General features: G+C 70.5%; 32 protein-coding genes, 1 other RNA gene and 2 pseudogenes (1 of these 35 cut by a window edge). 14 read left to right on the top strand and 21 right to left on the bottom strand.

What is annotated here, in order from left to right; translation table 11 throughout:
- Positions 1 to 93: 93 nt before the first annotated feature.
- A complete protein-coding gene (locus AB0F13_RS24625) occupies positions 94 to 1,110 on the bottom strand; it encodes a small ribosomal subunit Rsm22 family protein (protein WP_362086232.1) in 1,017 nt (338 codons plus the stop codon).
- Between the two features lie 20 nt (positions 1,111 to 1,130).
- Positions 1,131 to 2,417: a multidrug effflux MFS transporter gene (locus AB0F13_RS24620; RefSeq protein WP_362086229.1), complete on the bottom strand. Its 1,287-nt coding sequence runs from the start codon at positions 2,415 to 2,417 to the stop codon at positions 1,131 to 1,133.
- Positions 2,418 to 2,819: 402 nt separating this feature from the next.
- Between AB0F13_RS24620 and AB0F13_RS24615 the strand changes: the two genes are divergently transcribed.
- Together AB0F13_RS24615 and AB0F13_RS24610 are read left to right on the top strand one after the other, a co-directional pair.
- Positions 2,820 to 3,422: a hypothetical protein gene (locus tag AB0F13_RS24615; RefSeq protein ID WP_362086226.1), complete on the top strand. Its 603-nt coding sequence runs from the start codon at positions 2,820 to 2,822 to the stop codon at positions 3,420 to 3,422.
- A gap of 105 nt (positions 3,423 to 3,527) precedes the next feature.
- Positions 3,528 to 5,525 carry an FG-GAP-like repeat-containing protein gene (locus AB0F13_RS24610; RefSeq protein ID WP_362086223.1) on the top strand — a complete coding sequence of 666 codons (1,998 nt, stop codon included), beginning with the start codon at positions 3,528 to 3,530 and terminating at the stop codon, positions 5,523 to 5,525.
- 75 nt (positions 5,526 to 5,600) lie between these two features.
- Here the strand turns inward: AB0F13_RS24610 and AB0F13_RS24605 are convergent, their stop codons facing one another.
- The 4 genes from AB0F13_RS24605 to AB0F13_RS24590 form a co-directional block, all read right to left on the bottom strand.
- Positions 5,601 to 6,167, bottom strand: coding sequence for a hypothetical protein (locus AB0F13_RS24605; RefSeq protein ID WP_362086220.1), 567 nt, complete (start codon positions 6,165 to 6,167; stop codon positions 5,601 to 5,603).
- A gap of 28 nt (positions 6,168 to 6,195) precedes the next feature.
- On the bottom strand, positions 6,196 to 9,642 hold the full coding sequence (locus tag AB0F13_RS24600; protein ID WP_362086217.1) for an ALF repeat-containing protein: 3,447 nt from the start codon (positions 9,640 to 9,642) through the stop codon (positions 6,196 to 6,198).
- Between the two features lie 305 nt (positions 9,643 to 9,947).
- Positions 9,948 to 10,349, bottom strand: coding sequence for a hypothetical protein (locus AB0F13_RS24595; protein ID WP_362086214.1), 402 nt, complete (start codon positions 10,347 to 10,349; stop codon positions 9,948 to 9,950).
- Positions 10,350 to 10,509: 160 nt separating this feature from the next.
- A complete protein-coding gene (locus AB0F13_RS24590; protein ID WP_362086211.1) occupies positions 10,510 to 13,824 on the bottom strand; it encodes an ALF repeat-containing protein in 3,315 nt (1,104 codons plus the stop codon).
- Between the two features lie 463 nt (positions 13,825 to 14,287).
- On the opposite strand from AB0F13_RS24590, the gene AB0F13_RS24585 reads away from it, so the two are divergent.
- The 3 genes from AB0F13_RS24585 to AB0F13_RS24575 all read left to right on the top strand — a co-directional run bounded on the left by AB0F13_RS24585 (position 14,288) and on the right by AB0F13_RS24575 (position 18,078).
- Entirely contained in the window at positions 14,288 to 14,776 is a 489-nt protein-coding gene (locus tag AB0F13_RS24585) for a hypothetical protein (RefSeq protein ID WP_362086208.1), read from the top strand.
- A 73-nt stretch (positions 14,777 to 14,849) separates the two neighbouring features.
- Positions 14,850 to 16,445, top strand: a complete 1,596-nt coding sequence (locus AB0F13_RS24580) for a trypsin-like serine protease (RefSeq protein WP_362086205.1) — start codon at positions 14,850 to 14,852, stop codon at positions 16,443 to 16,445.
- Positions 16,446 to 16,533: 88 nt separating this feature from the next.
- Positions 16,534 to 18,078: an FG-GAP-like repeat-containing protein gene (locus AB0F13_RS24575; protein WP_362086202.1), complete on the top strand. Its 1,545-nt coding sequence runs from the start codon at positions 16,534 to 16,536 to the stop codon at positions 18,076 to 18,078.
- A gap of 78 nt (positions 18,079 to 18,156) precedes the next feature.
- Here AB0F13_RS24575 and AB0F13_RS24570 read toward each other — a convergent pair whose 3' ends face one another.
- From AB0F13_RS24570 to AB0F13_RS24560, 3 genes are all read right to left on the bottom strand, one after another.
- Positions 18,157 to 20,355, bottom strand: coding sequence for a PIG-L family deacetylase (locus AB0F13_RS24570; protein ID WP_362086199.1), 2,199 nt, complete (start codon positions 20,353 to 20,355; stop codon positions 18,157 to 18,159).
- A 29-nt stretch (positions 20,356 to 20,384) separates the two neighbouring features.
- Positions 20,385 to 23,258 carry a stealth conserved region 3 domain-containing protein gene (locus AB0F13_RS24565; protein ID WP_362086197.1) on the bottom strand — a complete coding sequence of 958 codons (2,874 nt, stop codon included), beginning with the start codon at positions 23,256 to 23,258 and terminating at the stop codon, positions 20,385 to 20,387.
- 79 nt (positions 23,259 to 23,337) lie between these two features.
- Positions 23,338 to 24,390 (bottom strand): hypothetical protein, encoded by a 1,053-nt coding sequence (locus tag AB0F13_RS24560; RefSeq protein ID WP_362086194.1) that lies wholly within the window; start codon positions 24,388 to 24,390, stop codon positions 23,338 to 23,340.
- 477 nt (positions 24,391 to 24,867) lie between these two features.
- Here AB0F13_RS24560 and AB0F13_RS24555 point away from each other — a divergent pair, with 477 nt between their 5' ends.
- Positions 24,868 to 26,856 carry a stealth conserved region 3 domain-containing protein gene (locus AB0F13_RS24555; RefSeq protein WP_362086191.1) on the top strand — a complete coding sequence of 663 codons (1,989 nt, stop codon included), beginning with the start codon at positions 24,868 to 24,870 and terminating at the stop codon, positions 26,854 to 26,856.
- A gap of 21 nt (positions 26,857 to 26,877) precedes the next feature.
- On the opposite strand, the gene AB0F13_RS24550 is transcribed toward AB0F13_RS24555, so the two are convergent.
- From AB0F13_RS24550 to AB0F13_RS24540, 3 genes are all read right to left on the bottom strand, one after another.
- On the bottom strand, positions 26,878 to 27,351 hold the full coding sequence (locus AB0F13_RS24550; protein WP_362086189.1) for a superoxide dismutase family protein: 474 nt from the start codon (positions 27,349 to 27,351) through the stop codon (positions 26,878 to 26,880).
- A gap of 244 nt (positions 27,352 to 27,595) precedes the next feature.
- Positions 27,596 to 27,874: a hypothetical protein gene (locus AB0F13_RS24545; RefSeq protein WP_362086186.1), complete on the bottom strand. Its 279-nt coding sequence runs from the start codon at positions 27,872 to 27,874 to the stop codon at positions 27,596 to 27,598.
- A 22-nt stretch (positions 27,875 to 27,896) separates the two neighbouring features.
- On the bottom strand, positions 27,897 to 28,556 hold the full coding sequence (locus AB0F13_RS24540; protein ID WP_362086183.1) for a DUF6313 family protein: 660 nt from the start codon (positions 28,554 to 28,556) through the stop codon (positions 27,897 to 27,899).
- Positions 28,557 to 28,785: 229 nt separating this feature from the next.
- Here AB0F13_RS24540 and AB0F13_RS24535 point away from each other — a divergent pair, with 229 nt between their 5' ends.
- Positions 28,786 to 29,175 carry an ATP-binding protein gene (locus AB0F13_RS24535; protein WP_362086180.1) on the top strand — a complete coding sequence of 130 codons (390 nt, stop codon included), beginning with the start codon at positions 28,786 to 28,788 and terminating at the stop codon, positions 29,173 to 29,175.
- 165 nt (positions 29,176 to 29,340) lie between these two features.
- Positions 29,341 to 29,493, top strand: a complete 153-nt coding sequence (locus AB0F13_RS24530; RefSeq protein WP_362086177.1) for a hypothetical protein — start codon at positions 29,341 to 29,343, stop codon at positions 29,491 to 29,493.
- Between the two features lie 105 nt (positions 29,494 to 29,598).
- On the opposite strand, the gene rnpB is transcribed toward AB0F13_RS24530, so the two are convergent.
- An RNA gene (rnpB, locus tag AB0F13_RS24525) (RNase P RNA component class A) lies at positions 29,599 to 30,008 on the bottom strand.
- Between the two features lie 29 nt (positions 30,009 to 30,037).
- On the bottom strand, positions 30,038 to 31,501 hold the full coding sequence (locus tag AB0F13_RS24520; RefSeq protein ID WP_362086174.1) for an RNB domain-containing ribonuclease: 1,464 nt from the start codon (positions 31,499 to 31,501) through the stop codon (positions 30,038 to 30,040).
- Positions 31,502 to 31,602: 101 nt separating this feature from the next.
- On the opposite strand from AB0F13_RS24520, the gene yaaA reads away from it, so the two are divergent.
- The 3 genes from yaaA to AB0F13_RS24505 all read left to right on the top strand — a co-directional run bounded on the left by yaaA (position 31,603) and on the right by AB0F13_RS24505 (position 33,148).
- Positions 31,603 to 32,403 carry a peroxide stress protein YaaA gene (gene yaaA / locus AB0F13_RS24515; protein ID WP_362086171.1) on the top strand — a complete coding sequence of 267 codons (801 nt, stop codon included), beginning with the start codon at positions 31,603 to 31,605 and terminating at the stop codon, positions 32,401 to 32,403.
- Between the two features lie 65 nt (positions 32,404 to 32,468).
- The gene (locus AB0F13_RS24510; RefSeq protein ID WP_362086168.1) at positions 32,469 to 32,753 is read left to right on the top strand and encodes a hypothetical protein; all 285 of its coding nucleotides are present in this window, start codon (positions 32,469 to 32,471) and stop codon (positions 32,751 to 32,753) included.
- Entirely contained in the window at positions 32,750 to 33,148 is a 399-nt protein-coding gene (locus AB0F13_RS24505; RefSeq protein ID WP_362086165.1) for a hypothetical protein, read from the top strand. The genes AB0F13_RS24510 and AB0F13_RS24505 overlap by 4 nt, the downstream gene beginning before the upstream one ends.
- A 49-nt stretch (positions 33,149 to 33,197) precedes the next feature.
- Here the strand turns inward: AB0F13_RS24505 and AB0F13_RS24500 are convergent, their stop codons facing one another.
- Positions 33,198 to 33,899, bottom strand: a complete 702-nt coding sequence (locus AB0F13_RS24500; protein ID WP_362086162.1) for a TetR/AcrR family transcriptional regulator — start codon at positions 33,897 to 33,899, stop codon at positions 33,198 to 33,200.
- A 251-nt stretch (positions 33,900 to 34,150) separates the two neighbouring features.
- Between AB0F13_RS24500 and AB0F13_RS24495 the strand changes: the two genes are divergently transcribed.
- A complete protein-coding gene (locus AB0F13_RS24495; protein WP_362086255.1) occupies positions 34,151 to 35,068 on the top strand; it encodes an alpha/beta hydrolase in 918 nt (305 codons plus the stop codon).
- Here AB0F13_RS24495 and AB0F13_RS24490 read toward each other — a convergent pair.
- Both AB0F13_RS24490 and AB0F13_RS24485 read right to left on the bottom strand, forming a co-directional pair.
- Positions 35,031 to 35,315: pseudogene (locus AB0F13_RS24490) on the bottom strand (DUF397 domain-containing protein); the annotation flags it as partial. The gene AB0F13_RS24495 and the pseudogene AB0F13_RS24490 sit on opposite strands and share 38 nt — an antisense overlap.
- A pseudogene (locus AB0F13_RS24485) lies at positions 35,203 to 36,174 on the bottom strand (helix-turn-helix transcriptional regulator); the annotation flags it as partial. The pseudogenes AB0F13_RS24485 and AB0F13_RS24490, both read right to left, overlap by 113 nt.
- 137 nt (positions 36,175 to 36,311) lie before the next feature.
- On the opposite strand from AB0F13_RS24485, the gene AB0F13_RS24480 reads away from it, so the two are divergent.
- Entirely contained in the window at positions 36,312 to 36,662 is a 351-nt protein-coding gene (locus tag AB0F13_RS24480) for a hypothetical protein (protein WP_362086159.1), read from the top strand.
- A gap of 47 nt (positions 36,663 to 36,709) precedes the next feature.
- Positions 36,710 to 37,069, top strand: a complete 360-nt coding sequence (locus AB0F13_RS24475; RefSeq protein ID WP_362086156.1) for a hypothetical protein — start codon at positions 36,710 to 36,712, stop codon at positions 37,067 to 37,069.
- A gap of 181 nt (positions 37,070 to 37,250) precedes the next feature.
- On the opposite strand, the gene AB0F13_RS24470 is transcribed toward AB0F13_RS24475, so the two are convergent.
- The 4 genes from AB0F13_RS24470 to AB0F13_RS24455 form a co-directional block, all read right to left on the bottom strand.
- Complete coding sequence (locus AB0F13_RS24470; protein WP_362086154.1) at positions 37,251 to 38,417, bottom strand: hypothetical protein; 1,167 nt, start codon at positions 38,415 to 38,417, stop codon at positions 37,251 to 37,253.
- 5 nt (positions 38,418 to 38,422) lie between these two features.
- Complete coding sequence (locus AB0F13_RS24465; RefSeq protein WP_362086151.1) at positions 38,423 to 39,547, bottom strand: amidinotransferase; 1,125 nt, start codon at positions 39,545 to 39,547, stop codon at positions 38,423 to 38,425.
- A gap of 101 nt (positions 39,548 to 39,648) precedes the next feature.
- Positions 39,649 to 40,014 (bottom strand): hypothetical protein, encoded by a 366-nt coding sequence (locus AB0F13_RS24460; protein WP_362086150.1) that lies wholly within the window; start codon positions 40,012 to 40,014, stop codon positions 39,649 to 39,651.
- Between the two features lie 478 nt (positions 40,015 to 40,492).
- A protein-coding gene (locus AB0F13_RS24455) for a bifunctional RNase H/acid phosphatase (RefSeq protein WP_362086149.1) crosses the window boundary here: on the bottom strand, positions 40,493 to 40,845 show its 3' end. Its footprint extends 826 nt past the window's final position; only the last 353 of its 1,179 coding nucleotides appear in the window; the start codon falls outside the window, past its right edge; it ends in the stop codon at positions 40,493 to 40,495.

Genomic DNA, 40,845 nt, shown 5'->3' with positions numbered 1-40,845 from the left:
ACGCCGGACGGGCTGAATATTCAGCCCGTCCGGGGGCACCTCCCAGCGGTAGCTGGGGGAGCTTGAGGACCGGGGTCCGGGGCGGAGCCCCGGTTAGGCCTCACCCGGCGGCGGCCACTCGTCACCCCAGTCCGCGTCCCGCGCACCCTTGTAGAGGGCGCCGTGCCGCTTGCTCACCGTCTCGCGCGCCAGACCGTCCCCGGGCGTGCACAGCTCCAGCAGGACCTGGCCCTTGCGGATCTGGGGCCTGCGCACGATCCGGGCGGGCGCTTCGGCCGGCAGCTCCTCGTCCCGTACCGCCGCGACGTACGAGAACTTCTCGTCCTCGTACGGCAGCGAGCCGCCCTTGACCTGCCGGTGCAGCGAGGAGCGGCTCACCCGCGCCGCGAAGTGGCACCAGTCGCTGCCCGGCTCTATCGGGCAGGCGGCGCTGTGCGGGCAGGGCGCGACGACGCGGAAACCCGCAGCGATCAGGCGGTCGCGCGCCTCGATGATCCGCAGATAGCCCTCGGGCGTGCCCGGCTCGATCAGGACGACGGCCCGTGCCGCACGGGCCGCCTCGTCGGTCACCGCCCGGCGGTTGGCCTCGGTGAGCTCGCCCAGGACGTACGAGACGGTGACCAGGTCCGTGCCGGAGGGGACGGCCAGGCCGCTGCCGATCGTCTGCCGCCGCCAGTCGGCGGTGCGCAGCGCTTCGGACTGCGCGGCACGGGCCAGCTCGCCACCGAGGGCGAGCGCCGGCTCGGCCCAGTCCAGGACGGTGGTGCGGTGCTGCCCCTGCGGCCACGCCGCCGCGACCGCCCAGGTGGCGGCGCCGGTGCCGCCGCCGACATCGACGTGCGTGGCGGGCGTCCACTCCGGCAGCCGGTCGCGGAACGCCTCCAGGGCGGACCGTACGGCCTCGAAGGTGGCCGGCATGCGGTACGCGGCGTACGCGACGACGTCGGAGCGGTCGCGCAGTACGGGGGTGTGGGTCGGGGTGCGCCCCCGGTAATTGGCGATCAGCCGCTCGACGGCCTGGGAGGCCTGGCGGGGCGGCAGCCCGTCGAGGAGGCCGGCAAGGGCGGTGCGCAGGTTCTCGCCGGTCGGCGCAGGTGCGGGGGCGTGCATTCGACGAATTCTAGGCGTTTCTAGGCGTCCGCCGTCGCGCCTGTGCGCTGCCACGGTCGGCACAGCCCCAGGAAGCAGCCCACGGCTGCCAGCGCGCAGCACAGCTGGACGAGCGCCATGGGCACCGCCGTGTGCTCGCCCGCGATGCCGACGAGCGGGGAGGCGATGGCGCCGAGCAGGAAGGTCGAGGTGCCCAGCAGTGCGGACGCGGACCCGGCGGCGTCACGGGAGCGCATCAGCGCCTGGGCGTTGGTGTTGGGCATGGCGAGGCCCATCGCGGACATCAGGACGAAGAGCCCGGCCGAGACGGGAACCAGCCCTGCCGTGCCGAGGACCCCGCAGGCCATGACGAGCAGGGCACCGGCGGCGAGGGTGATGACGGCGAGCCCCGCGCCCAGGACCTTGTCCATGCTGACCCGGCCGACCAGCAGCTTGCCGTTGACCTGGCCGACGAGGACGAGCCCGACGGAGTTGACCCCGAAGAGCAGGCTGAAGGTCTGCGGGGAGGCGCCGTAGATGTCCTGGACGACGAACGGCGACGCCGCGATGTAGGCGAACAGCGCGGCGAAGGCGAAGCCGCCCGCGAGCATGTAGCCGGCGAAGACCCGGTCGGCGAGCAGGGCCCGCATGGTGCGCAGCGTCTCGCCGAGCCCGCCCGCCTGGCGCCGGGCGGGCGGCAGGGTCTCGTCCAGGCGGCGCCAGACGACGAGGGTGAGGGCGACGCCGATGGCGGTGAGGACGACGAAGACGCCCCGCCAGTCGGTCAGGCGCAGGATCTGGCCGCCGACGAGCGGTGCGACGACGGGGGCGACGCCGGAGATCAGCATGAGCGTGGAGAAGAAGCGGGCCATGGCCACGCCGTCGTAGAGGTCGCGGACGATCGCCCGCGCGATGACGATGCCCGCGGCCCCGGCCAGGCCCTGGACGAGCCGGAAGCCGATGAGCAGTTCGGCGGTGGGGGCGAACGCGCAGACGGCGGTGGCGAGGACGTAGATCACCATGCCCGCGAGCAGTGGACGGCGGCGCCCCCACTTGTCGCTCATGGGGCCGACGACGAGCTGGCCGAGCGCCATGCCCATCAGGCAGGCGGTGAGGGTGAGCTGGACGGTCGCGGCGGGGCTGCGCAGGGCGTCGGTGACCTCCGGCAGGGCCGGGAGGTACATGTCCATGGAGAGGGGCGGCAGGGCGGTCAGCCCGCCGAGGACGAGCGTGACGACCAGGCCGGTGCGCCGGGCGGCGGCGACGGCCGGGGCATCGGCGCCGTTCGTCCTGGCGTCCGCGGCCTGGGCGGGGCCGGTTTCCGTCATGCGTCGCTCCATGGAGTCATATAACTTTCAAGTGACTCCTCATGGTGTCATGGGCATGGGGGCGTCGCGGGCCTTACATGTGGTGATATGCGCAACGCGGGGGTGAGGCGCGCCGCTCGGGGCCGCCGGGGATCGCCCGGGGCCGCCCGGGATCGCCCGGGGTGATACGCACCGCGTGGGGTGATACGCACCGCGTGGGGCCGGGGTGACACGCACCGCGTGGGGCCGGGGCGACGGTGAAGGCCAGTGGTGCTGAACTTTCATCGCGTGGGCGGCGCGTCGCTGAAGAGGGGGCGCATGGCGTCGCACTCGCGCTCCCAACGTCCTTGCCTCCAGGGCTGAACGGCCGATTCGGGTGTAGCTTCCTCCCATGCGAGGGGCAACGCCGAGGGGGGTGGCTGCATGAGCCCGGACGGAGACCCTCCGCCACCACCGCCGAACCCGCCTCCGCCACCGCCTGTCCCGCCCGACAACCGCTTCTGGTCGCGCGTGTGGACGTACTGGGTGACCGGCGGCCTGGCCGTGGTCCTGGCGGCCGTGATCCCGGTCCTGGTCAAGGCGGGCCCCTTCGCCTCCGACGACCACCCAAACCCGCCCCCGCCGACACCGACCGCCTCTCCCGAGACCCCGCGGAGCCCCTCCCCCGTCCTGTCCACGACGGCACCGGTGCGCGTATCGGCGAAGGTCAACAGCGTCACCCCGCTCGGCACGGTCACCCCGACCGTCACCAAGGTGCAGGCCAACGTGACCTTCGCCGGCCTCAAGGGCAGGTCGGGTTACATCAAGTGGCACACCTACAACGACACCACCAGGCTCAGCATGAGCGAGGACAGCACCATCAGCTCCCCCGTCCTCAACTGGGACAGCACGGACTGGAAACCGACCTTCATCGTCCCCACGCCGGCCGTCCACTGGCAGCTGCAGGTGACGGCATACGCCCCGGACGGCACCCGACTGGCGACGGGACACTCGAACTTCACGTTCAACTCGTCCACTTCTTCCTGAAATACTCGCACAACGACGGCGGAGCATCGGCAGCCAAGCGGCCGAGAGCCCCGCCGGTTTTCTTGTGCGGGAAAGAGTGTGCGGGAAGTGAAGGAGACGGGACGGATGAGACGGGCTCTGCGGCTCCGGGGCGGCAGATTCTTCGGGGCGGCGGCAGTGGCGGGCATGGCCTGCCTCATGCCGGCCCCGCCCCCGGCCGATGCCGCCGAGGCGGCGGGGAACCCGGACACTGGCTGGACAAGGACCTGGGGCACAGCGATGGCCTCGGCCGGGGACCCACAGGAGTCCAAGGTGGCCGGCAAGCAGACGCTGCGCATGGTGGTGCACACCGGCATCGGCGGCAGCACGTCCCGCATCCACCTGGTGAACACCTTCAGCGAGGACCCGGTGACCATCGGGCACGCCACGATCGCCCGCCAGTCGAACGGCGCCTCGGCTGCCCGCAAGCCGGTGACCCTGACCTTCGGCGGCAGTGAGCGGACGGTCATCCGGCCCGGCGGGGACATGTACAGCGACGCCGCGGCATTCCCGGTGCAGGCCGACGAAAACCTCCTGATCAGCGTCTACTTGCCGGATGCGGTGACGTCGGCCCCGTACCACGAGTACACGCTGACGACCTCCTACAAGTCGGCGCCCGGGGACACGACGGACCGGGCGGGGCAGGCAGGAGGGGAGAAATTCTCGGACTTCCCGCACTGGTCCTTCCTGGCAGGCCTCGACGTGACGGCCGCCGGCAGCGGCGGAACGGTCGTCGCCCTGGGCGACTCCCAGACGGACGGCGGCTGGTCCACACCGAACGCCAACCGCCGCTGGACGGACGCCTACGCCCGGGCACTGCGCGCGCAGGGCCGGCCCATGGGAGTGGTGAACGCGGGCATCTCGGCGAACCGTGTGCTCAGCCGCGGCGCTCGCGGCGCCTACGGCCCCGGCGCCCTCGAGCGCTTCGACCGCGACGTGCTCGCCCAGCCGAACGTCAGGTCCGTGATCTTCTACGAGGGCATCAACGACATCGTCAACGATGCCGGCAGCGCCGACCTCATCGCCGGGATCAAGCAACTGGCCGGGCGCTCCCACGCGGTGGGGCTCACCTTCACGGCGGCCACGATCCCGCCCTTCAAGGGCAACGGCTACTTCACCCCGGCGCGCGAGCAGGTGCGCCGGCAGGTGAACGACTACATCCGCACCACGCACGACATCGACGCCCACACCGACTTCGACCGTGCGACCCGCGACCCGCTGGACCCGGAGAAACTCTTCGCCGCCTACCACGGCACGAGCGAGCGGGACGACAGCCTCCACTTCAACGACAACGGTTGCCAGGCCCTGTCCGACACCCTCTCCGGCCCCACCCCGCCGACGCGCTTCACCCCGAAATTCAGCCAGACCACGGCGGCGGACTTCACCGGCGACGGCATCGCCGACATCGTTGCCCGCGACGCCCACGCCGACCTGTACCTCTGGGAGGGGAGCGCGCCGGGCAACGGCACGTTCAGGAAACCTAGGAAGCTGTCGGGTGACTGGGACTACACGCAGACCGCGGCGGGCGATTTCACGGGGGACGGGAAGGCGGACGTCGTCGCGAGGGACGCGAAGGGCGACCTGTACCTGTGGGCGGGCGAGGGCGGCGGCGACTTCGGCAGGCCGGGCAAACTGACCGGCGGCTGGGACTACACCCAAACCGTGGCAGGAGACTTCACGGGAGACGGAAAAACCGACCTCATGGCGAGGGACGCGAAGAACAACCGCTACCTGTGGGCAGGCGAAGGTGGGGGTGGCTTCAGCCGTCCGCAGAAATTGAGCGGGGGCTGGGACTACACCCAGACCGTGGCGGGTGACTTCACAGGAGACGGCAAGGCCGACCTCATCGCCCGCGACGCGAAATACGACCTCTACCTGTGGCCCGGCGAAGGCAACGCCGAGTTCAGCGGGCCCAGGAAACTGACCGGCGGCTGGACCTACTCGGAAACCACCGCCGGCACCTTCTACGGCGGTGGCACGGCCCACCTGATCGCCCGCAGCGACGCGTCGGGGGATCTGTACGAGTGGGTGAACACCGGGGACGCCGAATTCAGCAGGGCGCTGCGGCTGACGGACGGGTGGTGACGGAGCGCACCTCGGAAAGACCGAAGCTCTCCAGCCCCATGGGGCTGGAGAGCTTCGTCAGTACGCGCCGGAGGCTCAGGACCCGCCGACGAACGTGGACTGCATGTACACCGTCTCCGTGGTGCCGCGCGGGTCCACCAAGACCTTGAACAGGCTTCCGTTCGACGTATGGAAGCCACGGTGCACGTCGTACTGCCTGCTGTGATCGAATTCCCAGCCGAACCGCTTGGAGTCCTCCTCCAAGAAGTAGGAATCCTGCGGGGAGTCCGCTCCCTGGGTGGGCCAGTGGAAAGGCTTCTCCACGTCGACAGCGCCATGTTCCCGCAGGAATTTGTCGACGCACGGCTTGGGAGCTCGGAAGCTCAGGCTGAGCTTCTCCTCCGGGTAGCGCGACGACCCCGAGAATCCCAGGCCCTCGACGTCGCACGACGGGAGCTGGAGCTCGAATCTCTTCAGGACGGTCTCAAGGCTCTGCCCGGCAGGACTGCCAGGGTACGCCCGCTCATCCTTCTCTTCGGACGAACACCCCGCGAGAGTGAGGGCGGCGAGAGCCGACACGGCCAGGGCAATCGCCGCCCGGCGGATTCGCGAGGGTCTCCCGGGAAGCGTTGTGGGCCGTGCCCGCATCGTGTCCTCCTTCATGGATGCTGTGCCACCACCGGCGGCAATACTACCGGTGGCCCGATATGTCGAGCCGGTTCGTCATTCCGCCCTGAACCGTGTAGTCGCGGGCGTACCCCTGGCTCGGGGCGCGGGCCAGATCCTTGACGGTCACCGGGATCCCGTAGATGTCGATGGGCGGCTTGTCGATGTCGAAGTTGTACTCCTTCTTGACATCGAGACGATAGTCGCCGGACATTTTTACCTTCCCGGCTCCTTCCACCGTCGCGGTCAATTTCCCGCTGACCCGGTATTGAATGGAGTGGAGAGCGAAGATGTGATCCTTCGACCCCGGATGCGCAAAGGTGAAACCTATCCAGTTGCTGTCGAGATTCACCTGGCAGGACGTACCCTCCGAACCCGTGCACTTCGACGCCGCATCATTGGCGTATTGGTTCAGCCGTTCATTCAGGTTGCTCTTCAGTGTCGGGTTGTCGTAGAGGGACCGCATCTGGTCCGCGTCGAAGATGTAGGGATCACCGGAACGCTTCTCCCAGTGCCTGATCAGGTCGCAGGACATCTCGCCCGTGTAGCAGGCGAAGCCCTCCGCGGCCGCCAGGGTGTGGATCATCGGGTCACCGGTGCGGCCGTACACGAACGCCCGCCAGAGCTTTTCCCCCATGCTCGGTTCGTGGAACGGAGGATGCTTCTTCTCGTCGTCCTGGTCGCTGATGTACGCATGACCGTCCGGGTCGGTGATGTCGACTTGCTTGTCGGTCTTCGGCTTCGCCTTCTGCTGGTCGTTCCACTTCTTGATGGCGCCGTCGCGGGCCTCGTTCGCCGCCTCGTTCGCCGCCTTGGAATCCTTGCCCGCGGCCACGGCCGAGTCGTGCGCCCTGGCAGCCGACTCGTAGGCGTCACTCGCGTACGCGGCGGCCTTGCTGGCGGAGTAATCGGCCCAAGCGGCGGACTGACTCGCCTCATGCGCGGCCGCGTTGGCGGAGTCCGCGGCGCTGCGCGCCTGCTTGGCCGATTCGGCGGCGCGTGCGGCCGACGCGTCGGCCTGGTTGGCCGACTCACGGGCCCGGTCGGCGTAGCCCTGGGCCTCCTTGGCGGATGCCGCCGCCTTCTCGGCCCAGCCCTGGGCCTCCTTGGCCGCGCCCCGTGCGGTGTACGCGGCCTCGGCGGCCTTGGCCGCGTCCTGCCGGGCCAGCGCGGCGGACCGCTTGGCGTCGGCGACGAGTCGCTGCATACCGGCCACATGGACCGCCGTCTCGTAGTCCTGCTTGGCGGCCTTGTACTGGCCGACCGCCACGAACTCGTGCAGCAGGGCCGGCGGGCCGGCCAGCGCGACGTCGGCGGTGGCCTTCATGTGCGCCCCGCCATTGTTCTTGAGCCTGGCGGCGGCGACCCGATCGTCCTCTTCACGGGCCTTGTACTGGCCGGACGTCAGGAACGTCTCGTACGCCTGAGGGCTCCCGGCGTCGAGTGCCGCACCGGCGGCCCTCTTCACGGCGACGTCACCGGTGCTCATGATCCTGGCGATCGTGACCCGGAAGTCGTCGGCCTGGGGCACGTACTGGCCGTTGCGCAGGAACTCTTCGACGTTCTTGGCGGATCCGGACAGTGCGGCGTCGGCCGCCTTGCGCAGGGCCGGCTTGTCGGAGTCCGCGAGGTGTGCCACGCGGGATCGGTCGTCCTGTTCCGCGGCGATCTGCCGGCCGGAGCGCACCCAGTCCTGGACGTCGGCGTCGGTGCCGGACAGTGCGGCCGAAGCGGCCTGCTGGGTCCACGGGCCACCGGCGGTCGCCAGCCGCAGAGCGGCCTTGCGGCCCAGGGTGACCGCCTCCGTGCCCGGCTTGGCCGCGTCCGTGAGCAGCTTCTGGGTATCGGTGTCGATGCGGAGGGCTTCCGCCTTGTCCTCGGCAACCCGCGCTTGCTGTGCCTCGTACTCCTTGCGCATCTCCTCGGCCCGCAGGACCTGCTTGGTCTTGTTGGCCTCCAGCATCGCGGCTTCGGTCTTGCGCGCGGTCTCCTCGACCTTGGCGGCCTTGCCGGCCGCGCCGGCAGCCGCGTCGGCGGCGGCCGTCGCGGCGTCGGAGTGCTGGGTCGCCTTCGCCGCGTCCTTCGCGGCCTGGCCCGCGTGTGCTGCGGCCTCGTCCGCGGCCTGGGCCGCCTTTCGGGCATGTGCCGCAGCGTCGCTCGCGGCCTGCCGGGCTTCACGGGCCGCCGTGGCGGCCTCTCCGGCCAGCGCCTCAGCGGAGTTGGCGGCGCTGTTGGCGGCGTTAGCGGCCCGACGGGCCCGGTCGGCTGCCGCACGTGCCCGTGCAGCCTCTGCCCCGGCTGCCTGCGAAAGGCCGCCGGCCTCGGCTGCGGCTTCCGCGGCGTCAGCGGCGTTCGCTCCCGCGCTGGCCGCCGACCTTGCGGCGATGACGGCCTCGCCCATCGCCGTCAGCGCGGCCGTGAGGTACACGATCGCGTTGTCGGTCTTCTTGACCACATCGCGCGCTTCCTCGGCCGCCTGACGTGCGGCCGCGGCCTGACCCGCGTCCGCTGCCGCGGCGTTCGCGGACTGGTAGGCACGCGAGGCGGCCTGGCCGGCCGCGGCTGCGAGGGAGGCCGCGGCCTGGGCCGCGCTCGCGGCCACGCGTGCCGCCGAGTGGGCCTCGCTGGCCGCCTCGATGGCGGTCTGCGCGGCATCCGCGGCCGCATTGGCGGCATCCGCCGCCCGGCCGGCCGCTCCGGCCGCCCGGTCCGCGGAGTCCTTGGCCGCCTTGGTCTCGGCGGCGGCCCGCAGCGCGGCCGCCTTGGCCGCCTTGGCGGCGGCCACCGCTCGGGCCGAGGACTCCTTCGCGGCCTCGGTCTCCTGGGTCGCCTTCTTCCCGGCCGCCGCGGCGGCGTCCACGAGCTGGCTGAGCGTCATGCGCTCCTGGTCCCGTGCGCGGGCGAGGAACTGGCCCTGCTCCAGGAACCGGGAGACATCCGCGGCGGAACCGCTGAGTGCCTCGCTTCCGGCCTTCTTCACCTGGGGACCACCGGAGGCGATGACGACCCCGGCCTCAAAGCGGTCGTCTTCCTCCTGGGCCGTGTAGCGCCCCTCCAGAGCGAAATCCCGCAGGGCGTCGACGGTGCCGGTGTTCAACGCCTTCTGACCTGCGTTCTTGACTCCCTTGCCGCCCGTGTTCATCACGGTGGCCACGGAGACGCGCAGGTCCTCCTCCCACGGAGCCTTCCAGCCCGACTCCATGAACTTCCGCAGGTCCTCGGGCGAACCGTCCAGGGCCTTCTCGGCGGCCGCCCGGACCCCCTTGCCGCCCTGCCCCAGCAGGCGCGCGACCTCTACCCGGTCGTCCTCTTCCTGCGCGGCCTTCCTGCCTCCGCCCAAGAACCCCTTCAGCTGCTCGTCCGAGCCGAGCAGCGCCTTCTCGGCAGCGGCCTTGGTGGCCTTCCCCCCGGCGCGCCACAGCGCGAGGACCTGGGCCCGTTCACCGGGCGTGTGAACCGCGGGCTCGGCCATGGCCGGTGCCGCTCCGACGACCGATGTGGCCAGTACCCCCGTGGCGAGCGCGAGGGCCGTGGTTATCAGGCCCAGGGAGCGCGCTCTCGCCGCACGTGGCGACGGTCTTCCGTTTTTGGTCATATCCCCTCAAAAAGCTTCGCAGGCCTGGTGAGAGCCCGCCGCGTGCGGTGGCACTTACCACCGCACGCGGGTGATCGTATAGCGATTCAGGGCATATCGATCACACGAAGCAGTGGAGCCCTCCGGCCGACGAGGGCCGGAGGGCTCCATCCGGGAAGCGAGGGGCGACCGCGGGACACCGCTCACGACGACATCGAGAACCATGCCCCGATCGCCACCATCACCACGATCACCAGAACCAGTTGCAGCTGGAGCCCCTGGGACAGACCGTTCTCCGGGCTCTGCTTCCCGTCCCTGGCCATTTCCAGGGCCTTTTCCCGCAGTTCATTCCGGTGCCCCAGGAAACCCAGCGGAAAGGCCAGGATCGCGGACGAGTAGATCGGCAGCGCCACACCGAGCCCGTCGCTCTTCGCCAGCGAGGACACGGCAACGAAGGTGATTCCGGCCAACGGCGCGAGGGAGATTCTCGTTTTGTACCGCTGATTCGGCATCAGCGGTACGAAGAAGAGCAGAAATATCGCCGTTGACGCGACGGCGACGACCCACCAGACGAGCAGCGGGACGGAGGGAGGGTCTTGCATCATCGCCTTCCTTGGCACTGTGGGGCCCGCGGCGGCGGGCCCCACAGCTCTTGTCATGCGGTCGGGACTTCAGCCGACAGCGGGCTCCGCAGCCGGAACAGGCCGCTTGGGGCCCGTGCCGCCTTCGTTGTCATCATCACCCTAGCTCCGGCATCCCGCCCCGTTACCAGGTGCACCAGCCCACGAGGGGGGAGATCGACTGGCTGATCACATGTGTCGTCCTTTCCACTCTCGACATCACGGCACCCGCACCGCCCAGGGCCTTCGCGCCGATCCCGATGCCCTTACTGATGGTGTTGCCGATTCCGCCGAGCGCCATACCGGTGACCGCGCTGATCATTCCCGAACTGCCGAATCCGTCCGCGTACCAGTACAGCGCAGCGCTGACTCCACCAGAGATCATCGACAGTGCTCCGAGAGCGGGCGTGACAACCACGTCCGCCGCCGGGATGAACGCGGTAATCACCGCTGCCGTTCCCAGACCCGTGCTCATGCGGTTGAAGAAATCGGCCCACCGGCGCGCGTCGTCCTTGCCGCTCGGGGCCTGGTCACCACTGGGCCTGTCGTACTTGGGGTCGTCGGAAGGGTTGGCGCCCTTCTTGGCGTTCTCCTTGGCCTGCTCCGCCGCCTTGGCGGCGGCTGCCGCCTGCTCCTGCTGGCGCTTCTGGACGGCGATGGCCTTCGCCTCGCTCGCGGCCTGTGAGGCCGCGGCAGCGTCCTTGCCGGCGGCGGCAGCGGACTGGCCGGCGCTGGTGGCCGACGCCTGTGCGCTCTCCGCCGAGGCCACGGCCTCGGCAGCGGAAGAGGCGGCCTGATTGGCGGAGTAGTTGGCCTGGCGGCTGGCCTGGCGGGCCGTGGCCGCGGCCTCCTTGGCCTTCTTGGCCGAGGCCGCCGCAGATGCCGCCGACTGGTCGGCTTCGCGGGCCTTGTTCTGCGCCTTGGCGGCGTAGTCCTTGGCTTCGTTGGCCGAAGCCGAGGCCTTGTCGGCCCACTCGCCGGCCTCCTTGGCCTTGTCGCGGGCCTTGGCGGCGACCTCGTAGGCCAGGTACGCGTTCTGGTTCGCGAGAGCCGCGGTGCGGCCGGCGTTGGCGAGCAGCGAACGCACGGCGGCGACGTGGGTGGCGGTGTCCTGGTCCAGCTGAGCCGCCTTGTACTGGACACGGGTGACGAACTCGTGCTGCATCCAGGAAGGTCCGGACAGCACGGCCTGGGCTGCGGACTGCACGTTGTCGCCGCCGCCGCTCATGACCTTGGCCGTCTCCGCGCGGTCGTCCTCGGCGAGGGCCTCGCGGTATCCGACGGTCAGGAACGCGTACAGCGCCTTGACGCTGCCGTCGCTCAGAGCGGCACCACCGGCCCTCTTGACGGCCGGACCGGCACCGTCCAGGAGCCTGGCGATCTGAACGCGGTAGTCCTCGGCCTGGATGGCGTAGACGCCTTCACCGATGAACTTCTCCACCCCCGCGTCGTCTCCCTCCAGCGTTTTGCGGGAGGCTTCGGCGAGTGCGGGTCCGCCGATCTTGGCGAGGACGAGGACCTTCTCCCGGTCGTCCTGGCGCAGGGCCTTGGCGTAACCGGCCTTGGCCCATACGACGACGTCCTGGTCGGTGCCGGCGAGAACGGCCTGGGCAGCCTGGCGGGTCCAGGCGCCGGTGTTGCCGATCAGGCCGACGGCGGCCTTGCGGCCGAGAGCGGCCGCGGCCTTGGTGTCGGCCGAGTCGGCGGCCTGGGCCACGAGCTGCCTGGTCGCCTCGTCGATACCGGCGGCCTGGGTCTGCAGCCGGGTCGCCTGGTCGCGATCCTCCTGCTCGGCCTTGGCGAGGGCCTTGGCCTCCTCGACGGCGAGCTTCGTACCGGCTTCGAGCTGCGCCTTCTCGCTGTCGCGGGCGAGCTGCTCGACCTTCTGAGCCTGCTCGAAGGCGCCGGTAGCGGCCTTGGCGGCCGCGATGGCGCTGTTGGCATGATCGGTGGCCTTTTTCGCCCAGTCCTGGGCCTTGCCGGCCTGGGCAGCCGCCTCGTCCGCGGCCTTGGCGGCACTCTCGGCGTGGTCGGCAGCGCTGTTGGCCGCCCGGTGCGCCTCACGCGCCTCGGAAGCGGCGCGGTCGGCGAGCGACTGGGCGCGGCCGGCCGCCGCGGTGGCGGTGGCGGCCGCGCTGCCGGCGACGTCGGCGGCCTCACGAGCCCTGCGGGACTGAGCGGTCGCCTCGCCCGCGGAGCTGCTGGCGTCCGCCGCGGCGTTGGCCGCCTCCGCCGCATTCTGCGCGGCGCGAGCGGCGGCGGCGCCGGAACGCCCGGCCTCGGCACTGGCGTCGGCGGCGTGCGACGCGGCGGAGGCGGCGGTGCGCGCACCAGCCGCGGCGTCACGTGCGGCCTGCGCGGCCTGACGGGCCGCGGACGCCTCGCCGGCGTTGCCGGCGGCTGCGGCAGCGGCCTGGTACGCACGCGCGGCGGCCTGACCGGCGGCGGCTGCCGCGGAGGCGGCGGCCTGGGCCGCGGCGGCGGCCGTGCGAGCCGCGGAGACGGCCGTGTTGGACGCCTGGATCGCCGTCCGGGCCGCGGCGGCCGCGCCTTCGGCCGCTGCGGCGGCGCGGTTGGCGGCCTGGCCGGCCCGGTTCAGGTCGTCCTTGGCCGCCGCGGTCTCCTTGGCGGCCTTCTGTGCGGCCTCCTTGGCGAGCCTCGCGGCCTCCTCGGCCCGGGAGGACGCCTCCTTGGCGGCATCGGTCTCCGCCTTGGCCCGCTTGCCCGCCTCCTCGGCGACCTGTGCCAGCTGGGAGACCGTCAAGCTCTCCTGGTCCCGCGCCCGGGCCACGTACTGCCCGGTCTCCAGGAACTCCCGCAGGTCCTGGGCCGAACCGCTCAGCGCCCGGTTGGCGAGCTTCTTCACCTCGGGGCCGCCGGCCTGCATGACCGTAGCGACCTGGACGCGGTCGTCCTCTTCCTGGGCCGTGAACCGGCCCTTGGCGAGGAAGTCGTCCATCGCCTTGGCGGAGCCGTCGTCGAGCGCCTTCTGCGCCGCCGCGCGCACCCCGCGCTCGCTGTTGTTCAGCACCGTCGCGACCGCGACCCTGCGGTCGTCGTCCAGCGGCTTCTGGTAGCCGGACTTCACGAATTCGTGCAGGTCCGCATCCGAACCGCTCAACGCCTTCTGAGCGGCCGCACGGACACCCGCGCCGGAGACGTTGAGCATCTTCGCGACGGCGAAGCGTTCATCCTCGACCGTCGCATGTTCGAGGCCCGACTTCAGGAATGTGCTGATGTCCGCGTCCGAGCCCGCCAGCGCCTTCGCCGCCGCGTCCTTGGTCGCCATCCCCCCGAGCTGCCACGCCTCGACCACCTGAGCACGTGCGCCCGCGGCGAGCGGGAGCCCGGCCGGATCTGCGGGAACGGCCGCGGCCACCGTGGTGCCGAAGACCGTCACGGACAGCGTGAGAGCCGTGAGCGCCGAGAGGCGTGTACGCAGATACCGCGTCCGCGGCATACTTGATATTGATCTCTTGTTGGTCATATCCCCTCAAAAACTCGGATCCGTTAAGAACCCGTCATGAGGCGGCACTTGCCGCAACACGCGCATGATCGTATAGGGGAACCGACACGAAGGTCTTTTTAGGTCACGCCCATGCAGAGCGGGAGCGGCACGCACGGGATCAGGCCAAGCGGGCGATGGTTCCCGAAATCCCGGTATGGGCGGGCAGAAGGCATGTCGGCGGACGCCCGGCACGTGACGGCACTTCAGCCCCGCTTTCGGGACATCCCAGACGGGTGATATCAATAGTGCGCCGGTCCGAGCGCAGGGGGCAGTCGTTGCGCCATGAGGCCAGGCAATGGTGACTGGGGGGTCCGACCGAACCAACCCGGTTCCTTGCCGGACGGGCACACGTGCGCACACGTATGGCGCGCGCGTTTTCTTATCGCATTCTTCACAAGGGCAAGGAACCGTACCGATGAGGCTGTTTTCCCGTCTGCTCACCGCCGGTGTCGTCGTGGCCGCCACCGCGGCGACCGGCTCCGCCACCGCGATCGCCGCGGACACCCCGCCCACAGCGGTCGAGGACTTCGAGTACCCGCAGGCGGACAAGATCTTCAAGGAACGCGGTATCAAGCTGAAGCGCGGCGACGGGCACATCGTTCTCGTCCCGTGCGACAGCCGTCCCGGCCTGATCGAGATCAACGCACGGAACATGCAGGAGACGGACAAGGTCGGCCAGGGGAAGTACTGCTTCCGCGTCACCGGTAAGACGGGCTACCTGAGCCTGGAGATGCCGGCGGTCTACCTCGCGAAGGGCAACGACTACAACGTCGACGTCAACATGGTGACGGCCAACGAAGAGAAGTCGTTCAAGCTGGACAAGAATGCCTGGACTTCGGTGGGCGAGTCCACCGACCCGCAGCGCCGTGAGTTCACCCTGCTGGAGATCGTCGCCAAGAAGTAGCCGCTGCTGCTGGCACATCCGGCCGCGGCGCCCCGCCTCCCGGCCGCTCTCCGAGATCCATAGGAAGAAACACATGTCTGGCAAGGCTCCGCGCGCCGCGTGGACAGCAGGACTTCTCACCACCTCCGTCGCCGCCGGTGTCCTGACCGGCACCCAGGCCCACGCCGTCGTCGGTGACGAGGCCAAGGACGGTCAGTACCAGTTCACCGCCCGCATCGACATCGGTGACGGCAAGCGCAGCTGCACCGGCGCCCTGGTCGAGAGCCAGTGGGTGCTCACCGCGGCGAGCTGCTTCGCGGACGACCCCTCGCAAGGCTTCCGCATCACCGGCGGTGTGCCCAAGCAGAACACCACCGTCACCGTCGGCCGCACCGATCTCACCCGCGAGACCGGCACCACGGCCAAGGCCGTCGAGCTCGTTCCGCGTGGCGACCGTGACCTGGTCATGGTCAAGCTCGACAAGTCCGTGGCCGGCGTCATGCCCGTGCCCGTGAGCAAGATGGAGCCCAAGCAGGGCGACGAGTTCAAGGTCACCGGTTACGGCCGCACCAAGGACGAGTGGGCACCCGAGCGCCTGCACTCCGCCGCCTTCGGTGCCGGCGCGGTCTCGGCCGGGGCGATCGAGCTCGTCGGCAAGTCCGCCGAAGCCAGCCTGTGCAAGGGCGACACCGGCGGTCCGGCCTTCCGCGAGAAGGACGGTGCCTTCGAGCTGGCCGCCATCAACACCGGTTCCTGGCAGGGCGGCTGCTTCGGCACCGATGAGGCCGAGACGCGCAAGGGCGCGGTCGGCACCCGCGTCGACGACGTCGCCGACTGGGTCCAGCAGACCTACGCCCGCACACTGCTCAAGCGCGCCGACTGGAAGAACGCCGTACACCTGGCTTCCGGTTACTTCACCGGCGGCTCGGCCGACAGCAAGCGGCGCATGGACCTGTTCGTCGTCTGGAAGGACGGCTCCGCCAGCCTCTTCCAGGGCGCCGACCACAGCGACCCCAAGTACCCCTTCACCGCCGAGTACAAGCTCGAAGGCGCAGGGAGCTACTGGAAGGACGCGCGCGCCGTCACCGGTGGCAAGTTCACCGAGAACGGCTCCGAGGGCCTGACCGTTCGCTGGGCCAGCGGCAAGCTGTCGACGTACACCCACGTCGACGCGAAGGGCTTCCACGACGAGAAGACCCTGGCCCTCAGCGACACGTGGAAGCGCGCCCGCCTCATCACGGCCGGCCGCTACACCGCCAACGCCCTGCGCGACGACCTGCTGGTCCTGTGGGACAACGGCTCCACGTCGATGTACTCCGACACCGACGCCAACGGTGTCAAGAAGGAGACGCAGCTGACCAACGCGGACGACGGCTGGAAGAACGCGGTCCAGATCGCCGCCGGTGAGTTCACGGGCAAGAAGACCGCGGACCTGATGATCCGCTGGAACGACGGCCAGACCCAGGTCTTCCCGGGTGTCGACACCGCCGGCTACCACGGCCGGGTCCAGCTGACGCCCGAGGGTTACTTCTGGAAGAACGCCTCGCAGATCACGGTGGGCAACTTCACCAACTCCAGTGGCCGCACCAACGACGTCCTCATCCGTTGGAACACCACTGACCTCAGCTACTACCCGGGCGTGGAGGCCAACGGCACGTCGCCGCGCGGTGAGGTCCAGCTCGTCGGCTGACCCAGCGCTCGCATGTGGCCCCCTCCCTGCATCACCGGGGCGGGGGCCCCTGTCCTTCCGCCGCACCTCCCCCAGGAGCAAGCAACCCATGTTTGACAAGCGTTCACGCCTCGCGTGGGCCACCGGCCTCATCGCCTCCACCGTCGGGGCCGCCGCTCTGACCGCCGTCCCCGCCCACGCCGTCGTCGGCGACGAGGCCAAGGACGGCCAGTACGCGTTCACCGCGAAGATCGACATCGGCGACGGCAAGCGCAGCTGCACCGGTGCCCTCGTCGACCAGCAGTGGGCCCTGACCGCCGCCAGCTGCTTCGCCGACGATCCCGCGCAGGGCTTCCGTATCACCGGGGGCAAGCCCAAGCAGAAGACCACCGTGACCGTCGGCCGCACCGACCTCACGCGTGAGACCGGCACCGTCGTCGACGCCGTCGAGCTCGTCCCGCGCGGCGACCGCGACCTGGTCATGGTCAGGCTCGCGAAGCCCGTCACCGGCATCGCCCCCGTGAGCATCGCCGGTTACGAGCCCAAGCAGGGCGACGAGCTCAAGGTCACTGGCTACGGCCGCACCAAGGACGAATGGGCGCCCGAGCGCCTGCACACCGCCGTCTTCGGCATCGGCGCGGTCTCCGGCGCCACCCTCGACCTCGCCGGCAAGTCCGCCGACGCGTCCGTCTGCAAGGGCGACACCGGCGGCCCCGCCTTCCGTGAGAAGGACGGCGCCTTCGAGCTCGCCGCCGTCAACACCGCCTCCTGGCAGGGCGGCTGCTTCGGCACCGACGAGGCCGAGACACGTAAGGGCGCCACGAGCACCCGGGTCGACGACGTCAACTCCTGGATCCAGCAGCAGCGCCTGACCGGCAGGTCCGGCGAGCTCACCAACGTCATGACGACCGCCGACTTCAACAACGACGGCCGCACCGACGTCGCCGCCGTACTCAAGGACGGTTCGCTGCACGCGTTCTACGCCGGTGCGGACGGCACCCTCGAGTACGGTCGCGACCTGTGGCGCGACAAGACGTGGGGCGGCAAGAAGCAGATCATCGGCGGTGACTTCAACGGCGACGGCAAGGCCGACATCCTCGCCGTCGCCGGTGACGGCAGCATGCACCTCTACGCGGGCCTGGACAACGGCAAGCTCGCCGACGCCAAGCCGGCGTGGAAGGACGCGTCCTGGGGCAGGATTCCGCTCGTCGCCCGCTACAAGGGTGACGGCTGGAACCGCGACGGTCTGATCGCCCAGTGGGACGACGGCACGCTGATGGCCTACTCGACCGCCGCCGACGGCACGCTGACCGGTGGCACGCGCCGCGAGATGTGGCGCGACAAGACGTGGACCAAGAAGCGCATCGCCACCGGTGACTTCAACGGCGACGGCCGTGACGACATCGCCGCCGTGGCCGCCGACGGCGCACTGCACCTGTACGCCGGCAACGGCAAGGGCTCGTTCGACAACGCCCGCGAGATGTGGCGCGACAACAGCTGGGACACCATGCAGGTCGTCCTGGGCGGCGACTTCAACGGCGACGGCAAGGGTGACCTCTTCGCCCGCTGGGGCCGTGGTGACCTGCGCTGGTACGCCGGTGACGGCAAGGGCGTCATCGCCGAGGGCCGCGCCGCCTGGCCCTCCGGCTCCTGACCCGCACAGCCGAAAGGGGTTGGCCCCCACCACTGGAACTCAAGTCCGTGGTGGGGGCCAACCCCTTTCGCACCCCTCTTACGTGAACTCCAGGCGTCCCGCCTGCAGCGTCCCCTCCGGGGTGAGCGAGGCGGCGACCAGCCGCCCCTTGGCGTCCACGGCGACGGACGGTGGTCCCACCATCTGGGTGCCGAACGTCGACCACCGCTGCTTGGCGCCCTGCCCGATACCGCTCGCGCTGAGCGTCCCCGAGCTGTTGCGGGTCACCAGGACCGCGCGTGCCTTGTCGGCCGGGTCGCCGGCGAGGGCCATGACGCCGTAGCCGCGCCCCGCGAGGCCGAGGTGGACCGGCTGCCACTGGTTGCCGACGGCGTCCGGGAGGCGGTACGCCAGGGGCTTGGACGTCTTCGGCTCCCGGTAGGTCAGCAACAGCGAACCGTCGGGCTGGGCGAACAGCGTCGGCGGGTCGGCCGGGGTGGGGAGGCGGCCGTCGTAGGACGGGATGAGCTTGCCGCCGGGCCGTTCCTGGGCCCAGTGCAGGACCGTGCCGTGGCCGGAGCCGACCACGTGGATGCGGCCGTCCTTGTCGGTGACCGCGCTGAGGCCTTCCTGCACCTCGTCCGGGCCGCCCGCGCCGTACTGCGCGCCGGAGCCGGTGCGGGGCCCCTCGGCGAGACCGCCGAGGCCACCGGTGCCGGAGTTGCCGGAGGCGTCGCGGCGGGGCGTGCGCTCCGGGTCCTCGCTCCCGCCCCCCACGCCGCCGGGCACCGCGTCGGCGAGCTCCGTCCACGCGCTCCAGCTGCCGTCGGCCGCCTGGTGCGTGGTGCTCACGCCCTTGGCCGCGTTGCGCGCGAAGACCTGTGCGCTGCCGTCGGCGTTGCGGGCCACCACCGGCGCGCCGGTGAGGCGGTCACGCGCCGGGCCGGGGTCGGGCGTGCCGAGGGAGGTCCAGGATCCGAACGAACCGCCGGAACGTTCCTGCTCCAGGGCGACGATCTCGCGGCGGTTGCCCTCCGGGCCGGTGCCCAGCCCGGCGATGCGCTCGCCGAACAGCTGCCAGCGGCCGTCCTTGGTCTGCGAGACGGCGAGGTGCGGCATGAGCGGGCCGCCGCCGAGCAGCTTCGGGCCGTCGAAGCGGCCGCTGCCGGGGGCGGTCTCGGTCCACATGGCCGCCTGCCGGTCGAGCACCCCGAACGCGGTCAGGCGGTTGTCGTGGCCGCGCTGCAGCCACGTCGTGGTGCCGGGGTAGCGGTGGGTCGTGCTCTGCAGCCAGCCCGTTCCGTAGCTGCGGTCGCGGCCGACGTCGTAGTCGCCGCAGCCCGCCGCGAAGCCGCAGCCGAGACCGGGGGAACCACCGTAGGCGTTGAGCACGTCGGCCTTGGCGCGCACCGCGGCCGGGGTCAGGTTGTAGGGCCAGCGCTCGTTGTAGTAGCCGCGGAAGGCGGTGACGGTGAAGTGCTTGCCCTGGCCCGGGCCCTTGTAGTGGTCGAGCGCCGCGTAGGTGAACTGGGCGGCGGCGGTGTGGTCCGGGTGGTCGGAGAAGCCGGGCTGGTCGTGGTGCTTGCGGTTGCTGGCGTCGTGGACCTGCGCGTCCGGGTCCGGGTCCATGGTGCGCACCAGCGTCGGCTTGAACCGGTCGAGCACGGCGGCCAGCGCGTCGACGACCCCGGCACCGGTGACGGGGTGCGCGTCGCGCACGGTCGAGCCGGTGGCCACCCGGGTACGGCCGACGGCCTTCGGCTCCGCCCACAGCTTCTGCAGCCGGACGTCGGAGCCGGGCTGGTCCGCCGTGTGCTGGGCCAGGCCCAGGAAGACCAGGGTGACGCCGGGGTGGTCGGCGAGGCTGTCCGCCTCGGCCTTGAGACCGCCGGGCAGGTCCAGCGTGGTGCGCTTCCACTCGGCCAGCGGTTTGCCGGTCGTCATCAGGGCGTAGGCCTGGCGCAGACCCTGCTGGCGGGAGCCGGCGTAGCCACCGAAGTCCGGCTTGGGCTTCTCCTTCTGCCCGGGCACGTTGTTGCGGCCGTCGGCCTCACCGCTGGTGAGGTAGACGCTGACCACGCGGTGGTTGGCGTCGATCGACTGCTGGACGTCGGGGTTCATGAAGTACAGGTCGTCGTCCGGGTGGGCGACGATCTGCAGCGTGACGGCGCCGGCGGTGCCGTCCTTGCGGGCGGGGACCTCCGCACGGGGCACGGCGGCCGGGGCGGAGGGCCCGGGCTTGTCGGCACCCTGGCTCGAACAGCCGGCGACACCGAGGGCGAGCATGGCCGCGAGCACGCTCCTTCTGCTGGGGCCCCCCACCCTTGTCACCGTGCCTCGTGGGCCTGGCGGCGGTTGCGCACCGAGCCCTTCTCGTACTGCGAGGGGACGGGGAAGTAGCTTGCCAGGAACACCGCGAGGGCGTCCGCCTGCTCGTCCTCCGGGACGTCGCCGTCGTGGTAGTCGTTGATGCAGAACACGTCGTGGGAGCGGGCCGCCAGCAGCCGGTGCAGCCGGACGTGGTGCTCGCGCAGGCCGACGTTGACGAAGGCGGAGCTGATCGCGCTGGGCACGCTACGGCCGGTGAACATGCCGTACCAGTGGTGCAGCGACGAGGTGATGGCGAGGTCGGTGCGGGCGCGGAACTGCGCGGCCGCCGTGCGGGCGACCTCCTCCGGGAACCTCTCCTCGATCTCCTCCAGGGTGCTGCGGCGCAGCGGGTGCGGCGCGTGGAGGAAGGTGTTGGCGACCGTCTTGCCGAACTCCCGCTCGATCAGGGCGCGGTTGTTCTTGGCGGCGGCGAAGACCAGGTCGCTGTCCAGCGACGGGTCGCCGGCCGGGACCGCCGTGGGCGAGATGAAGCACTTGGCCGTGCCGCTGCCGAGGAAGAACGACTCGGGCTTCATCGGGCGGCCGAGGAAGACGTCGTCGTTGAAGTACAGCACGTGCTCGGCCAGGCCCTCGATGCGGTGGAGCCGGCTCTCGATGGCGTGGGAGTTGTAGGAGGGCAGACGACCGGTGTCGCCGAAGATCTCCCGGTGGCTGACGACGCGCACCCGCGGGTGGTCGGTGTCGAGCCACTCGGGCACCTGGTCGTCGGTGACGAGGTGGATGTTGCGCACCCAGGGGGCGTGCAGATCCAGCGAGCGCAGGGAGTAGCGCAGTTCGTCGCGGCTGCGGAAGCGGGCGGAGCTGCCCGCTGAGGCGGCGGCGAGGATGCCGTGCTCGGCCTGCGTCCGCTCCTTGCGCTCCAGCCAGGCCGGGTCGGTGCCGTCGACCCAGGTGTAGACGACGTCGATGGGGAAGTCGACCTGGTCGACGAACGTCCTGGTGTACGCCTCGACGGTGCTGTAGTCGCGGTCGCCGATCGTTGTGCGGGCGGGCTGCTGGAGCACGCTGCGCGGCAGGGTGGCGCCGTAGCGGATGCCGCCGGGGATGGTGATGGTGCTCTCGTCGTCCTCGGTGTCGCGCCAGAACGCGACGTCGCAGCCGTAGACGCCGCTTACGCGCAGCTGGCCGCGGCCGGTGAGGACGGGCCGGAAGACGCGCACGGTGGTGCACGTGGCCGGGAGGGCGGCCGGGCTGAGGACAGCGGCCAGGATCGTGCGCAGGACCGCGCCGCGCTCGTTGAGCAGAGCCGCGTAGACCGGCTCGTCGCGGTAACGCTCGGCGAAGTCCTTGAGGAAGGTGTCGCGGTGCGTGGCGTCCACGGCCAGGGTGTGGCGCAGCTGGGGAGTTTCGGTGAGGAGGTAGGGGATGTCCAGGGACTCCAGGACGTCGACCGCGAGGTCGAGGTTGTCCCGCATCACCTCGAAGGGCGTGGTGTCCTCGCGGACCAGGCAGATCTGGCCGCCGGCACGGCGGACGTCGGGGCGGGCGGCCTCGATGCGTACCTCGTGCGCCTTGTCGGCGACGCCGGCGTGGGGCCGGTCGATCCTCTCGGGGACCGCGGCCCCGGCGATGCCGCCCCCGGCATCGGCGGCGGCCTGCAGGATGCGGCGGCGGGCCTTGTCGGCGTCGCGCTCGTCACCGGCACGGTAGGCGGCCAGCTCCTGGAGCAGCTCGTTCCACTTCTGCGCGACCTCGCCGTCGGTGAACCGGGCGGAGGTCTTGAGCGCGGCGGCGCCCATCTCCTGCCGCAGGGCGTCGTCGTCCATCAGCCGGGCGAGGGCGGCAGCCAGCTCGCCCTCGTCGCCGAACGGTACGAGGAGGCCGTCGTGGCCGTCGGTGAGGATCTCGGCCGGGCCGTTGGGGCAGTCGTAGGCGATGACGGGCACGCCGGCGGCCTGGGCCTCGACGAGCACCAGGCCGAAGGCCTCGACGCGCGAGGTGAGCATGGCGATGGACGCCTTGGCCCACTCCTCGGCCATGTTGGGGGTGCTGCCGACGAGCTGGACCTGGTCGGCGACGCCGTACTGGCCGGCTATGCCCTTCAGGGCGCGCATGCGGGGGCCGTCACCGAGGATCCGCAGGTTCCAGCGGGGGCGGTCGGCGGCGACGGTGGCGAAGGCGCGGATCGCGTGCTCGATCTGCTTCTCGGCGGCCAGGCGGGCGCCCAGGACCACGGTGCGGCTCTCCAGAGTGGAGCGCGGGCGGAAGCCGTGGGGCAGGGCGTTGCCGATGGTGGCCAGGCGGGGGGCGCAGTCGCCGAGGGTCTCGGCGAACCACTCGCGGGTGCGCTCGGTGAGGGAGACCAGTCCGTCGATGGCCGAGGCGAACATGCGCAGCGGCTCGCCGGAGGTGCCGCGCAGCTCCGAGACCCGGTGGTCCAGATGGACGGTGAGCACGTGCTGCGGGGCGAGTCGGGCCATGTACGCCATGAGCGCCGGCGTAGTGGAGATCAGCACGTCGGCGTCGATGGTGCGCAGGGCCTCGCCGAGCTCGAGATCACTGAGCCGGTTGAAGGCGGACTCCCATTCGGGCCGCACCAGATCACTGGGGGTGGCGGCGAGGCGCTTGTAGGCCGCCGTCAGGTCGGGGCCGCCGGCCGGGGCGGTGCGTACGGGGCGCTGCGGGCCCCGCTTGTCCACGAGGTTGCGGACGCGCACGGTGCCGCTGTCGAAGAACGACTCGCCGCGCGTGCGGAAGACGCTCAGGATCTCCACCTCGTGCTGCCGGGCAAGCAGCTCGGCGAGCGTCAGGGTGGCACGCTCGGTGCCGCCCATCGTGTCGGCGGAGGTCAGCAGAAAGGTGATTTTCACGTGCGGCCTTCGAAGTGTGCGGCGGTCCGGGTGCGGTGGCCTCGGTGGGCTAGACGGCGCTCTGGTCTGCTCGGTTGCCTCAGGTGGTGCCGAGGCTGCGCGGGGTGCAGACGAGCTGGAGCGCGCCGCGGCGGGTGTACTGGGGTTTGACCTGCACAAACGTGCCGTTCTCGGCCCGCACGGTGAACGCCGGCGGGGTGAGGACCTTGCGGGGTGCGGTCAGGTCGTGGTCGTGGCGGCCGAGGTCCAGCGGCTTGGCGCCGCGGGAGCCGGGCACCAGGCGGAAGGACCAGGTCTGGCGGCCGGAGGTGGTGGCCAGCAGCCTCGCCAGCGGCAGGGTGACCCGCCAGGCGGTGTCGTCGCCGGGCAGCGGCTCGACGGCCTGGCGCAGCACCTGCCGGCGCTGCTGGTCGACGAGCTCGACGACGGGCTGCCCGGCGCCGTCGCCGGTGACGGCCTGGCCGTACACGGCGAACAGCAGCCCGGCGCCGGTGAAGGAACGGTCGATGCGCAGGATCTCCGCCCTGGCCTGTGCCGGTGCGACGGTCAGGCGCAGCTGGCCGGCGGTGGTGAGGCCGAGGCGGTGCCGACGGCCCGTGCGGGGGCAGGTGGCCAGCGGGCGGGTGGGGCCGGCGTAGTCGGGCGGGCCGTCGCCGAGCAGGCGCAGCCGTACGGGCGCGGGGTCGTCGTCGCGCAGCTCCAGGCCGAGGGTCCAGCGGCCGGTGGTGACGGGCAGCCCGCCGATCTCCTCGCCGAGCAGGACGGTCGCGGCGACCGTCATCCGGCCGGCCTCGTCCCGCTGGAGCCGGGCCTCGGCCCGCAGGCGCGTGTCGCCGTTGACCAGGAGCAGGTGGGCGCGCGCGGCCGGGTCCTCGGCGGCCTCGGTGCCGGCGGGCAGCGCCGCGTGCAGGTTCAGCGTGTGACCGTCCAGGACGGCGGCGTACTGGACGCGGGCGGCTGAGCCGTGGGCGGCGGGCATGAGGACGGAGTCGACGAGGGTGTTGCGGCCGCTGGCGAGGCCGGAGGCGGCGCGGCGGCGCACCGTCGCACCGACCTTCATGACCGGGCTGCGCCGCAGCGCGATGCGTGCGGACTTCTTGATCACGCGCAGGGCGTGTCGGGGCGCGGTCACGGGCGCACCCCGCGGGCGCCCGCCACCGGCGTGCGGCCGGAATCGTGGCGCGGCTTCCGCCGGTCTCCGGGAGTCATGATCTGGAAGTACAACACCCAAACAGGGTAATCGGATCTCCGGCGGCGATGCGGCGGGAAGGCACGGTACCGCCTCGATATGCGGCCCCTACAGCCTTCTTGCGCACAGGTGAACTTTCCCACACGGCCGACGGGGGCGGCGCTGGGCGCCGGAACGCGGCGGGGGCGTCCGGGCCCTTGCGCCGTGCGGGGGCGGGGATCCGTCCGGGTTTCGATCTGTCCGGATTTGCGGGCATGCGAGAGATTGCTTACGGATAAATATCTCTGGTAGTTACTTAACTCTCTGTTTTCCGGCCCTGCCGGTTTCCCTGCCGGGCCGGTGACGTGCTGTTCTAGGGGTATCGGTACGCCCGGGGACGGATGGGCGGCCGTGGAGGACGACCGAGGGGTTGAAACGATCATGTCACGCGAGCCGGCGACCCCGCCCGTCCACGGCGGGAAGATCCCTGCCGCCGCAGGTAATCCCCCGGCGGTCAGTCCGGGCCTGCCCGGCCGGTCTCCGGCCGCCGCCGTCCCCGCCCAGAGCACTCCGCCCCCGAGCGGCTCCGGCGCCCCGCGCACCCCGGCCGCGCGCGCCAACCCGGAGAAGTCCGGGCTGGTCAAGGCCTACCGCAGGGTCCTGCCCGAGAGCGCCCGCCGGGCCATCGCCCAGCGCGTGTCCGTCGAGACCCGCGGCGCCCTCATGCAGCACATGGCGAACTCCCTCGACCTCCAGCAGCGCCGCCAGAAGATCCGGGGCAAGCGGCTCCAGCGCCGCTACGCCGGCCACCTGGACGCGGCCCTGCCGCGCGTGGTCCTCGTGGACGGCAAGGCGCACATCGCCCTCGTCGACCCCGCCCTGACCCCGCACGGCACCCGCGCCGACACCCTCGTCCTGGTGTGCTCCACGCTGGAGGACGCCGGCATCGGCTACTTCTGCGTCCGGACCGCGACCGCCGGCACCACCCCCGCGATCGCGGTGGCCGCCGCCGACCGCCGACGCGTCCTGCAGCAGCTCGCGCGCCTGTGCGGGCACATACCCGGCTACGTCGCGCCCGTGGGCCGCGACAACACCCCCGGCCAGCCGCTCCCCGGCTTCGTGGCGGGCACCTGGCGCCAGGTCGAGAAGTGCGACGTCACGCGCGTCACGTGGTTCCGCACCACCGCCGACGGCGCCCTGGTACTGGGGCAGGAGCACGGCTGCGACATCCAGTTCTGGGCCCGCGAGGAGGCCCCCGGCGGCCCCGTTCTCGTCGCCCCGCGCCGCAACGGCGTCGTCGAGGAGGTCCCGGCCGCCGCCGCCCCCGTCGAGGCGCCCCTGGAGCTGTTCACCGGCCCGCTGGGGCACACGGTCGCCGCGGGCGGCAACGACGGCACGACCGGCGGCTCCGACAGCCCGGCCCGCCGCACGGTCCACACCCGCCCCGAGTTCACCATCCGGCTCCCCCAGGACATCCCCTTCCCCATCGACGTCGTCTACACCTGGGTCGACGGCAGCGACCCCGCCTGGGCACAGCGCCGCGCGCAGGCCCAGCGCGACGCCGGGGACGTGGAGACCCGCCACGAGGAGGCGGCGAACGACGCCCGCTACCTCAGCCGCGACGAGCTGAAGTACTCGCTGCGCTCACTGCACCAGTTCGCACCCTGGGTCCGTACGGTCTACCTGGTCACCGACGACCAGGTCCCGGAGTGGCTGGACACCTCGCACCCCGGCATCCGCGTGGTCAGCCACAAGCAGATCTTCTCCGACACGAGCGCGTTGCCGACGTTCAACTCGCACGCCATCGAGAGCCAGCTGCACCACATCGAGGGCCTGTCGGAGTACTTCCTGTACTTCAACGACGACGTCTTCCTCGGCAGCCCGCTGACCCCGCAGACCTTCTTCCTCTCCAACGGGCTGACGAAGTTCTTCCCCTCGCCCGCGCTGATACCGCTGGGGGCGCACGACCCCGCCGACCCGCCGGTGGCAGCCGCCGCGAAGAACAACAGGGCGCTGGTGGAAGAGGGTTTCTCGACGACCTTCACGCAGAAGATGCGGCACGTGCCGCACGCACTGAGCCGCAGCGTGCTCGGCGAGATAGAGGAACGGTACGCGGACGCCCACAAGGCCACGGCCCGCGCACGCTTCCGCAGCCCCGAGGACCTCTCCGTCGCCTCCTCGCTGCACCACTACTACGCGTACCACCAGGCCCGCGCGATACCGTCCGAAATGCGCTACGTCTACATGGACCTGGCCCACCCGAACACCTCGCGCCGGCTGAACCGGCTGCTGGCGAACCGGGACATGGACGTCTTCTGCATCAACGACACGGTCTCCACGGACAAGGACCTGGAGCGCACCAACGCGCTCATAGCGCCGTTCCTGGAGGGCTACTTCCCCGTGCCGGGCCCGTTCGAGAAGCGCCCCTGACGCCGGGGGCCCGGCCGCCCCCTACTCGAAGGCCACGTTGACGCAGGCCAGCCGCGCTCCCGCCATCCCGGCGTGGCCCGGCGTGGTCTCGGTGCCGTGCTCGTGGATGACCACGGAACGGGCCTCACCCGCGCGGAAGCTCCACTTCACCGTCGTGTCCGAACCGCCCTTGCCCTGCTTGTCGGTGGTGAAGTCCAGCCACACCTCGTTGCGCGCGTTGGCGTACTTCGGGTCCATCGAGGGCTGCTTGGGGTCCTTGACGTTCTGATAGTGCGGCCCCGAGGCGTCGGGGGCACTGCCGCACGGCTTGGTATGCACATGCGCCCCGAACGTCCGGCCCGCCTCGATCCCGCGCACCCGCAGCTCGATCCGCGTGCCGTCATGCCCGGTGCGCTCCATGACCGATACCCGGCTGCCCTCCGGCACCGCCTTCGTATCGAACGTGACCGCCTGGTGCACACCCCCGCCGACGGCGGACCTGAACTCCGCGTCCACGGAGGTCCCTTGACACGGCAGGCCACCCGCGGGCGACGCGACGGCCAGCGAAGCGGCGAGCACTGACATGAGAAAAGCCATCGTCCGGGCCCCTTCCAGCGCAGTTCCCACTCATCCCCCGCCAACACGAGGGCTGCCACCTGCCAGCCTCGCACCCATCCCTCGGGGCGCGAGCCTCTCCCCACGGTATCCAGCCATGGGCGCGGGCGCGCGGCGAAGGCGGGCACCCGGGAAAGGGAGACTGTCAGTCCATCGTCTGATTCGGCCGCTGCCAGCTGCGCAGACGCGGATTCCACCGGAATTCCGGCCGCGGCTCGACGGGCTCGGCGAAGCCCGCGCCGAGCACGGACTCCAGATCGGCGATCATCATCCAGGTCGACTCGGGCCCCAGGTGGTCCCCGACGCCGTCGGACCCCCAGCGCACCAGGTAACGAGCCGCGTCGTCCAGGCCCTGCTCGGTCGCATCCGGGAAACAGTCCTTGAGCATGAAGCGAACGAGCTCCACCGCACTGCGCGGCCTCATTCCCTGCCCCTCTCTTCACGGGTCATTTGCGGGCCTCGCAGACCGCGCAGACGCCGATGAGCGCCCAGATGCGCAGGACGACCTTGCAGTGGCTCTGGGCGCGCGGGAGATTCTCGATCCTCCCGAGTGCCGAGAACTCCACGCTGCGCATGGTCTCCGTGACCGCCACCTCCCAGTGGTCCTGCGCCCGCGCCCAGTCGTTCTTGTGCGCGATCCGCACAAAGCACTCCACGAAGTGCACGTCTGCCGCGCGGCCATGGAAGTAGGACCCCAGCCAGTCGATGACCGGTGGCGGTGTCAGCCTCTCGCCCCAGGTACGTCGCACGAACGGCTCCTTGGACGTGGTCCCGCCCGTCCGTGAGATCCGCGCGGCGATGATGTGACCGGCCAGCCCGCCGACCATCGCCGGTGCCAACAGCCACCCCACGAGGGAAACCGTCCACGGCAGGAGAGGGATGCCCTTCGCCGGCGGCTCTTCCATTCCCAGCAGAACCTTGTAGGAGACGCGCCATCCCTCGTAGATGCCGGACACGATGTAGAACGCGGCGAACGCCAGCAGCAGCGGTATGCCGATGTCCACGAACCACTGGGCGAGCCCGGTGAGCCCCCTGCGCGACCGGAACGTCCTCCTCAAGCGCACCCTCAGCGCCTGCTCGGGAGGCGGGATCAAGGTCTGCGGCACCGAGGCCATCGAACGTATCGCCAACTCCCCTGCACCCCCCGCCGATCACCACATCGCACCCACGAACTATCCACCAGGTCACATCACTTGTCGCGGACTTCGCGGGTTCCTCTTGTCACCCGGTTGTCACCCGGCCTTGCTCGCTCACAGGTATGGCGTGGCGTGTCCCGGACGCCAGTCAGTCGTTCTAGTCACAAAATCCCACTGCGCGATCTCCGAAGGAGACCTGATGCGACGAGCACTTATGGCAGCCACCATGGCAGCAGCCGCCTTGACACTGGGGTCGACGGCCGCCGCCCAGGCCGATGCACCGCTGCCGGACCAGGGCGGGGCGACTGCCCTCGGCGGCCTCCCCTCGGGCGACGCGAACCCGGTTGCGGAACCGGTTGCGGGCCTGATGGGCGGACTGCCCGTCCAAGGGCTGCAGACCGGCGCGCTGCCGGGGGCGGCGGGAGGCATCCTGGGCAAGACAGCGGGCGCGGCCACCGGAGGCGGGCTGCCGACGGATGCGCTCACGGGAGGCGGGCTGCCGACGAGTGGGCTTCCGACGAGTGGGCTTCCGACGGGCGGCGGGCTCCCGACCGATCAGCTGCCGCTCAAGGGACTGCCGCTCGGCTGACTGCGGCTCGGCCGGCCACCGCTCGGCCGGCCACCGGCGGGCGGGCTTCCGGCGCTGAGCCGGCTGCTCGCCCTCCGCGATGGAGGACTCCACGCTCCGACGGCGGTTCGGCCCGGGCCGGGGCCTGCGGGGAGGGTGACTCACACCGCCCGCCATCCAATGAGCGTGGCCAGTGTGTACTCACACAGCAGGCGCCAGTCACGGCATCAGGACGCTGCCGATCTGCACCTGATCGAGCTTGCCAAAGCCGACATCGACGGCACCACCGTGAGCCACGAGGAGGCCATGGCGGTCTACGAGCAATCGCAGGTGTCGTGAGGTGCAGGCCCGGTCAGCCAGGAAACGCGGTGGCGAAGTCGTCCCACGCGAAAGCCCTCTGACCTGCAGATTTGCAGATCAGAGGGCTTTGCGTCAGATGACCGGCGGACGAGTCGGCCTGTACGCCGGGTTCTGTCTCCCGGGGGCCTTGCGGCCCTCGGGGAGGCGGCCATCCATCTAGGCCTGCCGTTGCCGACAGGCTCGTGCGGTCTACCCGCGGACTCGGGCGGGCAGCCCTCGATCGTCCGCGCAGGGCCGCCGCCGTGAAGCGGCTGCCCCTCTTGACCTTGCTCCGGGTGGGGTTTACCTAGCCGTCCGAGTCACCTCGGACGCTGGTGGTCTCTTACACCACCGTTTCACCCTTACCGGGAATCCGAAGATCCCCGGCGGTCTGTTTTCTGTGGCACTGTCCCGCGGGTCACCCCGGGTGGGCGTTACCCACCACCCTGCCGTATGGAGCCCGGACGTTCCTCGGGGGATCCGTGAGGATCCCACGCGGCCGCCCGGCCGGCTCGTCCGCCGTGACGACCATGTTACCGGCCGCTCACGTCGGGACGAACCACACCTTCTCCCTCCCCGGGTTCGCTTCGATCACCCGGACCCGCATGCGTTTGCCCAGCGGCAGCGGCGGGCCGTCCCCGTCGGCCTCGACATGGCCGATGACCGCCGGATCGTACAGATGGACCGTGCCCGCCGTCGGCCGGGACTCGACGACGTCCACCACGTAGCCGTCGAAGACCTCACCGATCCGGTCGCGCATCAGCGCCGCCTCGACCAGGTCCACGCACTCCCGCTCCGCCTCAGCGGCCTTCCGGGCGCCGCGCTCCATCTCGCCGGGCAGCCCGTCCAGCGCCGCACGCACCCACTCGGGGGCCTCGAGGCCCGCGGCCGCCGCCAGGCACAGTTCGCTGGTGTAGCGGTCGACGAGGCGGCGCAGGGGCGCGGTGCAGTGGGCATAGGGGGCGGCGAGCGCGGCGTGGCCGGGGTCGGTGGGGGTGGGGTGAGTGGTGGGGCGGTCGCGGTCGAAGACGGTGTAGCCGGCGCCGCGCAGCAGGGTGGTGCACTCGTGCAGGAACGCCGCGTGCTGCGGGTGCCGCGGGTCGAGGGCCCGGACGAGCACGGCGTACGGCATCTGCTCGGGCCATGGCACGCCAAGGGCCCTGGCCACCCGCCGCAGCCTGGCGACCGCGCCCTGCGGTGCGGCGGGCAGCGTGCGCAGGATGCCCGTGCCCGCGCTCAGCATCAGCTGTGCGGCGGCCATCCCGGTCATCAGGGAGATCTGGGCATTCCACCCTTCCGTAGGAAGCGGAACCCGGTAGCCGAGCGCATAGCTGCCGTCCTCCCGCTGTACCACCTCCTGCTCCGGCACATTGAGCGAGATCCCGCCGCGCGTGCGCTCCAGCACCTCCCGCCGCGCCCCTATTTCCCGCAGCAGCGACAGCGGCTCCTCGGCCGTTCCCGTGGCGATGGCCCGCTGAACCCCGGCGTAGTCCAGCCTCGCCCGGCTCCGTACGACCGCCCGCCGCACGTCGGTGGCCACCACCTGCCCGTCCGTGTCCAGGTCCAGCCGCCACAGGACCGCCGGCCGGTCGTGGTCCGGCAGCAGGCTCGCGGCGCCCTCGCCGATGCTCCGGGGGTGCAGGGGGATGCGTACGTCCGGGTAGTACAGGGTCATCACACGGCTGTGCGCCTCCTCGTCCAGCGCGCCGCCGGGCAGGACGAAGGCGGCGACGTCCGCGATCGCGTAGTGCACGCGGTAGCCGCCGCTGCGCCGGGCCAGGAACATCGCCTGATCGAGATCCTTCGACCCGGGCGGGTCGATGGTGAAGAGCGGCACGTCCGTCGCGTCGTACGCGGGCATGCGCGGTCGCCGCGCGGCCTGCTCGGCCTCCTGGAGCACACGGGCCGGGAAATCCTCCGGCACATGCGTCTTCTCGCGCAGCTCGCGCAGTGCCGTCACAAGCGGAGTGCGCTCCGTGTCCGTCACGTGGATGGGGCGGCGTGGCATGGCCACGAGCCTATGGGCGGTACGGGCGCGAGGCACAGCAAGCGCGGCGGACGGCGTTAGGGTGGCTCGGGTTCCGGGAGTTCTGCTGAGGAGATCGAGTCGTGCTCGTGCTGTTGCCGCCGTCCGAGGGGAAGGCCACGGGCGGTGCCGGAGAGGCGCTGGAGGCCGGTGCGCTGTCCCTGCAGGGGTTGAGCGGGGCCCGGGAGGCCGTCCTGGCGGAGCTGGTGGAGCTGTGCTCCGGCGACGAGGAGAAGGCCGCCGAGGTCCTGGGCCTGAGCCCCGGCCTGCGGGGCGAGATCGCCAAGAACGCGGCGCTGCGGACGGCGCCCACCCGGCCGGCCGGCGAGATCTACACCGGTGTTCTCTACGACGCCCTGGGCATCGCCACCCTGAGCGCGGCCGCCCGCCGCGCGGCGGACCGTTCGCTGCTCGTCTTCTCCGGCCTGTGGGGCGCGGTGCGCATCGGTGACGCCATCCCCTCCTACCGCTGCTCGATGGGCGTCAAGCTCCCCGGCCTGGGCGCCCTCGGCGCGTACTGGCGCACGCCCATGGCCGAGGCCCTTCCGGAGGCGGCGGGTGACGGGCTGGTCCTGGACCTGCGCTCGGCCGCGTACGCCACGGCATGGAAGCCGAAGGGCGTCCTCGCCGAGCGGACGGCCACGGTGCGGGTCCTGCAGTCGAGGATGGTGAACGGGGTGGAGAAGCGGTCCGTCGTCAGCCACTTCAACAAGGCCACCAAGGGACGCCTCGTCCGCGACCTGCTCACCGCCGGCCACGAGCCCTCCTCGCCGCGCGAGCTGGCGGAGGCGCTGCGCGAGCTGGGGTACGCGGTGGAGGGCGACGACGCCCCGGCCAAGGGCGGCAAGCCGTGGGCGCTCGATGTCGTGGTGACGGAGCTTTAGCGCACTCGGCTCGCGCAGGTGGGCGACGGCCCGCGCCGGGCTCGTAGGAGCTCTATAGTGACGCTATGGCCTCCACGACGATTCAGGTGCCACGAGAGACCCGCGATCACCTCGCCGAACTCGCGAAGGAACGCGGTATGAGCATCGGCCAGCTGGTCGAGGCTCTCGCCGCCGAACAGCCGACCGCCGCACAACGCGCCGAACGGCTGGCCGCCGATCGGCAGGTCGCGCGGCAGGTCATCGGCCTCGACGTCAGCGACGAGGAGTTCGACCAAGCGCCCGACATTCTCGGCAACATCTACAAGATCGCTGCCGATAAGGTCCGGGCCGCCCGGGGCAACGCCGCGTGATCATCCTCGATACCAGCGCCGTCACAGCCCTCGCGCAGGGCCACAAGACGCTGAACCTCCTCGCCGGCAACATGGCGCGCACACCCGGCGACCGTCTCAGCGTCCCCTCTCTGTGCCTCATGCAGGCCGAAGCGAACGAGGCGGACGTCTCCCGTCGCGTCCTCGCCTACTCCTCCGTAGTCGTCGACGGCCTCGACATGGTCGCCTCCGTCAGCGTCGGCACGATGATGCGCGACGGCTACGGCGGCCCGGACACGTGCCACGCCCTGTACTGCGCGCTGCCGCGCCCTGAATTCACCGGCATGTCCATCCTGCTGACCGGCAACGAAGACGCCTACCCACCCGGTGTGATCACCGTGGACATCGACTCACCCGGCATGCTCGGCTTCTACTGACCGGAACGTCACCGACCACCGGACAGGCCGCTTCGGCGGACCCCTCCGGTCACAGGCCCAGGGAGCGGATCAGATCGCGCATCTCCTCACGGTAGAGACGCTCCGCGTCCCGCGCCTGCCATCGCAGCCGGCCGTGGACGTCCAGCGACACCAGCCCGTGCATGCGGCCCCACACCCGCAGCGCCAGCGCGACCGCGTCCGGCGGAAGGTCCGGGAACGCTTCACGAACCGATCCCGCGAGCTTGGGGTCGAAGTCCGACCACTCGTACCCCGCCCCGCCGTGCAGCGCCTCCGCGTGCGGCCACGCCGCCGCGACGAGCCCACTGAGCCCCGAACACGCCCGGTGTTCCGGCCCCGCCGCCGGTCCGCCCCCGGGCGGCTCGTAGCCCGGCACCGGGTCCCCGTAAATCAGCCGGAATCCTTCGGGATTGGCCAGTGACCAGTCCCTGAACGCCTGCCCCCAGGCCATGATCCGCCCCGCCACGTCCCCGGCCGGCAGCGCGTCGCGCGCGGCCTCCACCGTGTCGACGAGTGAGGTGTAGACGTCGTCGATCAGCGCGGTGACCAGATCGTCGCGGGTCGGGAAGTACCCGTAGATCGCGCCCGCGGTCATGCCCATCTCACGGGCGATGGCGCGCAACGAGATCGCTCCCGGCCCGCCCTCGGCCATGAGCGCGAGGGCAACCGCCTTGATTTCCGCGGTGGTTTCCGCCCGTAGGCGTTCTCGGCGGGTCTGCGTCGGGGCTCCCATGGGTTGACACTCTACAGGGTTGCGCTACTGTGCGGCGTAGCAAAACTGAACGGCGTGTAGTTTTCCAACACGCCATCATGAAGCGGAGTCCACCGATGAGTTCAGACAGCTTGTCCCGCCGCGGCTTACTCCGTGGCGCGGGCGGCGCGGGACTGGCCGCGCTGCTCGCCTCCTCCACCCTGTCGTCCCCCGCCCGCGCCACAGCCGCGCCGCGGATCCGGCACCGCTTCGTCCGCGTCAACGGCCTGCGCATGCACATCGCCGAGGCCGGCTCGGGGCCGCTGGTCCTGCTGCTGCACGGCTGGCCCGAGTCCTGGTACTCCTGGCGCCACCAGCTCCCCGCCCTCGCCGCCGCCGGCTACCGCGTCGTGGCCCCCGACCAGCGCGGCTACGGCAGTACGAGCCGCCCGGACGGGATCCGGGACTACGACATCGCCCACCTGGTCGACGACGTCACCGGCCTCATCGACGCGCTGGGCGAGCGGCGCGCCACGGTCGTGGGCCACGACTGGGGAGCCATCGTCGCCTGGCACACCGCACTGATGCGCCCGGGCCGGGTGAGAGGCGTAGCGGGGCTCAGCGTTCCGCACCGCTGGGCGGAACCGAAGGGGTCGTCGACCCCCGTCGAGGCCCTGCGGGCCGCGAACGGGGACCACTTCTACATCGTCTACTTCCAGCAGCCGGACCTCTCCGACGCCGACTTCGCCCGCGACCCGCGCGGCTTCCTGCGCGGAATCCTCTACTCCGGATCCGGTGACGGACCGGGCTGGAACGCCACCATCCCCGCCAGCGGCAGGATCGTCGACTCCCTCACCCAGCCGAACCACCTGCCCGCCTGGCTGACGGAGCACGACATCGACACCTACGTCGCGGAGTACCGGCGCTCAGGGTTCACCGGCGGCCTGAACTGGTACCGGAACTTCGACCGCAACTGGGAGTTGACCGCGCGGTGGCGTGACGCCCCCATCCAGGTGCCGGCGCTGTACGTCGTCGGCGACCGCGACGGCGTCTTCCACGCCCCCGAGGCTCAGGCCATGCTCGCCGGACCCACGGCCTCCGTTCCGCACCTGCGACCGGCGGTCCTGCTGAAGGGTGCCGGGCACTGGGCCCAGCAGGAGCGACCCGGGGAGGTCACGGATGCGCTGATCCGGTTCGTGCGGTCACTGTAGAAGAGCAGCGGCCATCCGGGTGACGACCCGGTGCGCCGACCCGGTCCGCGACCTGCGCGACCTGCGCGACGAATGCTTTCCACGCGGGGGCGGGGAAGACCAGGATGGGGCCCTGGGGGGCCTTACTGTCCCTTACGGGGACGAAGCCGGGGATAGCGGGGGCTATTTGCATGCAGTCCCCGGCGTCGTTCCCGCTGTAGCTGCTCTTCAGCCATCCGATTTCCAGGCAGTTTCCGGCGTCGTTCCCGCTGTAGCTGCTCTTGCGCCATGTTGTCATCGCGCTCGTACCCTTCCATCGCATCGCTGATCAAGGCGGCGGAGTCGGAACCTGATAGGCAGTCAGCCCTGAGCACATCGTAGACCCGGGTGTAGCGCGCGATAATCGCCGGATCATTGATGAAGTGACCCGCCTCCAAGGATTCCGAGTACACCCAGTCCTGCCCACCGGGCAGAGTGATCAGTGACATCGGGCCCTTCGGCTTGATCAAGGGCGCGTTGAACGGTGCCACTTGAACCCGCATGTTCGGCCGCTCGCCCGCGAGCAGTAGCTGCGCACACTGGTCTCGCATCACAGCTGTGCTCCCGACCATGTTGCGAATGGCGCTCTCGTCCAAGACCACAACCAGGAGCGGGCCATCAGGCTTCAGGAAGCGCTGCTGTCGGCTCATTCGGGCCGCCACCCGCTCGTCCAGTTCGCGACCCGAGAAGAACTGCGAGAGCAGCGCTCGCGCGTATTCCTCGGCCTGCAACAGCCCGGGGACCACGTCGGTCTCGTACGCGCGAAGAACCACCGCCGCCGCCTCCATCTCCACCCACCGCTTGAACCAGTCGGGGTGAATGATGTCCGGATACCAGTCGATCTTGTCCCACAGCTTGACGAACATCTCCCCCGTACCGAGCTCCTGGTCGCACGCCATCACAAAGCGGCGCTGCGGAACCCGCGTCCCCGCCTCCACCCGCGCCACCAGCGACCGGTCGCACGGGATCTTCACCGCCAGCTCCTCCTGCGTCAGCCCCGACACCTCCCGGTGATGCCGCAGCACCTCCCCGAACACCGCCGCCGTCGTCGCCGCCGCCGACCCGCCATTGCCGTTGCGTCGCTTCACGTCGCCGCCCCCTGTGACAGCTTGCCCATGGCACGTGCAGAACGTTGTGAGCGTAGGTCGCCGCACGGAACTCTGTACTGACAACAGGTAGTTGGTCACCCACATGGGGTGTTTCAACGTCAAGCACAAGGAACTCGATGGCACCGATGCCCTTCCCCGCCGCCCCTGTCCCTCCCGCCGACGCCGACCTCCGCCGCATCTCGGCCCGGACGGCGGCCGATCTGCAGGACGTGTGCCGCGCACACGGCTGGGCTCTGCAGATCACGGCCGGTGAGCCCATGAACGGCAACGGATATGTGGACTTCCCGCCCCTGCGGGTCGACGTGGCGCAGCAGATCGTCGCCGGGCTGCGGCGGTTGCTCGCGGGGCGTTGCCCGGAGTGCACGGCGATCAAGCGGCGGCGCGCGCAGGCGGTGGCGGAGAGGGATGTCCATACCGCGACGGCCATGGCGGAGGCGATGGGACGACACCAACGGGCGGCTCATTGACCACATGTGAACGCGGGTGACCGGCGGGGCGATAACCTGCTGCCGCCATGAACGATTTCGTTGACGAAGCGCGCTCGCGAGTCGCACACCTGCTCCGGATGGCCAATACGACCGATGACCGCCTCAAGGCGCAGATCATCGAGTACGCCGACACGACCCCGGAGCCCCCGGTCATAAGCCGGGGGGCCGGGATCGTCACCAAGGGCTGCTCCCGCTGCCTGCGGACCGCGTGGCGGCAGCACGACTCGGAGGGGCCGCTGTGGGTGTGCGGCACGTGCGGGCACGTGGAGCCCATCACGATGCGGTGCCCGCAGTGCGGTGTCGACATGACGCCGCCGCGCAGCGGGGCGCCCGATCGGTGGGAGTGCCCGAGTTGCGACGAGGTCGCGTCCACGCTGGCGCTTTAGGGAGCTCTAGGGACTGTCCGGTGGGTTCCGTGACTGCATAGCGTTTCGGCCGTCAGCCCGATTGTCGCGCCGGGGCCAAAGGCCCCCGGGGGCTCCAATAGGGCTGGTGGGAGCTTCGTCGCCCATTTGCCGGGAGCAACGAACGATCTCCAAACAAGAGACCTTCTTGAGACCTGAGGTATCACGGTGGGAGCCGTGTTGGCGGCAGGCTGTGCTGTGTTACGGGTGGATATCCGTTGAAGTTGACGGCAGCGTTGGTGGCGCAGTAGGCGCCGGTGGGCCAGATGGCGACGCGGTCGCCTGGTGCGAGGTCGACGGGCAGGCGGTAGGCGTCGCCGACCGAGAGTTCATCGAGGGTGTCGCATGTTGGTCCGCAGATCATTACGGGATGGGTCGGCGTGGCCGGGGAATGATTCACTGCGGTCACGGCGTACTCGATGCTGTACAGGCTGTCGGCGAGCCCGGCGTTCCACAGGCCCGCGTCCAGGATGACGTGGGTGCGACCATTGCGGCGCATGACTGCTTTGACGCTACTGACCGTGGCCCCGGCGTCGGCGACCAAGGCCCGGCCGGGTTCCAGGAACGTGTGGTCCGGAGGATCGACGAAGCAGTCCGTCACGGCGGAGGTGATGGTGCGCGCGTACACGTGCAATGGTGGCGTGGGCACCCGGTAGGTGCCGGGCAGGCCGCCGCCGAGGTTGAGTACCCGCAGTCTGCCCGCTGCGCCTCGTTCCCGTATCGCCGCCCACACGCGAGCGCCTGTCGCGCACGCGATACGCCACTGACCGGGATCCGTCTGCTGCGTGCCGACATGCCAGCACAGCCCTGCGACCTCGAGGTGGTGCGTCACTGCCAGCGCCGCCAGCTCTACCGCCTCGTGTGGCGAGCAACCGAAGCGGGGGCTCATGGATCCTGGTCCGGCATGGGCCAGGCGTAGCACGACAGACGCTCCGGGTGCCCTGGCCGCCAGCCGCAGGATTTCTTCCGGTGAATCGGCACAGAAGAGGCGGACGCCATTTTCGTGGGCGAACGCGATCTCGTCCCGGCTGCGGAAGGGATTGCTGTAGGACACCCGGTCGGCCGGGCAACCGGCTGAGAGCACCTGCCGCAGTTCCCCGGGGGAGGCCACGTCCATGCCGCAACCGACGTGTGCGAGTGCCGACAGAAGGCCGGGGTCGGCATTGGCCTTGACCGCGTACAGCACGTCCAACTGCCCGCCGGTCGCGGTGACGAGCTGCTTGTGGCGCAGGAGTGCGGTATCGATGTCGAGAACCGAGTACGGGGTGGGCAGGCGCTGGGTAGTCAGGAAACGCCACAGCCGCGATGAATCCGGCGGCACGGTAGGCACTGACATCACCCACGCCGGATGTCGAGGGTGGCACAGTGGAACGAACCACCGAAGGACTGAAAGTGTTTGAACGGCAGCGGAATGGGTTCGAAGCCCCAGCGGCGAAGCTGCGCCATGAGACAGGTCTGTCCGGCCTCGATCAATACGTGCTGTTCGTCGAGGAACAGCACGTTGTAGTTGATTGTCTCGCCGCTGAAATACAGTGGGCGTGAGGAATCGGGTTCAGGAGGAGGTAGCGGCAGCACCTCCCAATCCTGGAGCACGTCCGGAAGCATTTTGACCTCGTCACGGTTGACGAGGACACGACCCGGCCCGGCAGGGATGATCGTGATGTCGATGTGCATGGCGTCCGGTTGCGCGAAGTCGTACGCCAGGACGGTGTAATCCGGGCCGAGAAGATGCTGCAGCCATTGCACGCCGGTGCGGTTAGTGACGGTGCTCAGCTGCCCGAGCAGCACGTTATCGCCGAGCCGGGTGAAATCTGCGGCGTCGAAGACGGGCTCGCTTTCGGTGAGCCCGTACCTGTCGGCTCCGCCTACGCTTTCACTGTCCCGCGTCTCCCACAGCTCGTCGGCGAGGCGCGGTTTCGGAGCGGCCAGCCAGCGGGCTCCGCGCCGGAAGTAGTCGTCCAGGATGGTCCGGAACGCGAAGGTCTCGAAGTAGCGGCTACGCCAGGCCATCGGCGTCTCGACGATCGTGTCGTTGATCGCAAGCAGACTGTCGCGTGGCATGGTGGAGTAGAAGCCGCCGCCGGTGGAGAAGTGCGGGGTGACCACAGGCCGGTGGTGGTCAAAGGGCTCGGGCCGTCGGACTTCGATGCCTTGGCGCGCCAGGAAGTCAGCGAGGCCGTCGACTTCCCGGCGAGCCAGTGCCTGTAGTTCCGCAGGCCATCGGCTGCCACAGCGGCGAAGAACTTCGCTACGCCCGCCGGCGGGCACTACAGCTGCCATAGCGGGGTGCCATTCGGGCACGCGCATGTCGTCAACAATGCCGACGACCACTTCTCGCAGCTCCGCCCATTCATTGGGCACCCAGACCGGGCGGCCAAGGCGCTCGGGCAGGCTGACCGGCTGCTGACATGGCCAACCGCTCAACTGGCCTCCCTGAAAAGCAACGTCCATACCGACCATCGGCCGCAACGCTCACGTAATGCTATGGAATGCGGGCCCAACCGTTTTTCTTCCACGGTATGAATGCCCGGGCGGCCAAGAATCACGCGAGCTTACTGGTATCAGCTGTTGTGTCGGCTAACGCACGTGGTTTTGGTCAGCACCCCAACAGTGGGGTTACCACAGTTGACGCTGTGCCCGGACGAGTTGTAGCCGGCGAGGTTGGAGAGCATACCCCCGGTCAGCGGCTCGCGATCCACCTCTTGGCCCGAGCCGCGGTCGTGCTTCACCTCGCAGCGCGCTGCCCCGAGAATCCCTCCGGAGCTGTTGCCGCACAGAGAACTGTGGCCGGTCGAACTGTACGGCGCGAGGTTGGACAGCACGCCGCCCAGAATGCCTTCATCGTCCGTGGAGCCGTTACCCGCTGCGGTTGCGTTACCAGCTCCGGCAACGGCCATGGCAACAGTAATCGCCAGAGCGGCGATCACTCGCCTAGCATCAGTCATGGCACCTCTTCACTTGGGTCTGTCCGGCTTGCCGTCGAACGATATGCCCACATGGACAACGGCTATTCACACTCGCCTCGAACGAGGTAAACGTCGGCCGCTTGTGCGCCTTGTCCGTTGGAGTCACCCCTGTCTCAACGGGGCTTCGCCGACGGCGCCCATGCTTTCCACGGTCGCGTGAGGGAAAGCAGCCATGACAGCAACCCCGGTATGGCGTCCAGCTCGCCGTAGAAGCCAAATTGAAGATCGGCACGTTCGGACCCGCAGACGGTCATCGCCTGGCTCGTCAGCCGAGGCAACCGCCGACTGCCTCACCGCGGCAGCATCAAAGGCGAACGCTGGACCCATCCCCTTGGGGCTCCGCCCCAGACCCCGGACCGCGCTTCGCGCGGTGTCCTCAAACTCCCCCAGCTACCGCTGGGAGGTGCCCCCAGACGGGCTGGAAAACCAGCCCGTTCCGCTACCGCAGGTGCGACGTGTCGTTCAGCAGCCGCACCGACGCGTTGCCGTCCGCGTAGTACGCCACCGCCGACAGCGAGGCCGCCGACAGTTCCATGCGGAAGAGCGACTCCGGCGGGGCGCCCAGGGCCAGCCGCACCAGCGTCTTGACCGGTGTCACGTGCGTCACCAGCAGCACCGTACGGCCCGCGTAGCGGGCGAGCAGCTTGTCCCGCGACAGGGCGACCCGCCGGGCCACCGCCGCGAAGCTCTCGCCGCCGCCCGTGGGGGCGGCCTTCGACGAGGCGAGCCAGGCGTCGAGGTCCTCGGGGAAGTGCTCGCGGACCTCGCCGAAGGTCAGGCCCTCCCACTTGC

The sequence above is a fragment of the Streptomyces sp. NPDC026206 genome, from assembly GCF_040638465.1.
In the GTDB taxonomy this organism is placed as follows: Bacteria; Actinomycetota; Actinomycetes; order Streptomycetales; family Streptomycetaceae; genus Streptomyces.
The sequence above is the reverse complement of the archived record's forward strand: the minus strand, read 5'-3'. Positions and strand labels throughout refer to the sequence as shown.

What these genes read in the sequence shown, in the direction of transcription:
- AB0F13_RS24615 (WP_362086226.1), top strand. Translation starts at nt 2,820, where the DNA reads ATGAGCCCGGACGGAGACCCTCCGCCACCACCGCCGAACCCGCCTCCG.
- AB0F13_RS24580 (WP_362086205.1), top strand. Translation starts at nt 14,850, where the DNA reads ATGTCTGGCAAGGCTCCGCGCGCCGCGTGGACAGCAGGACTTCTCACC.
- AB0F13_RS24625 (WP_362086232.1), bottom strand. Translation starts at nt 1,110, where the DNA reads ATGCACGCCCCCGCACCTGCGCCGACCGGCGAGAACCTGCGCACCGCC.
- AB0F13_RS24595 (WP_362086214.1), bottom strand. Translation starts at nt 10,349, where the DNA reads ATGATGCAAGACCCTCCCTCCGTCCCGCTGCTCGTCTGGTGGGTCGTC.
- AB0F13_RS24535 (WP_362086180.1), top strand. Translation starts at nt 28,786, where the DNA reads ATGCGACGAGCACTTATGGCAGCCACCATGGCAGCAGCCGCCTTGACA.
- AB0F13_RS24495 (WP_362086255.1), top strand. Translation starts at nt 34,151, where the DNA reads ATGCACATCGCCGAGGCCGGCTCGGGGCCGCTGGTCCTGCTGCTGCAC.
- AB0F13_RS24520 (WP_362086174.1), bottom strand. Translation starts at nt 31,501, where the DNA reads ATGCCACGCCGCCCCATCCACGTGACGGACACGGAGCGCACTCCGCTT.
- AB0F13_RS24475 (WP_362086156.1), top strand. Translation starts at nt 36,710, where the DNA reads ATGAACGATTTCGTTGACGAAGCGCGCTCGCGAGTCGCACACCTGCTC.
- AB0F13_RS24600 (WP_362086217.1), bottom strand. Translation starts at nt 9,642, where the DNA reads ATGGCCGAGCCCGCGGTTCACACGCCCGGTGAACGGGCCCAGGTCCTC.
- AB0F13_RS24590 (WP_362086211.1), bottom strand. Translation starts at nt 13,824, where the DNA reads ATGCCGCGGACGCGGTATCTGCGTACACGCCTCTCGGCGCTCACGGCT.
- AB0F13_RS24480 (WP_362086159.1), top strand. Translation starts at nt 36,312, where the DNA reads ATGGCACCGATGCCCTTCCCCGCCGCCCCTGTCCCTCCCGCCGACGCC.
- AB0F13_RS24500 (WP_362086162.1), bottom strand. Translation starts at nt 33,899, where the DNA reads ATGGGAGCCCCGACGCAGACCCGCCGAGAACGCCTACGGGCGGAAACC.
- AB0F13_RS24610 (WP_362086223.1), top strand. Translation starts at nt 3,528, where the DNA reads ATGAGACGGGCTCTGCGGCTCCGGGGCGGCAGATTCTTCGGGGCGGCG.
- AB0F13_RS24510 (WP_362086168.1), top strand. Translation starts at nt 32,469, where the DNA reads ATGGCCTCCACGACGATTCAGGTGCCACGAGAGACCCGCGATCACCTC.
- AB0F13_RS24465 (WP_362086151.1), bottom strand. Translation starts at nt 39,547, where the DNA reads ATGGTCGGTATGGACGTTGCTTTTCAGGGAGGCCAGTTGAGCGGTTGG.
- AB0F13_RS24575 (WP_362086202.1), top strand. Translation starts at nt 16,534, where the DNA reads ATGTTTGACAAGCGTTCACGCCTCGCGTGGGCCACCGGCCTCATCGCC.
- AB0F13_RS24605 (WP_362086220.1), bottom strand. Translation starts at nt 6,167, where the DNA reads ATGAAGGAGGACACGATGCGGGCACGGCCCACAACGCTTCCCGGGAGA.
- AB0F13_RS24555 (WP_362086191.1), top strand. Translation starts at nt 24,868, where the DNA reads ATGTCACGCGAGCCGGCGACCCCGCCCGTCCACGGCGGGAAGATCCCT.
- AB0F13_RS24585 (WP_362086208.1), top strand. Translation starts at nt 14,288, where the DNA reads ATGAGGCTGTTTTCCCGTCTGCTCACCGCCGGTGTCGTCGTGGCCGCC.
- AB0F13_RS24620 (WP_362086229.1), bottom strand. Translation starts at nt 2,417, where the DNA reads ATGACGGAAACCGGCCCCGCCCAGGCCGCGGACGCCAGGACGAACGGC.
- AB0F13_RS24545 (WP_362086186.1), bottom strand. Translation starts at nt 27,874, where the DNA reads ATGAGGCCGCGCAGTGCGGTGGAGCTCGTTCGCTTCATGCTCAAGGAC.